The following is a 57,671-nucleotide window of genomic DNA, read 5'->3' on the forward strand; positions in this document are numbered from 1 at the left end:
GCTGAGCAGTAAAGTATGGTGCTCGCCGATCGGGTTATGTGATTGCGCCGGTGCAATAAAATCGCAAGGGATTAGCTTGGTGCCCTGGTGAATCAACTGGTAAAAAGCATGCTGCCCGTTAGTGCCTGGTTCACCCCAGATGATCGGGCCGGTCTGATAGTCTACGTGCTCGCCGTTACGGGCAACAGACTTACCGTTGCTTTCCATATCGCCCTGCTGAAAATAGGCCGCAAAGCGGTGCATATACTGATCGTAAGGTAAAATGGCCTGGGTTTCTGCTTCAAAGAAGTTGTTGTACCAGATACCAATCAGCCCCATAATTACCGGGATGTTCTCTTCAAAAGGTGTGGTTTTGAAATGCTGATCTGCCTCATGTGCGCCTGCCAGCAGCTTTTGGAAATTATCAAACCCGATACCCAGTGCAATAGATAAGCCGATGGCACTCCACAAAGAATAGCGGCCGCCCACCCAGTCCCAGAACTCGAACATGTTGGCGGTATCAATACCAAATTCAGACACACCTTTACTGTTGGTGGAAAGGGCGGCAAAGTGCTTGGCGATATCTGCTTCCTTCGCGCCGCTGTCTAAAAACCATTGGCGTACGGTGTGGGCATTGGCCATGGTTTCTTGCGTGGTGAAGGTTTTAGAGGCGATCAGGAAAAGTGTAGTTTCCGGATTAATGGTTTTAAGAGTTTCGGCGATGTGCGTACCATCTACGTTTGATACAAAATGCAGGTTCAAACGGGTTTTGTAAGCCTTAAGCGCTTCGGTCACCATCACCGGGCCAAGGTCAGACCCGCCGATACCAATATTCACTACATCCGTAATTTCTTTGCCGGTATAGCCTTTCCAGTTACCGCTGATCACATCATCAGAAAATTGCTTCATGTGATCCAGTACGGCATTCACTTCAGGCATTACATCTTTACCATCTACATAAACCGGTGTATTGCTTTGGTTACGCAGGGCAGTATGCAGCACAGCGCGGTTTTCGGTAACGTTGATAGCTTCACCGGCAAACATAGCCCCAATAGCTTTATCTAATTCACACTCATGTGCCAGCTGAACCAGCAAGGCAACTGTCTTTTCGTCTATGCGGTTTTTTGAATAATCGAACAGAATGTCTTTAAACTGTACAGAGAATTTTTCAAAACGTCCTTCGTCTGCTTTAAAAAGATCAGCAAGATGTTGCGAAGTAAGCTCTATGAAATGGTCTGTAAGATAATTATAGGCTTTTGTAGTGGTAAAATTAATGTTTGGCAGCATGATTGTAGTGTTTTGACCAAAAGTAACAAGTTACGGGTTAAAGAATTGTTTTTACCTCAAAAAATTACAGTAAGATTTCTCTTCTCACATAGTGTAAATTCTACATTAACCATTGAGGATAGTGTAAAAATAACACAAAAAAATTGACAATATTTCAACAAAAATGAAATATTATTTATAAAATGAAAACAAATAGGTATTACATTTGTCTTTATACCACCCCTTTGCCGAAGGTTGTTGCCTAAAGCAAAAGGGATTCTAAGCTAATTACCATTAAATTCTGAATATTATGTTTGAGAACCTGTTTATGCTTGTTAAAAGCAACGCCGGCGAAGCCGTTATCCAAAATCCCGTTATCCCTGCAGGGCAAAGTGAAGCTGTGATCAATGATGCGTCAAGCGCTATTATTGAAGTGCTGAAAAAGCAGTTAGACAATGGACGTATTAAAGACTTGATCCGTTTCTTTAAGTTTATGGACGTGAAGAACAACGAACTGGTAACCAGTATGATCAACCGCTTTGCCAATAAGTTGAACAAGTATTATAACATCGATCCGAAGTCGGCCTTCAATGCGTCGAGCTTATTGATCGTCCCGGTGATCGAACAGATGGCAAAACTTTCTAAAAGTACTGCCGAAAGTGAATTTACTATCAACCGGTTTTTATCCAAGTTGAGCGGCGGAAATGATTTCAGTACCCTTGTAGACAGCTACATGGCCGCCTGATCAGCCGTCCGCATAATATTTCAGAAGGGCTTGCCTCGTGAGGCGGGCCTTTTTTGTTTTGAAGGTGACAACCTCCCCTAACCCTCTCCCGAAGGAGCGGGAACTGATAGTGGCTGCTACTTATAACTTTCTACTTTAAACTTTTACGCACTTCATCTTTCATCTTCAAAAACTATCTTTGCTTCATGACTAAAGAACAGATTCAGGATTTAAGGGATAGAACAGCTTCCCTGAGGAGGCATCTTTGACATCGATAAGAAACTCGATGAACTGCAAAAAGAACAGGAAATAACCATAGCCCCCAACTTTTGGGACCACCCCAAAGAAGCGGAGAAGGTATTGGCGTCTATCAAAGCCAAAAAGGTGTGGACCGATGCTTACCAGAAGGTACAAGCGATTATAGAAGATACCGGCGTTTTATTTGAATTTTATCAAAGCGGCGACGCCAGCGAAGCAGAAATGCAAGAGCAGTTTAACATGGCCACAAAGGCAATGGAAGAACTGGAGTTTAAAAACATGCTTTCTGCCGAAGAAGATCAGCTGAATGCGGTGCTGCAGATCACCGCCGGTGCCGGTGGCACAGAAAGCTGCGACTGGGCCAGCATGCTGATGCGGATGTACATTATGTGGGGCGAGAAGAACGGCTACAAGGTGTCTGAACAGGATTACCAGGAAGGCGACGTTGCCGGCATTAAAACCGTTACGCTGCAAATAGAAGGCGAATTTGCTTATGGTTATTTAAAGGGCGAGAACGGCGTTCACCGCCTGGTGCGTGTTTCTCCGTTTGATGCTAATGCGAAACGACATACTTCGTTTGCTTCGGTTTATGTGTATCCGCTGGTGGATGATACCATCGAGATAGAAGTGAACCCGGCCGATATTGAGTTTGAAACCTTCCGCTCCGGTGGTGCAGGTGGGCAGAACGTAAACAAGGTGGAAACTGCTGTACGACTATACCACAAACCTTCTGGTATTATCATCAAAAACCAGGAGTCGCGCTCGCAACTGCAGAATAAGGAGAACGCCATCCGCTTGCTGAAATCGCAATTGTATGAGATCGAGATGCGTAAGCGTATGGAAACAACCAATGCCATTGAAGGTGCGAAGAAGAAGATTGAGTGGGGTTCGCAGATCCGCAACTATGTATTGCATCCGTACAAGCTGGTGAAAGACCTGCGTACCGATTACGAAACTTCTAACGCGCAAGCGGTGCTGGATGGTGAACTGGACGAATTCCTGAAAGCCTACCTGATGGAATTCGGCGGCGGAAGAGGATAAGATATGAGCAGGAAGTCTATAATAATATGTGGTTCATATGTCGTTTCCATAATTGCCATCGTGGTTTTTAATACGGATAAAGAATTTAAAAGTGGCCCTTGTACGCCTAATTTAGACTTCCTGAGTTTTTTTCTTTTTGGTATAGTTTCAACAATAGCACTAGTAATAAGTGCGGTTAGATTTATAACGGGAAGAAAAAATAATGCCTTATTATTTATTAATGCATCTGCAGCAGTTGGTTGGTGGGGATTTATTTTTATAGAGAGTTTCATCAGTAAAAGCTAAAAATTGGTAATCAAATTAAAGCGTACGGTACAAATTACTTTGCTTGCCTATGTAGTGGCTTTGCTAACTATAATAATTTGTAACCTTTTTAAGTTTACCCACGGGATTGTTGATGAATTAGCCTCATTTTTGGTGTTAATATGGGGGTTGTTTTCAACTATAGCTACGTTGATCTATCTTTTTCGGGCCTTTAATGGGATGGAAGATCGTGTAATGATTTTGGTAAATGGCATTGCTGCGGGTATCTTTTGGGTAAGTTTTTTTATTATGGTTAAAGGCATCAATTGTTAATTTTCTAGTACTTTTTTACTTTGAAAAATCACTATTAAACCTGTTAAGCGATGAAAAAGTTTCTTTTTGCTTTCTTGTTGTTAATACAAGCTTTAAACTTAGCAGCGCAATCGCGAGCAGAAAAAGCGATTGATCTTTACCCTGATGGTGTTCCTAACAGCAAAACTGCACCTGCCACTTACCAGGAGAAACACGCTAAGGGCGATTGGATCACGATGGTTACCAAACCTCAGATTACGCCTTATTTGCCCGAAGAGGGAAAAGCTAACGGTGCGGCAGTGCTGGTTTTCCCAGGTGGTGCGTACGCAGGGTTGGCTAACGACCATGAAGGTGCGCAGGTTGCCCAAAAGTTTGCCGAAACAGGTGTAACTGCTTTTCTGGTTAAATACCGTTTGCCGTCTGATGAAATTATGGCAGATAAGCGCATCGGTCCGCTACAGGATGCCCAGCGCGCCTTACAATTTGTGAGGCAAAATGCTGCTAAGTATCACATCGATCCCAATAAAGTTGGTATCATCGGCTTCTCGGCAGGGGGACACCTGGTTACTACTACGGCAACTCATTTTAATAAGGCTTTTATTGCCAACCCGGATCAGGTAAACCTTCGTCCCGATTTTCTGATTGCCATCTATCCGGTGGTATCCCTGGGCGAGTACAGGCATGCAGGCTCGCGCGATAATCTTTTGGGCAAGAACCCTGCACAAGAGCAGATCGACTACTTTTCGAACGAAAAGCAAGTGACAAAGGATACCCCGCCAACCTTCCTTGTGCATGCACAGGACGATGATGTGGTACCGGTACAAAACTCGCTGCTGTTCTACGATGCACTCCTGAAAAATGGTGTTAAAGCCGAAATGCACATCTACCAGGCGGGCGGCCACGGCTTTGGGTTGCATAATGCTAAAGAGCCCGAAGATTGGTTCGAAGACTTAAAAGCATGGATGAAGCTGAATGGCTGGGTGAAATAAAACATTTGATAATTTTCGATCATGTCATGATAGGCTTGTCGACCTGTCCCGAACTAGTTTCGGGGAGTATCTGTACATTTTTCATGTTACTTTACCCTTCGACAAGCTCAGGGTGACAAATCTTAGTTTTGCTATAATCGCACGCTCAATCCCAACGATTTAATCGTTTTTCTTTTGAAGCACGCATTACATGCGTGCGCTAGAGGGAGTGTCATGCTGATGCTCTCAAAGCATGAGCGCTGGGCAGTTAGAGGTTGTGGCGATACAAATACGATCATACGGAGAGCGACAAAAGGCTTGCTAGTTTATATTACAAGGTGAAGATTGCCGCGTCTCCCGATAGCCATTGGGCTCGTCGCAATAGTAAAGGTCAGCTAATTCGGTTACCAAGTTAGCTAACCTTTACAGCAATGACGACAGGTTTTAAATCTGAATAGGTCATCCCAGGAGCTTGCGAAGGCCTGAATCTTTAAAGAAATACAACATCACTGTGCCATCTGACCCTGACTTAAAAGTCAGAAAACCGATGGCCGGCCCGGTAAATGTGGCGAACTGGTTTTTGCCAGCCAGCCAAAGCCACCGATTTTAAACAAAAAAAGCCGACTATTCGCCGACTTTTTGTATCAAATAACATCACGAGATTATTCCGTTTTAGCGGCAGCTTCTTTCGGCGATGCTGCTTTGTCTTTTACAGGCTGTCCGTCGCGGATCTCGTCAGTCGCTTGTGTTACAATTTTGTCACCCTTGTTTAAACCGGCGCCGAAAATTTCCATCTGGTCTCCCGCTGCTAAACCTTTCTTTACCTCTACCCAGCGGGCATGGTGGCTATTATCAACCTTAACTACAAAAACCTTTTCGGTAGAACTTACCACGGCTGTTTTAGGCACAATAAAGGCGCTGTCGCGAGAAGGTAGCGGCACATGCACTTCTGCATACATACCCGGTAAAAGCTTCTTTTCAGGATTATAAACATCCATTTCCAATCGCTCTGCACGCAATTTATTATCCAGGGCTCCAGCCAAACGACTTACTTTAGCTTTAAAAGTTTGGTTTTGTAATGAACGTACAGTGAACTCAACCTCGTCGCGGTTACTTAATCCGCCGGTATAGGCTTCCGGGATAGATACGATCAGGCGGAGCCTGCGCTGCTGTTGTAGTACTAACAATGGCAATTCAGACCCTTTTCCAGAAGGGCCGACATAAGCACCCACGTTTACATTTCTGGCGCTGATCACACCATCAAACGGCGCTCGAATCTCTAAATAACCCAGGTTGGCAGACACCTGTTTGTAGTATGATTTTGCAGCTTCCACATTTGCCAGATCTGCACCTTTACGCGCCGACGCCTGGTCAAGATCGTTCTGGGCAATGGTACCCGGCGTTTTGCTGGTATTCTCCAGACGGTCGTAATTAGCTTTGCTTGCCATGTAGATAGCTTGCTGCTGTGCAATCCGTGCTTTAGCCTCTGCCAGTTGTGAGTTTACTTCGGGCGCTTCTAACGTTAAAAGCAACTGCCCTTTGTGCACCTCGCTACCCACATCAACCAATAGCTTTTTTACATAGCTGTTAGTTTTGGCGTAAAGGTCTACCTGTTGGTAAGGCGCCAATTCCCCGGGTACCTGAATGCTCGACGTCAGTTTACCTTTCGCTAAAGAAATGGTTTCTACAGGCGGTGTCTCAACGGCAGCTTCCTGCTGTTCCTCTTGCTTTTCTTCCTCTTTTTCGGCTTTGTTACTTCCGCAGCCGGCGGCAACCAATGCAGTAAAGCTTATTAGAACAAGTGCTTTTACCACTGAAGCTTTTTTAAATATGATAGTTTTCATTGCTCTTTTATCTCGCTTAATGTTTTCCGGTGTTTAATTTAAGTCGCGCTTCTCCTTCTTCGTGTGTCCGCGGCACATAAAACTTACTTTCGCTGTCCTCTGGATCCAGTGAAACAGACTCTGTAGAGGTATTGCCTTGTACCCAGGCAAAAACCAGCGGCAGGATCAGTAAGGCAGCAAAAGTTGAGGCTAACAAACCGCCGATCACCGCGCGGCCTAATGGCGATGTCTGGTCGCCGCCTTCGCCTAAGCCGGAAGCCATCGGGATCATCCCCACCATCATTGCCAAACTGGTCATCAGGATCGGTCTTAAACGCAGTGCAGCAGCTTCACGCGCAGCCTGCAAGGCATTTCCGCTATATTTTCGCAGCTCCTCTGCGTTAGAGATCAGCAATACGGAGTTAGAAATGGATACCCCTACAGACATGATCATACCCATGTACGACTGCAAATTGAGTGTCGAACCGGTGACCTTCACCAACAACATAGAGCCGAACAATACTGCTGGCACCGTAGAAAGCACCACCAGCGACACTTTGAACGACTGGAAATTGGCGGTCAGCATCAGGAAGATTACAATTACTGCAACTAATAAACCATTTTGCAAACTACCCAGCGTATCATCCAGCGTTTGAGTTAAGCCGCGCGGGGTGATGGTTAGTCCGCGTGGTAGTTTACCAAGCGATTTCAGCGCTTTCTGCACATCGTCCGAAGCACTGCCCAAATCCTTCTTGTTAATATTAGCTGTCACGGTCAGCATCGGGATAGCACCAATGTCATCATTCTCGCCAAAGGTTGTACCGGTTTTAATATCAGCCACATCACCCAAAACCGGGCGCGGCTGGTTACTCATTACCGGTATCTCGCGGATACTATTCATGCTGGACATCTGGTATTCCGGCACCTGCACTTGCACGTTATAGCTCAAACCTACTTTTTCATCCAGCCAAACGTTCTTGTCTGTAAACCTTGAAGAAGAAGTGGAAGTCGTCAGCGAACGCGAAATATCCGTAACGCCGATACCTAATTGTGCGGCGCGCACCCTATCGATATTGATATTGATAGACGGGTAATGGATCGCCTGGCCAATCTGCACATCGCGCAGGTAATCTATCTGTTTCAGTTTCTCCAGTACCTTATAAGCGTACTGCACGTTCTGCTTTTTATTCTTGCTGGATATGGCAACTTCTACCGGGGTTGGCGAACCCTGGCTTAATATTTTATCTGTCAGCTCGATAGGCTCGAAAGAAAGCGTCACCTGCGGAAGCTCCTTCCTGATCCTTGCCCTGAACTTTTCTTTAAAGTCGTCCAGGTTTACTTTATAATCTTCGGCCAGGTTCACCTGCATTACCGCCTCGTGCGGGCCAGCCATAAATAAATAGATGGGGCTGGTAGAGAACTGCGAAGGGTGCTGCCCTACAAAACACGAAGTTACCTGCACATTGCCCGGACCAACCATTTTGTTCAGCACCTGTAGCGCTTTGATGGTAGTAGCCTCTGTCCGTTCCAACCGAGTACCATCCGGCAGACGCAACCTTACCTGGAAAGTGCCGGAGTTTACCTTCGGTAACACATCGCGTCCGGTGATAGTGAGCAGTAAAAATGCCAGTCCTAAAGCCGCTACCACATAAACAACAGAGATCAGTTTACGCCGTTGCAGCATCCGGTCCATCAGCTTCAGGTAACGAACCCTGAACTTATCAAATTTACTTTCCGGCTTTTCGGCATGCTCCATGGCCTGCTTAATGGCACGTTCTTTTTGTGCGGCATCGTCGCCTTCATCTTCCATGGCATAACCGTCAGCGTGGCTATGGTCTTCATGCTCGTTCTTCATGATCCAGTTTGCCATAACCGGCACAAAGGTTTGCGCCAGCAGGTAAGAGGTGATCATGGAGAAACCGATAGCCAATGCCAGCGGCAGGAACAGCGCACCGGGGATACCCTTCATGGTAAATGCCGGGGCAAACACCGCCAGGATACAGAATAGGATCAGCAACTTCGGAAAGGCAATTTCCTTACAGGCATCCCAAATGGCCAGGGCCTTGGGCTTGCCCATATCAAAGTGCTGGTGAATATTTTCTATAGTTACCGTCGATTCATCTACCAGGATACCAATAGCCAGTGAAAGGCCGCTCAGTGTCATGATATTAATGGTTTGCTTGAACAGGTAGAGGAATAGGATACCCGAGATGATGGACGTCGGGATGGTCAAAATCACGATCAGTGCCCCTCTGCGGTCGCCAAGGAACAGCAACACCATCAAACCGGTAAGGATCGCACCGATAGCACCTTCTTCTGCCAAACTCTTTACTGCGTTGATTACGTAAACAGATTGATCGAACACATAAGAAAGCTTTACATCATCTGGCAGAAGGCTTTGAAAGCGTGGGATAGATTTCTTTAGGTTTTGAACCACTTCCCAGGTAGAAGCATCTGCAGATTTGGTGATGGGCAGGTAAACCGAACGCTTACCATTTACCAGTGCATAACTGCTGGTAATATCGGCACCGTCTTCAACCGTGGCCACATCACGAAGGAATAAGGTTTGGATACCATTACGATAGATGGGAATATCGCCAAATTCTGGAATTTTTTTGATTGACGTGTTGGCTGGCGTAACGTAATTGAGGTCGCCGATGCGTACGTTACCTGCAGGGGTGTTCTGGTTATTCTCGCGGATGGCGGCCACAATCTGGTCAGGCGTCAGATTGTGTGAGCGAAGTAACTCGGGGTCTACTTTAACAACAACCGTACGGGTATTACCACCGAATGGCGCCGGGGAAACCAAGCCCGGGACAGACGTAAACGACGAACGCACATAAATATTCGCCAGATCGAGCAGTTGGTTATTCGTTCGTTTCGGACTGCTTAATACTAATTGCCCCACGGGAAGCGTAGAAGCATCAAACCGCAGGATGAAGGGCGGCTGGGTACCGGGCGGAAAAATCGCCTGGGCCCGGTTGGTATAGGCCGTCACCTCCGCGGCGGCCTGTGCCATATTCGTTCCTTCGTAAAAAGTCAGCTTCATCAGCGTTAAACCCGAAATGTTACGCGTCTCGATGCTTTTTACACCGGAAACGTAGAGCAACAGGTTAACATATTGCTTACCGAAGTAAGATTCCATCTGGTCTGCAGTGTAACCACCAAAAGGGTGGGAAATATAGATCACCGGCAGGTTCAGGTCTGGAAAAATATCTATTTTAATATTGCGTACCGCGTTAACACCAAAGAAAAACAAACCAGCTACCAGTACCAGTACGGTTATTGGTTTTCTTAACGCGCCTTTAATTAATCCCATCTTAGCTGTGTTTGATTATAAGTTATTGATAAAAATACCGAAATCGCCGGTGGCGGCAGCTTTGTAAAGCACGGCCTGCCAAACGTTATTAAAGGCAATATCGCGGTCTATCTGGGCACGGTTTAAACTATACAGCGCCTGCGTAAGATCAACAATACTGGATAGGCCATTCTTATATAGCGTGCTTTTCTGGATGTAGGCATCATTAGCAGCCTTCACTTCTACCGGCGCTTCGCGGTAGTTTCGCAAGGCGGTTGAGATACGGCTTTCAGCCAAAATCTCCTGATCCTGCAAACGCTGGCTTACCAGGTCATAATCATTCTGATACTGTAGCGAAGTAAATTTCTGCGACTGCACCTGGTGATGCACCCGGAATACGCTGGTGAAGTTCCAGACCATACCCACGCCCAACAGGTAGTTGAAACGGGTAGGATCAACACCTGAACCGTAGCTGCTGGTATAATCATTCGGGTCGATGTTTACATCGTTCTTAAAACCTGATCCCCTGCCCTGGTACACACCAAAAAAGCTGAAGGTGGGATAAGCAAGGCGGCTGTAATACTTGGCCTGCTGGTCGCTAACGGCAACGCGGTTATGGTAGAATTGAAGAACCGGGTGGGCATCAAGCGGCGCGGCGGCTTGGGGATCGGTATTGGCCGGCACGTTAGTTACAAACAGGCTGTCTAATGCATAATTCTGTGGCGGCGTACCCAGATACTGCGCCAGCTGGTTACTTTGATCCTGCTCATTTTGCTGTGCATTCGTCAATGCGATGCGTGCTGCAGAAACCTCGGCATTTGCCAGCGAAGAATCAACGCCAGGGTTTAGGCCGTTCTTAACACGGGCAACTACCACACGCCTGATCTCTAATGATCTGTTCAGATTATCCTGCTGCGATTTTACCAAACGCTGTGCAGCAAGTAAATTCAGATAGGCAGCAGAGAGGCGTACCTTATGCTGAAAAAGTTCCTGGGTAAGATCCGTCTGGTTCAGGTTCACATAGCTTTTCTGAACGTTGATCTTTTCCTTTGACCTACCGAAGGTAAAAAAGTCCCAGTTGACATTGGTGAGGTAAAGGGCGCCAAAAGCGGCATTCCAGTTCTGGTTGGGCTGTGCCGGGCCAGAAGAGGCCACACTTAAACCGCGGTAACCAAACAGCGGGCCGTTGGTGCCGTTAATTGTACCGTAATCCTGCTGTGCAGAAAAATTAACATCGGGAAGATACTCTGTCCGCGCTTCTTTCAACGCGGATTTAGAGGCATTCAGCTGATTGTTCTTTGCTTTTATTGCCGGATAATTTTCCAACCCTATCCTTAGCGCATCCTTTAATGTTAATGTTTGCTGGGCATAACTATCAACGGAGAAGACAAAAACAAAAAGCCCTGCCAGGGCAATACGTTTTCTTAACATGGGGTATTCATAAGAGATGGTGCAAATGTACAGTTTACACTAAGATGCTATTGTAATAAACTTGTTTCTTTTATGTGAAATTTACAATCTTAATGTCATTAAAAAGCATCAATAGCATATTTATCAAGACAATTTCGTAAAAAATGCAAATATGTTATTAATACATACGATTAAGACAGGAAATTTAATCACCCCACTATAGCGAGTCTACAGTAACTAAAGAACTTCAAATAGAAAGAATAAAACGAATAACCCTAACCATCAAGGACTATATAATAACTTTGCAGCATTAGATTTCCGAAATTTTAATTTTCGTATTGCCGTCCTAACTTGTAGTAAATTGTGGCACCTATGAACTTAAAAAACTCATTCCTAAAATTTTTAACCTTTACAGTTTTTTTCTGGTTTACGTCGTAAAGCAATTTCGTCCTTTTCTTTTCTAAAAATGGTTCTATAACTTTTTGTAATTTCTTCTTACTCTTTTCAGAATATTTGAGATTACCAAGCATTGAAACAGATCGAAAATAAAGTAATACCGGATGACCATCAATAAACGTATAATATTGAGGATAAACACCATCGTCTGTATCATGATTAAAACTCGAAGCCTGTGATAAAACGGCATAGCGGAGGAGGGTATCGTTTTTATGGTAATCCGCTATTTGAACTGTCACGTAACCCAAACCCTTTTTAAAGAAATGAAATTCATCACCTCCTTTTTTTTGCTCCTCAATAAAGTTTGTTATGTTTTTTGTAAAAGTAGAATCCTTGATATTCAATTCCTGGATATCGACATTCAATCTTTGAGCTGATGTCGAGCTAAATAAGATCAATCCAATGACTATAACTAAAAGCTTTTTCATAATTAATGTATGGCTGAGCAAGTACTACTTAAATTACCGCTTGATATTACCCAGGGAGTGTTACGACCATTATTGAATTGACCAACAGCACCACAACCGATTATGTAATGATTGAGCATCGTAAACTTCGCTGCCAAAAGTTGATCACCCTGACTTAAGGTAAAATTGGTTATTCCATCGGTCCCATCCTGCAAACATGGGTTGTGGGTATGAACAGTGCCCTTAACAGGTATCCAATATTGATTCATTGAATGAATAATTCCAGGATAATTATAAGCAGGAAAGCCTAGATTGTCTGGATACGTGTAATATGCCTGTCCCTGATGAATTGCAAGCCCGCCAAAGCTTCCCCCCGCATAACCAACTTGGGCAACAAACATAAATTTATTATCCATAGTGATCAAACCAATTGCCTCAGCCTGGGCCTGTACACTTGAATTCCAAATAGCTTGTGCTCCAGTACAAATGTCTGGATATTCCCCCAAAGGCTTATTGCCGTTAATCCCATTCCATAAATTACCCGGAAAAGTATAACCAATATTATCAACTCCTATGGATCCACCGCTGCCTGGTTCGTGATCTCCCGATCCGGTACTTCCACTTCCTGTGCCTCCACCTCCGGAAGCCCCTCCGGAAGATCCTCCGGAAGATCCTCCGGAAAAACCTGGTCCAAATTCAACGTATTGACATTGCATGTGGTCATATCTCCATTCGGAGCAATAATTTATATCAGGTATACATACCCTAATGTACCAGTCATAGCAAATTAAGCCACCTCCATCTGTGCGTTTTGTAAGCCCTAAACTATTCGCATTTTTTACCTTTCCACTCTGCTGAGTTAAGATTCTACTTTGTGTTGAAACTTCCCGCTCTGTCCCTAAATAAACATCTGCAGTCCACTTCCCATCTAAATACCTTTTTCCTGTTAAGAAGTTATTGTTCAAGTCAAAGACCAAAACGCTACCAGTAAAATCTTTAAGGGTAAAATTCTCACTATTCACGGGTTTATCAGAATTTACTTCAACCCAGAAAGACTGATTGTCACCATATTCATACGTATAAATCAATAGTCTTCTGAAACCGAATTTCGAGATATGATAGATCGCTGTCCCGGAATCATAAGGTAAAAAAGTTAAAGTAATATTATTATTCTGTCTTTCGACTTTGGCTTTCGACCAGTTTGGAATACCTGGATCACCTCCTGCTTTTAGTCGAGCGATACTTAAATTGCCAAAGGTTTGAGCATCATGGCTTTTCTTTAATGTAATGTGAATAGAGTCATACCAAAGTTTGGCCTTTTGGATAGTCTCACTATCAGAAGCGTAGATTTGATTTATGCTATTGTCCCTTTTACAACTGGCAATAATAATTAATATGATGAAGAATAAATGCTTTTTCATTGTGACAGCAGGTTTGCGCTAAGATAACGAACTACATCAAACACCATATTACCGGTTGATTATCTTAATATAAATTTTCCAGAACCGCCAACTATATCAAACACTTCTTAACTAACTAAAAAGCCCCTTCCGGGGCTTTTAATTATTTCTTTTCGAACTGGTACATCGTGATGGACTTGTAGGTTTTGCCGGGTTGCAATTCTGTAGAAGGGAACTGCGGTTTGTTTGGCGAATCCGGGAAATGCTGTGTTTCCAGGCAGAATGCACTGCGGTGCGCATCCGGATGGCCGCCTTTCATCTTGAACGCTCCTTTCATGAAGTTACCGCTGTAGAACTGGATGCCAGGTTCGGTAGTGAACACTTTCATGATCAAACCGGTCTGGTCGCCAATAACAGTTACCACAGGCACAGAGGTATTCGGTTTATTCAGCACAAAGTTATGGTCATAACCCATACCATACTTAATTTGTGTATTGGTAGAATCGTTAATACGTTCGCCAATGCTTAAAGGCGCCCTAAAATCAAACGGAGTACCTTTAACGCTTTCAATTTTGCCGGTCGGGATCAATTTATCATCAACCGGGGTATAGCTATCTGCATTGATTTGCAGTACATGTTTCAGGATATCGCCGCTGCCCCAGCCGTTCAGGTTAAAGTAAGCATGGTTCGTAAGGTTCACTACCGTTGGTTTATCTGTGGTAGCTTCGTACTCAATCTCCAGGCTATTGTATTTGGTAACAGTATAAGTAACCTTTACATCCAGGTTACCAGGGAAACCTTCTTCCATATCCGGCGAGTGATATTTCAAGATCAGTTGGTGCTCATTCGGTTGCTCTGCATCCCAAACTTTTACATCAAAGCCGTGTTTACCGCCATGTAAAGTATTGGGGCCATTATTCGCAAAAAGGGGATAATCTTTCCCATTCAGCTTAAAATGGGCGTTACCGATACGGTTACCATAACGGCCGATCAATGCGCCATAGTAATTGCTTGCAGCTTCTTCGTAACCTTTTACACTATCAAATCCGGCAACAACATCAACGGTATCACCTTTCTGATCTTTCACCAGCAGGCTGACGATCCGGCCACCGTAATTGGTGATAGCGGCCTGCATGCCGTTTTTACCTTTCAGAACAAATAATTTAACTTTTTTACCGTCAACGGTCTGATCAAATCCGGATGAATCCGGCAGCAATTTGCTTGCAGCAATACTATCTGTCATTTTAGAATTATTTTTTGCAGTGTTATTACAGGACGACATTACCCCGCCGGCAGCAGCCAGCAAAAACAGGTATTTAAAAGCAGGCTTAACAAGTTGTTGGTACATGTTACAAGATGGTTTGGTTATTATTGGTTATTTATCGGCATGCCAATTTACAGTTTTAATTACAATTGGCACCATTATCGCTCAATGGCAATAAAAAAAACTGTATTTTATACAATTATGTAACACAGATGTTGACGGCTGTGTAAAAAAAACAGCCTGTTAATAAAAACTTCATACGTTGAAGCTACTTTTGTACGTTATTATGCCCGGAATGCACAAAACAATTAAAAAACGCAAAATTGCACTCGTTGCAATTGTTACCACGATGTTTTTTGCCGCTTATGCGCATCACCGTTTTGGCTCCAAACCTACGGGAACTGGCCATCTGTCAGACAGAGAACTTGACGAAATCTCCGGTATTGCGGCATCAGCCGTTAATCCCGATATCTTCTATGTACATAATGATAGCGGCGACAGCAGTCGTTTTTTTGCCATAGACGCGCAGGGCAACCTGAAAGAAACTTTCCGCTTTAAAGGAAACGAAGCAGGCCCATTGGGCGTAACGGATTGCGAGGATGTTGCCGTAGGCCCCGGACCGGTTAAAAACAAAAGTTATATCTACCTGGGTGATATCGGCGATAACAACAGTTCGAGAAAGCACCTAACTGTATACAGGTTTGCAGAACCTAAAGTTGAAAACGGAAAAACAACGGCTACCATTGCCGCTTCGAAATTATTTGTCAAGTATCCGGATGGTGCGCATGATGCGGAAACATTAATGGCCGACCCTTCTGATAAGCTATTGTACATCGTCACCAAACGCGAAGACTCCGTAGGCGTTTACAGCACGCCTTTAGTTTTTAAAGACGGCGATACCGTTACCTTAAAGAAAAATTGCCGCTTGCATTTTCAAGGGTTTAAATTACTGAAGTGGATTACCGCAGGAGACATCTCTGCGGATGGCAGCCAGATCTTATTAAAGAGCTATTCTAAAGTATATTACTGGAAACGTACACCAGGCATACCGGTTTGGAAGACCATGCAGAATAAGCCCGCCGAGCTTAATTACGAACAGGAAAAGCAAGGTGAAGCCATCGGTTTTACCCGCGATGGTAAATACTATTACACCACCAGCGAAGGTGTTTATGCGCCCATCTACCGCTATTCCATTTCAAATTGATCCGACCTTACAGAAGTGTTGACTGAAGATATATAAACGTCTATTCGCGATCTTATAATTAACATTTGCTTTACAGCTTCTTTTCATTAAAACCCATATCTTTAGAGATACGTTCATAACAATGAAAAAGAAATTATTAAGCACAACACTTATGCTTTGCCTGCTGGCACTGGGTGCCCTGGCCGTAGTTGCAGATCTGACAGGCAAATGGACCGGCCAGGTAAACTACGGCGGACAGCCCGTAGAACTTACTTATAACTTTAAGGTTGATGGTGAAAAACTCGGCGGCACGGTAGAATCGTCATACGGCCCGTCTGACATCAGCAACGGAAAAATCCAGGGGACTGATTTTAGCTTTGTTACTTCTGTACAAGGCATGGAAATTCCGCAAAGCGGAAAGTTTTATGGTGATTCTGTAGCGATTGACATCGACGTTAACGGACAGAAGCTGCACACCACCCTTACCCGGGCGAAATAAGACCTATAAAAGGCTACGATGAAGGCAGAAGTACTACGCTTCTGCCTTTTTTATTGCTGTAAATTTACCTGCCCGTTACAGCTTCAACCCCAACTGCTGTTTATTTTTGTACTAAATACAAATAGAATGAAAGTTGAAATATGGTCTGACGTGGCATGCCCTTTTTGCTACATCGGTAAAAGAAGATTTGAAGAGGGGTTAGCAGCATTTGCAAACCACAACGATATAGAAATAGAATGGAAGAGCTTCCAGCTGAACCCGACTTTAAAAACAGATACCACCATTAGCATACACCAGCACCTGGCAGAAGTGAAAGGCTGGCAGGAAAGCTATGCGAAACAATTAGCAGGGCAGGTAACAGATATGGCCGCAGAATGCGGGTTGGACTATTTTATGGATAATATTGTGGTAGCTAATACTTTTAATGCCCATCAATTTATTCAGTTTGCTAAAAGCCAAAACAAAGGCGATGCTGCAGAAGAAGCGCTGTTTAAGGCGTACTTTACGCTTGGTAAAAACATTGATGATCAAGAAACCTTGCTGGATATCGCCAGAGACCTCGATCTGGACGCCCAGGCCTTTGAGCAGCAATTAAGCGAAGGCGGACTGAAAGACAAAGTTCACGCCGATCTGCGCGAGGCTGACGAATTGGGAATTCACGCAGTGCCTTTTGTTGTATTAGACCGTAAATATGCCGTTTCCGGTGCGCAACCGGCAGCCGTGTTTACCGAGGCATTACAGCAGGCCTATGCCAACCAATTAGTCAATATTGGTAATGGCGACAGCTGTGATATCGAATCAGGAAATTGCTAAATACACTTATTTACAAGCCCCGCTCTTTGGAGCGGGGCTTGGAGGCAATCGTTTTTAATAATCTTTACAGTACCGGATTAGCCGCATATTCGGCCCATAATTCATCCAGCGATTTACCGGTTTGTTGCTGCCATACGTCACTGGTATAGGTATGTTCCCGCATTGATAGATGCAGTTTTTTCATACGCGCAAAATACAGGCTTAACATAACTTTTTAAAAATAACCTTAACTTTGCACCTTCATTCGGAAGTTTTTTCCGCCCGTTTATGATCAATACAGATACCCTTTTTCAGGAAGCGGTTCAACTGCTTCGTCACCTGATAGCTACTCCTTCCTTCAGTAAAGAAGAAAATCTTACCGCTAATATTGTTAATGCCTATCTGGAACAGCATGGCGTTACCACGCACCGTAAAATGAACAATGTGTGGGCGTGGAACAAATATTTTGATCCGGCGAAGCCTACCATTCTGCTTAATTCGCACCACGATACGGTAAAGCCTAATTCTGGCTATACCCGCGACCCTTTCGAGGCTAAAATTGAAGATGGAAAACTTTACGGGTTGGGCAGTAATGATGCGGGTGGCTGTTTAGTATCACTGATTGCCACCTTCCTGCATTTCTACGAAAAGCAGGGCTTGAAATATAATTTCTGTTTGGCTGCTACCGCAGAGGAAGAAATTTCTGGCGTTAACGGGTTGGAACTGATCATCCCAGAACTGGGCAAACTGGAGTTTGGCATTGTGGGTGAGCCTACCCTGATGCAATTGGCCATTGCCGAACGCGGACTAATGGTACTGGATTGTACCGCGCACGGTAAAGCAGGCCACGCCGCACGTGAAGAAGGTGAGAATGCCATTTATAAGGCTATTCAAGATATCGAATGGTTCCGCACCTACCGTTTCCCAAAAGAATCTGAAGTATTCGGACCGATAAAAATGTCTGTTACCATTATCAATGCAGGCTCTCAGCACAATGTCGTGCCCGCATTGTGTACCTACACGGTTGACGTCCGTGTTACCGATGCTTACCGGAATGAGGAAGTACTGGAAATAATCCGCGAGCATGTACAAAGCGAGGTGAAGCCACGCTCGATCAGGTTAAAGCCTTCATCTATCGATAAAGAGCACCCGATTGTGCAAGCAGGAATTGCTTTAGGACGAACTACCTATGGCTCACCGACAACGTCAGACCAGTCGCTGCTGGATATACCTTCACTTAAAATTGGCCCCGGCGATTCGGCACGGTCACACACTGCGGACGAGTTTGTTTATGTGGACGAGATCAGGGAAGGGATTGAGCTTTATATTAAAATGCTGGAAAGTATCAACTGATGACTGCCAATCTTTCACCGGTACTCTCAAATGCAAAAGTGGTTTTAAGACCGCTTGAATTAGCGGACGCCGGTGAATTACTAAAGATTGCGCAGGACGAGGACAACTGGAAGTACGGCAATATCAATTTTTCGAAGGAAGAAAGCCTCCAAGCCTATTTATCCGCGGCTATTGCAGATCGTGATAAGGGAACTGCAGCCGTTTGGACAATTGTAGATCCAATTACGAATAAGATTGCGGGCAGCACACGCCTGGCCGAAATAGATTTTCATAATAGCCGTGCGCAAATCGGCTGGACCTGGATCAACAAGGACGTTCGTGGAACGGGTTTGAACAAGGCCATGAAGTACGAGATACTAAAATATGGCTTTGAAACCCTGGGACTTCACCGTATCGAACTAAAAGCCGACGAGCGAAACTTGCGATCAAGGAATGCCATATTAGGCATAGGCGCAAAGTTCGAAGGTATTTTGCGAGAACACATGAAGTTACACGATGGCTTTATGCGCAGTTCTGCGTATTACAGCATTTTACAAAGCGAATGGGCAGAAGTGAAAGCCATGCTGGAAGCAAAGCTTTCCTTTATTTAAACAACTCCTGGCTTTCGGTATAATAAGTCTTCCTTGATCCTTCTTTAACCAGTATCGGCTCGCCTTTGGGTGTTGCCTTTTTACGGGTATGAACCTTCAGAAAGTCGCGCACTTCACCACTGATGATATCCGGCTCTGCTTTCAGGATCTCTTTTTCAGCATCGGTCAATACCTTTCTGATAGATTTTGAAAGGGCTTCTACCTTTTCCTCGGGTATTTTGTTAGAAGCCGAGAACGGCGAGATACCGGCATCGTACAGTATTTCATCTGCATAGGCATTGCCTATCCCACCAATGATTTTCTGATCGAGCAATACATCTTTAATTGCTTTTCGTGTACCGCTTAATTCTTCTTTCAGCCAATGTGCTGTTACCGTTTCAGCAAGGGCATCGGGGGCTTCTTTATCTTCCGGGTCAAGCGCCAGTTTGGCCGCCTTTTGCGGGTCGGTAAGCACCAGCGTAGTGCCATCTTCAAACTGCAGTTCGCAGATGGTATATTTCTGGGTGTTGGCGCCTTCCAGCAGGTGCAACTGCCCGCGCAGCATCAGGTGCATAGCAAGGGTGTTATGCCCGAACTTAAAATACAACTCCTTGCCGTGGCGGTAAACGTCCGTCAGTTCGTGATTATGTACGGCCTGCACTATGGCCTCAGGCCCGGTGTTGATCTTATCGGTATTCAGCACCAGCGTATGCAACTTCTTTCCGCCGAGTTTCTTCTTCAGGTTTCGGGCAAATACTTGCAGGTCGGGTAGTTCGGGCATAAACTTAAATTTTCAAATACAACAACAAAGTATTGTTATTGCTTGCCTAATATTCCCGAAAATTTCTGCTCGTAATCTTTCAGTTCCTTATCTAACTGCGCGTACAGTACTGGTTGGTTATATTTCTTCGTTAGGTCGGTCATCTGGTTCAAAGTCCACATACCTACCTGCACCTCGCGTACATTTACGGTGTCGGCATCGTTCTGATAAAGGTGATAATTATAATCCAGCTGGTCTTTCAGGTAAGCCGTGGTGCTTTTTACATACTTATTCGCCAGGTTCACTTCCTGTAGGTGATAAGCAGTATCTGCCAGGTAATACTTCTGCGCGGTGATTTCAATATACGGGTTCAGATCGGGCAATACTTCATCCATTTTACGGATGGCTTTTACCGCCAGGCTTTTCTGCCCGTTCATATCCAGGTGCTGGGCCAGGCTGATGAAGTTGTTCAATGTCATGGGGTAAAACAGGTTGCGCGATTGTTCATCCAGGTATTTGGCGTGTTTCATGTTACCGTAGCGATACTGCTCCAGCATGTTCTTATACATGGCCTGCAAATTCAGCTGATCCCCTTGTTCTTCGTCTTTTTGCTGTTCTTTCAGCGGCAGCAAGCGATAAACCATCCCTTCTTTATACATGTAAGGCTTCAGGCCCAGCATCTCGTCATTCATCAAAGCAGAAAAACAAATAGGCCGCTTCCAGTTATTATGCGCCAGGATATCCATCAGAGCCAGCTGACCCTTGTTCAGATAATTTCCAGGGAATTTCCACTTCATGGTATCTGTCAACAGGCCGATCTGATCCGGCGACACAACGCCATTTTGCAGTACTGCTTTTTTATCTACCGTTAGCATGAAGTTTTTTGTCGGCAGGTAATTCTCTATTGTGCCATCCTCGTACTGTAGCTTGGCTTGCGGATCTTCGGACATCATAAAGTCGAACACCTCCTTCAACTCTACCGAATCTCCAAGCTTCGAATCCTGGTAGCGTATAAAGTCGCGCACGCCGTCTTTATATTTATCGTAACTCATGGTGATGGGCAGTGCCGCCGCTTTGTTGATGGGCTGCTGCATCTGCCGGATGTTCCAGTCCGTCGGGAACAAATTCAGGTTAACCAAACGCACGTCAGGCCTTACGCCTTCTGCTTCCTGCAAATACCAAAGCGGGTAAGTTTCGTTATCGCCGGAGTTAAATAAAATGGCATTCTTCGGGCAAGACATCAGGTAGTTATAGGCCATATCATGCGCCACCATCTTGGTAGAACGGTCGTGGTCTTTCCATTCAGAAGACGCCGTAATCACCGGGAAGGCGATAAAACATAAGCCAACAGCAGCAAGTGCAGCCGTACGTTGGTTCAGCTTCCTGACCATTATATCCGCCATGGCCAGCACACCCAGACCTACCCATATGGCAAAGGCATAAAACGAACCGACGTAAGAATAATCACGTTCGCGTGGCTGCAGGTTATATTGGTTAACATACAGCACAATCGCGATGCCCATGAAGAAATATAGCATCAGGATAACCAGCGCGTCCTGCTTGTTCTTTTTAAAGTGCCAGAACATACCCAGCAAACCAATAATCAGCGGCAGCGCGTAAAGCGGGGTATAGGTGTAGCTATTTAAAACCGACTTAGGCAGTTGGCGGTGATGATCGAGCCAGCCGGTTGTCCAATTGCCATTGATACCGAAAGTGCTGGTCTGCCCATCGGCATCGTTATATCTGCCGGAGAAATTCCAGAAGAAGTAACGGAAATACATCTGGTAGATCTGCCAGCTGAAAAGGTAATTGAGGTTATCGCCAAAGGTGGGTGATTGGTCTTTACCCAGGTTAAGCCACTGGCGATAGAAAGAAACATCGTTAGGGTCATTGCTAAAAATGCGCGGTAGGATGGTGTTATGGTCATAAACCAGGTCTTGCCGTTTACCAATCACTTCGTATTTTTTATCGCCTTTACGGTAGAGTGTAGGGCCTTCTTTCTGATCGATCATCTTGCCGTCGAAATACTGACCGTATAATAACGGCGGGGCCACGTACTGGATCCGGCTCAGGTATTCGGTCAGCTTAAATGCATTATCCGGGTGATAGTTATTAAGGTTCGTACCGGCATGGGCACGGATAGGGATCATGGTAAAAGAGCTGTAGCCAAAATAAATAAATACGGTGCAGATCAACGCCACATTTAACGCGTACTTCCTTTTTCTGATGCTGTAAAAAATACCATAAGCCAGTCCGCTGAATAAGGCAAGCAAGAATATTAGTGCGCCTGTATTAAACGGCATGCCTAATGAATTTACCGCAAACAGGTCGGTATATCCGGCAAGCTTCACGGTATATTGAATGATACCAAACTGAACAAACGCTAAAAGCACCACACCGATAAGTAACGCGATAAGTGTATTGCGCGTTGAAATACGTTTCCACCTTCTGAAGTAGTAAACCAGCGTTAGCGCAGGGATGGTCAATAGATTTAACAAATGTATCCCGATGGATAAACCCATAATATAAGCAATGAACACCAGCCAACGGTCGGCGCCAGGTTCGTCTGCAACGGAATCCCATTTCATAATTGCCCATACTACCAAACTGGTGCAAAGCATTGCGGGGGAGAATACGATGGTTTCAACAGCAGAGAACCAAAACGTATCGGTATAAATAAAACCTAATGCACCTACCAAACCTGCACCTAAAATCAGTATAGCCTGGGTCGGTGCTGGCTTTTCGCCTTTCTTCAGCATTACTTTACGGGCAAGCAGGGTGATGGTCCAGAACAGGAACATAATTGCCGCGCTGCTGGATAACGCAAAGCCAAAGTTGGTAAAGTAGGCAATGCGGGTTTTATCGCCAAAAGAAAGCAGCGAGAACACCTTACCCAGCATGGCAAACAAGGGGTAACCCGGCTGGTGCGATACCTGTAATCTTGCTGCACAGGCGATGAACTCGCCACAGTCCCAAAAACTTACAGAGGGTTCTAAAGTGAGCGTGTAAGTAATGGCGGCGGCGGCAAAGCAAAACCAGCCAAGCAGGTTGTTCAGTTTGGTGAAATTCATGGTAAGGGAATTAGTTTCAAAAGCTAATATCAGTACTGCTAAGCGTAAGCCGCTGCCGTTTAACACTTTTTAACTTTATTTAACAAATACCCATCTTTGCAGTATGGACGGCAGAAATCGCAGCGACATTTACCCGGGATTAGAGGTGGATATTATTTTGAAAAAAGACCAGCGGAGCGGCGCACGTACCCGCGGGATTGTAAAGAACTTGTTAACCAGCGCACCTTACCACTCGCGCGGAATTAAAGTACGGTTGGAAGACGGGCAGGTTGGCCGGGTGATAGAAATTTTTGAATAATTGTTTATTTTGAGCCCGATAAACATAATATCCGGCCGATTGTAGTGTTTATCGTCTGCTATGACCCAATCTACCAAATTCAGAAATCCCATACTGCGGCTTGATACGCACCTGCGGATATTTATTGCTGTTTTTATAGCGCTGATTGTTTTCTTTTCGGTGCGAAAAAACCATACGCTGCCGGAAGTGGTGCTGTTCAGCTGGATTACTTATGCTGTATGCCATATCGTATTTGACTGGGTGCTCATCGCCAGCTTGCACCCCAGGCAGGTATGCAAAATGGCCAGCCTGGAAGATAAAAGCCGCAGCTTGATCTTTGTTATTGTCATCGCGGCCTCGATCATGAGCCTGGTGGCCATACTTTTTCTACTGAAATCAACCAAAACCGGCGACGAAGCGGTAATGACTGCACATGTGCTGCTAAGCGTAATTTCTGTGGTGGTTTCGTGGTGGATGGTGCATACCGTATTTGCCATGCGCTATGCTTACCTGTATTATGACACCACCGACGATGAAGGAAACGCAAAAAAAGAAATTGGTGGGTTGGAATTCCCAAAAACACCTGACCCGGATTATATGGACTTTGTGTACTTTTCGTACGTGATCGGCATGACCTTCCAGGTATCGGACGTGGAGATTTCCTCGCGCCAGATCAGGAGGTTGGCCTGGGTGCATGGCCTCATTTCATTCGCATTTAACACCGCTATTGTTGCACTTAGCATTAATATCATTTCGGGCCTGGTGTCCTCTAAATAACCTACGCATTTTTATCAATGGAAAAACCTGATAGTTTAATTTTTGATATGGACGGCACACTTTGGGATGCCGTTGCTACGTATACGCACTCCTGGAATAAAGCTTTTGAGGAATTAGACCTGCCTCACCGGGTAGCGGTGGAAGAATTGGCAAAGCTGGTAGGTATGGAAGGTAAAAAAGCGACCGCACTGCTAATGCCCGACCTGACCGAGGAAAAACGTGAGGAGATTTACATGCAGGTGAACGATTATCGCCGTAGTGTGATCCCGCAAATGGGCGGTATTTTATACGATGGGGTAAAAGAGGGTTTGCAGCAGCTTTCTGAAAAGTATAAGCTGTTTATTTTAAGCAATTGTGCGAAAGGGATTATCCGCTTGTTTATTGATTGGGCTGGGATAGATGAATACATCACCGACGAATTTGCCTACGGTGTTAACCATATGCCTAAAAGCCATAACATCAAGCTATTGATGGATAAACACAACCTGACATCCCCTATGTATGTGGGCGACACTGAAGGCGATGGCGAGCAAAGCCGTTTAGCAGGCTTACCGTTTGTATTTGTAACCTATGGCTTCGGGAAGACGGATAATTACGACCTGAAATTCGACAACTTTACCGACCTCACCCAGCACTTTATGACGCTTTAAGCCGTAAGTTCTGCAATAGCCTGGTCTACTTTTGCAAAGTTGAAGCTTTGCAGCATGCGGTTCATATTGTTGATAATATGTTCGGTCCCTAAGTTACCGATACTGCCTTCGTGCGTGTGGTTTACTTCTTTAGCCGGGTTGAATTCGCCTCGTTCGATGGCTAAACCAACCTGCTTGTACGCATCGCGGAAAGGGGTGCCATTCAATACCAGTTTGTTTACCTCTTCCACGCTAAAAAGGTAGGCATATTTGGGGTCGTTCAAAATATCAGCCTTAATAGAAACGTGTTGCAGCATAAAATTAGCCATATGCAGGCATTCGTTCAGTTCCTGAAATGAAGGGAACAACAACTCTTTCAATAATTGCATTTCGCGGTGATAGCCCGATGGCAGGTTAGTCGTCATCATGGCAACATCATTTGGCAACGCTTGCAGCCGGTTACATTTCCCACGCATAATTTCCCAAACGTCTGGGTTCTTTTTGTGCGGCATAATGCTCGATCCCGTTGTCAGGTTCTCCGGGTAGCTGATGAAAGCAAAGTTCTGGCTCAGATACAATACCTGGTCCATCGCAAACCGGCCCAGCGTTGCGGCAATGGCAGAGATCGCCTGAGCGATAATCCGCTCGGTTTTACCACGGCCCATTTGCGCGTATACCACGTTATAGTTCAGGTCTTCAAAGCCCAGTAATTGTGTTGTCAAGGTGCGGTTCAAAGGGAAAGATGAACCGTAACCTGCGGCAGAACCTAACGGATTTTTGTTGGTGATGTTCCACGCCGCGCGAACCAGTTCGAGATCATCGATCAGGCTTTCCGCATAAGCGCCAAACCATAACCCGAAAGATGATGGCATAGCTACCTGCAAATGTGTATAGCCGGGTAGCAAGACGTCTTTATGCTGCTCGCTCAGTTCAATTAACGTATTGAAGAGCTTACCGGTTTCGTCAACAACCTGCTGCAACTGGTGGCGGAAGAATAATTTAAGGTCTACCAGCACCTGGTCGTTACGCGAACGGCCGCTATGGATTTTCTTACCGGCATCGCCAATACGGCGGGTAAGCAGCAGTTCTACCTGCGAATGCACATCTTCCACGTCAGCTTCGATCATAAACTCGCCTTGCTGAATTTGCTGGTAAAGCGCCTTCAGTTCCCGTTGGATGAGCAACAGGTCTTCGGCATCAAGCAGGCCTACGCTTTGCAGCATACGCGTATGGGCCAGTGATCCCAATACATCAAAAGCAGCCATCTGGTTATCCAATTCGCGGTCTTTACCTACAGTGAACTGATCTACCAGCTGATTAACGTCTGTCTCTTTTTGCCAAAGTTTGCTCATGCTGCAAAGATGTTAAAAAAATTTGAGCACCCAATCCCTGCGCAAAGCCCGGATGAGCACTAAAAATAAACATAGCGAATTCTATCAGCAGAATTTGTTAAAAGCCCCTCTCCTTAGACAGAGGTTGGGGAGAGGTTTTAAATACTTGATAATATCTCTTCCAAATCCTTTATTTTCGTACCTTTCGATACCATGCTTTTCACAGAAGATTTTCTCTATTACGTTTGGAAGTTCCGGTTGTATGACCGTAACCTGCTGCAAACTACGGCGGGCGAACCGGTAGAGATTATTCATCCGGGTATGCAAAATACCAATGCCGGGCCCGACTTTTACAACGCCCGCATTAAAATCGGCGATACCTTGTGGGCTGGTAATGTAGAGATCCACGTGGCGGCATCAGACTGGCACAAACATGGCCACCACCGTGATAAGGCTTATGAGAACGTCATTCTGCACGTCGTTTACAAAAACGATATGCCCGAAAGCGTTCGTGCAAAAACGCTTCCCATTCTGGAATTAAACGAACGCATCAACGGCGATCTGTATAGCCGGTACCATAACCTGATTTACGGCAATCAACAGATCATCCCCTGCGAGGGCACCATTAAAACCGTGGACGATTTAACGCTGCGCAATTGGATGACGAGGGTATTGGTAGAACGGCTCGAGAAAAAGTCAACTGCAGTCCTGAAAAACCTGGAACATAATCGCGGCGATTGGGAAGAGACGTTTTATCAGCATCTGGCGGCCAACTTTGGTTTCAAGGTAAATGCACTTCCTTTTGAAATGATGGCTAAATCTTTACCACAGCAAATTTTAGGCAAGCATAAGAATAGCCCGCTACAGATAGAGGCGCTTGTTTTTGGTCAGGCCGGGTTTCTGGAAGATGAGTTCAAAGACGATTATCCCAAGCAGCTAAAAACAGAATATGGTTTCCTTAGAAAAAAGTACAACCTGCAGCCTATAGAAAAGCATTTATGGAAATTTGCCCGGATGCGTCCGTTGAATTTTCCTACGCTTCGTTTGGCTCAATTTGCGGCGCTGGTAGTGCAATCGAACCATTTATTTTCAAAAATTATAGAAATAGCAGATACTAAAACCTTGCATCAGCTGTTTGATGATGTAGCAGTTAATACCTATTGGGACAATCATTACCGGTTTGAGGTAGAATCTAAACCGGCGCTTAAAACAATGGGCAGTAGTTCTGTAGATAACCTGATGCTGAATACCATTGCATTATTTTTGTTTAGCTATGGCAAGCAGTACCAGCAGCAGAAATATACCAACCGGGCGTTGCAATTGTTAGAGCAGCTACCGGCTGAGAATAATGCAATTGTAAATGATTTTGTATCTTTAGGTGTTAAAATTAAAACAGCTTTTGACTCTCAGGCGTTATTAGAGTTACGAAGCAGTTATTGTAATCATAAACAGTGCCTTCAATGCGGCGTCGGGAATAAAATTTTAAGACTTACTTAAAATGATACAGCGGATACTTACTTTTTTTGAGCGATACTCTTTTGGAGTTTGTACCTATCTTGGCGAACGGTTCAATATTTCTATCGGAAAAATTCGCCTGTTTTTTATTTACTCGTCTTTTCTGGCCGTGGGTTTCCCTTTGGTGTTTTATTTCTGCGCGGGTATCGTGCTGGATATACGCAATTATGTAAAGCGCATCCATACGCGCTTTACAGATCTTTAACTACTCGGTCTGGTCTTCGTATTCCAGTTTTACCTGCACGCTTTTATCATCATGTACTTTGGCGTACTGCTGAGGATTGCGCGTAAATTCGGGGTCGGTATCCAGGTAAACATTTGTTACATTGATGATATGCGGTTTGGCATCGCTTCCCGCATTAAAAATGCAAGGTTGACCGTTATCTATCTTCTGTCTGATCTCCTGGTATTGTTTACCGGTAAGCATCACCGTTTTTTCAGCCTTCATCTTTAAATCAGTTTGATAGTGCAATAACGTAAAAATCTGTTAATTTGATTTAAACATCAGCTTAATATATCCGCTATTTCCTGGAAGCCTTTCTCGCGCGCAAGATCTGCAGGTAATTTGCCGCCTTCCATCCGGATATCTACCGAAGCGCCGTTTTCGAGCAGCAGGATCAACAATTCGAGGTTTCCATTTTGGGCAGCGGTATGCAAAGGCGTGGTACCGGCCTGTTGGGTAACGTTAACTTCTGCCCCGTTCTCGATTAATAATTTTACAATAGGCGTATAATTACCGGCCACGGCAGAATGGATAGGCGCCACTCTAAACCCATTATCAGAAGCCTGATTGACGTTGGCACCTTTCAGTACCAGATAACGGGCAATCTCGAAATGCCCGAAAAAGCAAGCCAGGCCCAGGGCGGTAAATCCATCGGCTGCGTAATTGTTAATGGCATCCGGCTTTTGCTGAACCAGGTAAGCAACGGCGTCAAAGCGCCCAACGGCACAAGCTTCAAATAAGGTGATCTGGTTTAAAAAACCGAGGATGGTTTGTGCTAACTCCGGCTTTTTAAAGTAACAGGCCAGCAATACCGGCGAAACCTGGTAACTGGTAGCCGTAGTAGCAAGCGCAGGCTGCTGGGTAAGCAGTTGGCGAACCCCGGCTACATCACCCGCCCCGATTAGCTGTTCCAGTTGGTCGATAGTCATATCACTCAATAATACAAAAAAATTAAAAATTATTACAAAGGCTGCTTTAATCTATTAACTTTATATTTGCGCTTTAGCTGTTGTTTAGAATGCCGCCAAGAGGAAATCAGTTTAAATCTAATAGTTTCAGGGACGAAAACAAGCCCCGCCAGGGGTCTGGGAATGGAGAGCGGGAACGGACAGTTAAACCCCGTGTAGAACTACCCAGCTTTGACCTGCGCGATGGCCGTTTGGTGAAAATTGTGGGCCTTTTTTCTTTAATACTTGCCATCTTTTTCTTTATGGCCTTTACGGCTTACCTGTTTACCTGGCAGGAAGATCAAAGCTATGTAAGCCGCGCTAACGGTGGCTGGCATAACCTGTTTAAAACACAACAGGAGCTGATGGACAATGGCATCAAAGACCCCGTTGTAGATAACTGGATGGGTAAATTGGGTGCGCTGATATCAGACCAGTTTATTTACCAATGGTTTGGGGTAGCTTCTTACCTGTTTGTATTTATTTTTTTTGTGATCGGCTATCGCCTGCTTTTCAAGGTACGGCTGTTTTCGCTGAGTAAGACCCTGGCATATTCACTGTTCGGGATCATTTTCGTATCCGTAGCCGTTGGCTTTGTACACGGGTTGATTTCAGAATATCCGCACTTCCTTGAAGGTGAATTTGGTTATTGGAGCAACCGCCTGCTGGATGCGCAGATCGGCCGGGCTGGCACTGCCTGCCTGCTGGTATTTGCTGCACTAACGGTATTGATCATCGCATACAACATCGACTTTAAACTACCTGAACGTAAAATGAAAGGCGGCTTGATGCCATCTGCCGCTGGTGGACATATCGTACCGGAACCGGTAGAACTTGAAGACGAAATCCTTTCTGAACCGGTAGAATGGCAAAAGAACGGCAATAAATTAAAATTTGACCAGGTTGAAGAGCAGCCCCCTGTACATACCGGCCCTCCTTTGCAGCAAAACGTGGTGATCCATAAACCCAAAGTAGCCGTTGAACCAATGGAGGCCGACGATATTGTACCGCATTCTGCAGCACATAGCACCATCTTGCAAAATACATTAACGCACGAGCCAATTATACTGACGCCGGAACCGTTGATGGAAGAAACCAATATCCAGGAACCATTAATGGAAGAAGGTGGTTCTGAGGTAGAGGACATCCCGTTAACTGTTGAAGAAGAACGCCCGCAGGCTGCTTTAAGCATTGAACAAGAGACTGAAAAAACCGCCAATGAACTGGTAGAGAAATACGGTGCGTTTGACCCCAAGCTGGATCTTTCTGGTTATAAATATCCAGGGTTAGAGTTATTGGAGAACTACGGCTCTAACAAAATTTCTGTAGACGCGAACGAGCTGGAGGCCAACAAGAATAAGATTGTAGAGACGCTGAACCACTACAATATAGAGATTGAGAAGATCAAAGCAACTATTGGCCCTACGGTAACGCTTTACGAAATTATCCCGGCGCCGGGTGTCCGTATCTCTAAGATCAAGAACCTGGAGGATGATATTGCGCTTAGCCTTGCGGCGTTAGGGATCCGCATCATCGCACCCATGCCAGGTAAGGGAACAATTGGTATCGAGGTACCAAACCAGCATCCGGAAATGGTATCGATGCGCTCTGTTCTGGCTACCGAAAAGTTCCAGAATACCACGATGGACCTGCCGATTGCCCTGGGTAAAACTATTTCCAATGAAGTATTTATCGCCGACCTGGCAAAAATGCCGCACTTACTGGTAGCAGGTGCTACCGGACAAGGTAAATCGGTTGGTATCAACGCCATCCTGGTGTCGCTGCTTTACAAACGCCACCCGGCCGAGCTGAAATTCGTAATGGTTGACCCTAAAAAGGTAGAGCTTACGCTGTTCCGTAAGATCGAACGCCATTTTTTAGCGAAGCTACCCGATGAGGCTGACGCTATCATTACTGACACCAAGAAGGTAATCAATACGCTGAACTCGCTCTGTATTGAGATGGACCAGCGTTATGACCTGCTGAAGGATGCGCAAGTACGTAACCTGAAGGAATACAACGCTAAGTTTATCAACCGCAAGTTGAACCCGCAGGATGGCCACCGCTTCCTGCCGTTTATTGTGCTGGTGGTTGACGAGTTTGCTGACCTAATGATGACGGCAGGCAAAGAGGTAGAAACACCTATTGCCCGTTTGGCGCAGTTGGCCCGTGCGGTAGGTATCCACCTGGTAATTGCCACCCAACGCCCTTCGGTAAATATAATTACCGGTACCATTAAAGCCAACTTCCCGGCACGTCTGGCATTCAGGGTACTCTCTAAGATTGACTCCAGAACCATCCTCGACGCAGGTGGTGCTGATCAGTTGATCGGTCGTGGTGATATGTTGTTAGCCATGGGCAGCGACCTGATACGTTTGCAATGTGCTTTTGTGGATACGCCGGAGGTGGAGAAAATTTCAGACTTCATTGGCGGGCAACGCGGCTACTCTACCGCAATGCTCCTGCCTGAATATGTGGGCGAAGGCGAAGCCAGCAGTTCACCTAAAGAATTTGACCCGGATGACCGCGACCCAATGTTTGAAGATGCTGCCCGCCTGATTGTACTACACCAGCAAGGATCTACCTCACTGATCCAGCGCAAACTTAAACTGGGTTATAACCGCGCCGGCCGTATCATCGACCAATTAGAGGCGGCCGGGATTGTCGGTCCGTTTGAAGGCAGCAAAGCCCGCGAGGTACTTTACCCGGATGAATACAGCCTGGAACGCCACCTGGAAGAATTACAAAAAGGAAAAGATTAAACCTCCGAATAGTTAAACTATCTAATACGTTATAGGAAACGCTGCAATAGCGTTAGCACTTTTATGAAAAAACACTTAATACTTTTATTACTGGCCTTAGTTACCGCCGGTAAAACCTTTGCCCAGCTGGATGCGCAGGCAAAAACTATCCTGAGCCAGGTTAGCCAGAAATATAAAGCCTACAATTTAATTAAAACAGATTTTACTTTCTCGCTGGATAACCCGCAGGCAGGTGTTAAAGATTCGCAAAGTGGTTCGCTGATTGCCAAACCTAAAACCGGTAAGTTTAAGGTGACTATCAATGGAAAGGGCAATGCCATAAACCAGGAAATTACCAGCGATGGTAAAAACCAGTGGACCTACCTTAAAAAAGACAACGAAGTACAAGTAAATGAAGTGGACAAAAGCGGCGAGGGCCTAAACCCCGCCCAAATCTTCACCATTTACGAAAAGGGATTTAAGTACCTGTACACCGGCGACCAGAAATTAAACGGCAAGCTTTGCCAGGTGATTGATCTTAGCCCTACCGATGCCAAACGCAACATTTTTAAAGTGCGTTTATTTATAGACAAAGCACAAAAACAGATCTACAGCGCCACCATCTTTGATAAAAGCGGTAGCCGTATCACTTACACCCTTAAATCATTCAACACCAACCTGAACCTACCCGAAAGTACTTTCACTTTCGATGCGAAAGCACATCCTGGCGTAGAGGTTGTTGATCTACGATAAGAGGAAAAATTTTAATATCTGATAGAAAGAGCTGCTTTGTGCAGCTTTTTTTGTTTCACAGCGGTGGCTGGCTTTGGCTGGCTGGCAAAAGCCAGTGCGCCACGACTGCCACATCTGCCGCGTTTACCATGTCTACCACACTCGCCACATTTACCGGGTTGGCCATAGCTTTTATAACCTTTAAGTCAGGATCGTCCGATCATGTCATTGTTAGGAACGAAGCAATCTTCGTTATTCACGTTATCATAAAAAATTTGGGATTGCTTCTTCGCCTGTCGGCTCATCGCAATGACGAACAATAGTGAAAATTTTTATTTTGTAATGCAGAGCGCAGCGACATGTCCCGAACTATTTTCGGGAAACATCTGCAAGCATGTATGTCAATCCACCCGTCGTTGTGTCGTGCAGTAATCTTTTTAGTATTTTAAATAAAGTGAACAGATCCTTCGCTGCGCTCTGGATGACAAAATTAGATTTAAAAACCTTGTCATGCTGAGGAATGTCACCCTGAGCTTGTCGAAGGGCTCTCGAAGCATGGGGACGTTAGAGTAATTTTACATTGTTTGTGACAACACCAACAACGGGCAGTGCTACCTGTCCCGAACTAGTTTCGGGAAGGATCTGCAAGCTTCGCCTCGTTGTTGCGAGGATGGATGGCAGACGAAGCAATCTTCGAAGCGATTACAGCATGTGAACAGGTCCTTCGCTTCGCTCTGGATGACATAGTAGATTTAAAAACCTTGTCATGCGGAACTTATCGAAGCATCTGATCGTCCGATAGCGTCATTGCTGTAAGGGTTATGTAAATCGGTAATAGAATTTCGATTTAATTTTTAATATTAAAGTGGATCATATCAATTGGTTTTTTACCATTAATGCCCTGATGGGGTCTTTCCCAATTGTAATAGACAAGGTATTTTAATAATTCATCTTCCAACTCTTCAAGGCTGTCGAAATCGGTCTCTTCGATCAGGTCCTCTTTTAATGTACGCCAGAACCGCTCCACTTTGCCATTGGTCTGTGGGCGGTAAGGCTTCATATATCTTCTTTTGATACCTGTCTCCATCAACATTCGTTCAAAGGGATGATTCTGCTTTTGCAAGCTGGTTGACGTACCAAACTCCGGTCCGTTGTCTGCAATGATTTCTTCAAATTGGATGCCGAACTCACGTTTGAGTGCCTGCATACAATGCATGGCAGTGAACATGGTGGTTAATGCGGTGATGTCCGTCATTACCTGTGCCCAGGCCAGACGGGAATAATCGTCCAAAACACAAAGCATGTATAGCTTTGTGTTTTGTCCCCTGATCACGCTTTTACTCAAGTGATGGCAATCGATATGTCCTAACTGTCCCATGCGCTCCTTGATGATCTTACGCTTAACTTCTTTATCAGCCTTTTCTAAACGGTTCTTATCATATCGTCTCAGGATATTATACCCCCCTGAAGGTGATGGCATAAAGTTATTCGCTTTTTGCTTAAGCTGGCTGGCGATTTCAAACTTATTGCAGCCACGGGAGCGTAATTCCAGTACCTGCTTCTCATCTTCAACAGAAGGGCGGCGCGTGTTATACCTGGGGCCACGTTTAGCAGGCAAAAGGTCTTGTTCATTGCCTGACTGCTTGAAACGGTTATAGTACTTCAAAAAAGCCCGGGGATCTGTATCATGGGCAGCATAGAACTCTTTGGCAAATCTGAATCTAGGATGTTCACCGCGCTTGACCTGCTCGTATTCACTGATCAGAAAACGGTACTTGCTCAGGTAGTTCCGCTTTAGGGTAAGATCATTGTTGATGTTACGCATAACTTTTATTAGCTTATCTTTTCTAAAGCTAATTCTGTTACCGAATTATCTAACCTTTACAATTGCGAGGAACGAAGCAATCTTCGTTATTCACGTTATCTTAAAAAGTTTGGGATTGCTTCTTCGCCCTTCGACTCATCACAATGACGGAAAATACTGAATAATTTATATTGCCACGCTGCCAGCCGAAGCATCTTCTTCAACAGGCAAAGCAAAGAAGATTCCTCTCCGTCAGGCGACGGATCGGAATGACCGGATGGAAAGAAAGGTAGAAACAAGACTTTGTCATGCTGAGCTTGTCGAAGCATTTTTTCAACTTCAAAGCCATAAGATTCCCCAATACACTCATAACGAACCAATAGAAATGTAACTAAGACATAAAAGCGTTACAATTGCGAGCAACGAAGCAATCTTTTAAGCGATAAGTCTTATTGGGGATTACTTCTTCGCCTGTCGGCTTATCGCAATGACGAACAATAGTGAATTTTATTTTGTAATGCTGAGCTAAGCGCCCCGCATGACAAAGAAATGAATTGAAAACTTTACAAACCTATCATTTTCAGCAATTCTTCGTCGCTGATGATAGGGATGTTCAGCTTGGTTGCCTTTTCTAATTTCGATGGCCCCATATTATCACCGGCTACCAGGTAGTTCAACTTGGCCGAAATGCTGCTTAGTATTTTACCGCCGTTCTGCTCTATCAGGTCTTTCAGTTCATCGCGCGAATACTTTTCAAAAACCCCGGAAATGATAAAGGTTTTACCACTCAGGCTTTCGCTTTGTAAAACCACTTCCTTTTCCTCGGCAGCAAACTGCAAGCCTTGGCGCTGCAGCTTGGCTATCTCTTCACGGTGTTCTTCTATGCTGAAGTATTCGATCAGGCTTTCTGCAATGCGCCCCCCTATTTCATCAACAGCCACTAATTCTTCAAATGAAGCAGCCATCAGCTTTTCTATCGTTTTAAAATAAGCTACCAGTTTCTTCGCAACAGTTTCGCCGATATAGCGAATCCCCAGCCCAAACAATACCTTTTCAAACGGCATCTGTTTAGACTTCTCGATACCATCCAGCATATTACGGATAGACTTCTCGCCGAAACGTTCAATCTGGGTTAACTCATCATATTTTAAATGCAAGTCGTAAATGTCGCTGATGTGTGCTATAAAACCCCGTTGATAAAGGTTTTCGATGGTCTCATCGCCCAGGCCATCTATATTCATGGCCCGGCGGCCGACAAAATGCTGCATCTTGCTCACAATCTGCGGCGGGCAGCCTTCGTCATTAGGGCAATAAAAAGCAGCTTCACCTTCTTTTCTAATCAGCTCTGTGCCACAAGCCGGGCAATGGGTTACATAAGCTATCGGTTTCGCATCCGGGTTGCGCTTTTGCGGATTTACACTGATGATCTTTGGTATAATTTCACCACCCTTTTCCACAAAAACGGCATCACCTTCATGCAAATCCAGGCGAAGGATTTCATTGGCATTATGCAAGGTGGCTCGTTTTACCGTGGTTCCGGCCAGCAGTACCGGTTTCAGATTAGCCACCGGGGTGACAGCACCCGTCCGCCCGACGTTATACTCCACGCTTTGCAGTACCGTTTCTACCTGTTCTGCCTTGTACTTATAGGCTATAGCCCATCGCGGAACTTTGGCTGTAAAGCCTAACTCCTGCTGCTGCGCATAACTGTTCACCTTGATTACGATACCATCGATGTCGAAAGAAAGATCGAAACGCCGGTCTTCCCAATATTGAATAAACTCGAGCACCTCGTCCATATCTTTACATAAGCGGTTGTGCTCGCTCACATGGAAGCCCCAGCCTTTAACTGCCTGCAAGCTTTCCCAATGGGTTTTAAATAATTGCTTCTCAGTATATAAAAAGTACAGAAAGCAATCCAGCGGACGGCGCGCTACTTCGCCCGAATCCTGTAATTTCATGGTACCCGAAGCAAAATTGCGGGGGTTAGCATAAGGTACTTCACCGCTTTCAATCCGCTCGTTATTCAAACGGTCGAAAGCTTTGCGGTGCATAAACACCTCTCCCCTGATCTCGAACAGATCGGGATAATCACTGGCTGTTATTTTTTTGGGTACGCTATGGATCGTACGAACATTAGCGGTTACGTCATCCCCTTCTACCCCATTGCCGCGTGTAACGGCGCGGGCCAGCTTCCCGTTCTCATAAGTCATGCTCATAGACAGGCCGTCGAACTTCAACTCACATACATACTCAAACTGATCACCAATAGCTTTACGTATCCGCTGATCAAAATCCTTTAACTCCTGCGCACTGTAGGTGTTCCCCAGGGAAAGCATGGGCCAGCGGTGTCGCACCGTCTTAAACTCCTTGGTAACTTCTCCGCCCACCCGCTGCGTCGGCGATTCAGGGTCGGCCAATTCCGGATGCTGCTTTTCCAGTTTAGCAAGCTGTTCCAGTTTCTGATCGAATTCGTAATCAGAAATGGTAGGCTGGGCAAGTACATAGTAGTTATAATTATGCTGTTTCAACTCTGCGGTAAGCGTTTCTATCTGTTGTTTGGCCTGCTGGTTTACTGACATGGTAGGCGAAGATAGCAATAATGAAATGACAACATCAACATCGCTACATTACACAAAACATAAAAAAGGAAGTTGGTGTTAAACACGGTATATTAGACATATTAATTTGCAGCTGCTTTATGATCATCAAGGGACCCGCACTACCTTTTTATGCTAAATTATCATTTACCTTAGTTAGTTTAATTGCCTTCGGTTACCTGGTGATTGTGGGTAAAGAACTGCTTGACCCGATGATGTTCGGTTTTTTGTTCGCCATTTTGCTGCTGCCGCTTTCTAATTTCTTCGAAAGCCGGCTGAAGCTTCCGCGCAGCGCATCTACTTTTATTTCCATCTTACTGATGCTGGCTTTGATCGGCGGAATTATCTACCTGGTGGCGTCACAGATCTCCGGACTAATGAGCGACTGGCCCATGCTGAAAAAACAGATAGACGAATCTGGCAGGGCCGTACAGATATGGGTGCAGAACACCTTCCACGTGAATATCGATAGCCAGATGACGTATATTCACCACACCACAGATAAAATCATGTCGTCCGGTACTACCGTTGTCGGGCAAACAGTATTATCCGTTTCGGGCTTACTGTTATTCTTTGTTTTCATCCTGATCTATACGTTCCTGATCATGTTCTACCGACGCCTGCTTTTCCAGTTCGTGGTGAAAGTATTCGGTAAAAAACATTCTTCTATCGTACGTAGCATTGCAGAAAACATTCAATCTATTTTAAGACAATACATCATCGGCCTGCTGCTGGAAATGTTTGTGGTAGCTTGTATCGCCTGCACCGTATTTTGGGCAATAGGTATTAAATACGCCGCGTTGCTGGGTATTATTACGGGCCTTTTTAATATTATACCTTATGTGGGCATCTTCTCTGCGCTGCTATTGAGCACCATTATTACTTTTGCTACCGGCTTTATCAGCAAAGCTTTGTTTGTAGCCATCGCTGTTATCTGTATCCACGCAGTAGACGCCAATCTTTTGCTACCGGTAATCGTGGGTTCAAAAGTCCGGTTGAATGCATTAATCACCTTTATCGGCATCGTAGTAGGCGAAATGTTGTGGGGATTATCCGGTATGTTCCTTTCTATTCCTTTTATAGCGATCCTGAAAATCATCTTTGACCACATCGAAGACCTGAAGCCATGGGGCTACCTACTGGGTGGCGACTATGAATTCAAGAAGTCAGCCGAAAAGAAAATGAAAACTGAATGAATAATTTATCTATTAATTAATATCACAACAGATACATTATAATATTTGTAATTATTCTGTTACACAATACAACTCCTCGCTCTTAACTCGCTTCTAAGGCCTTTTTTACGTATCTTTACGAAGTATTTTACCTTGGTCAAGTACGATACAGAAAACAAAACACGCTATCTAATATAACTAATAGTTAATTATCGCAATTGATTTTCTGGTATGCCTAACGCCCCTATTCAAGATTCACAACATCATCCGCGCTGCCGTTGTTGCAAGCAAAAGCTTCATCAACGTATCCCTCGTAGCTTTTTTGTAAAACACATTTTATTTTTTCTACCACTTAAAAAATATAAATGTCTAAACTGCCTTCATTCGCAGTATGTTTGGGCAAAAAAGAGCCAACCAGTAACAGAATCTAATGCAGTATAAAGCTTTATACTGATGCTCGCAATATTGATTAACTTGCCTACGCAAAATCGATATTGCTTTGAAAAAGGTCTCTTTAATATTTCTGGTCTTATTGTATTGCTTTGCAGCTGATGCCCAGCAAAAAACATATGCGTTCAAAATCGTACCCCTGGGAGTTTTAGGCGGTGCGGACGAAAGTAACCTATCCGCCTATATGTTAGCGCCTGCCGGATCTGATGAATACATCTGTCTGGACGCGGGTACATTAAATGCAGGATTGGCAAAAGCAGTAAACAATAAGGTATTTGACCTGCCCAAAGAAGAGGTTCTAAAGAAGTATATCAAAGGATACTGTATCTCCCATTCGCATTTAGACCACCTGAGCGGGCTGATCACTAACTCGCCGGATGATACCTCTAAAACCATTTATGCCCTTGCCGGATGTATCAAAACCTTTGAAACCCATTATTTCACATGGCAAAGCTGGGCAAACTTTGGCGATGCTGGTGAATCCCCTGCATTAAAAAAATATCATTACGAAACATTGATACCGGGCGAGGAAATTCCATTGGCTAATACTACCATGACGGTAAAAGCTTTTGAACTGAGCCATTCTAATCTCACCAGTACCGCATTCCTGATCAGAAGCAGGGAGGATTACCTGCTTTACCTTGGTGATACCGGTGCAGATGCCACTGAAAAAAGCGACCGTATGCAAAAACTCTGGCAGGCTTTGGTTCCATTGGTAAAAAGCCACCGGCTAAAAGCCATCATGATTGAAACCTCTTTCCCGGATGAGCAGCCCGATAAAACTTTATTCGGGCATTTTACACCAAAATGGCTGATGGCTGAATTTCAGAATTTTGCTACCCTATGCGGTGCGGAAAACTTAAAAGGATTTAACGTGGTAATTACCCACTTAAAACCGCCGCAATATAAAATAAACCGTATTAAAGCACAATTAAAGGCAGAAAATAAGCTCGGCCTTCATTTGATATTTCCTGAACAGGGTAAACCGTTAAATTTTTAATTCCGTAGTGATGTCGCACGATTTTCTGGATTCGGCCAAAAAGCAATTCGCCTATTACAAACAACTCGGCGATAAAACTTTTGCACAGCTGACGAATGAGCAGCTCTTCTGGCAATATCATCCGAAAAGTAACAGTATCGGCATCATCGTAAAACATTTGTGGGGGAATATGCTTTCCCGGTGGACCAACTTCCTGACCGAAGACGGCGAAAAAGAGTCGCGCGACCGTGAAGCAGAGTTCGATTCAACCATCACCACACGCGAAGAACTGCTGGAAAAATGGAACGAGGGCTGGCAGTGTCTTTTTAATGCCCTGGAACCCCTTACCGACAAAGATCTGGAAAAAGTAATTTATATCCGCAATATGGGTCATACCGTTGCCGAAGCGATTAAGCGTCAACTGGCTCATTACCCTTACCATGTTGGTCAGATCGTGCTCATCGGCACAATGCTCGCCGGCGATCAGTGGCAGTCGCTATCCATCCCGCGCGGACAATCTGCCGAGTATAATAAAGAAAAATTCACGCATGAAAAACACCGCGAGCATTTTACAGACGAAGTGTTAAACAAAGACCAGCCCAAGTAACAACTGCGCCGACTTACAACTTTGCTTTAGTGGATAATGCCGTTACGCTTAACCCCATAATGGCAATAAAGGTAAACGAAGCGCGTAGTGTAAAGGCGCCTGCCAAGAAACCGATAACCGGAGGGCCAATCAAAAACCCGACAAAGCTAATGGTAGATACCGCTGCGATAGCTGAACCTGGAGACATGGTTTTAGACTTCCCGGCGGCGCTGTAAACCATCGGCACTACGGAAGAAACACCGATACCTACAAGCAGAAAACCGAGCAAAGCCGTATATAAATGCGGGAAGATCACCGCGATGAGTAATCCCGTTGCTGTAAAAGCCCCGCTTACCTGCAGCGTCCGTTTTAAACCAAAACGGTGGGCAAAACCATCCGCCACGAAGCGGCCCAAGGCCATAGTACACATAAAGGCGGTATAGCCGGCGCCGATCCATGCCCCATGCGCTAAAATGATTTTTTTAAAGTAAATCACGCTCCAATCGAACATGGCGCCCTCGCAGATCATAGAGCAGAAGGCAATCAGTCCCAGTTTTACCAAAGAGCGGTCTGGTATTACAAAGGCCGGCCCGGCGTTTTCGCCGCTTTTGTTCCTGTCTGCATGTAAAAACTGCCATGCAATTAATACCCCAGCTATAACAATCACGGCAATAAGGCAGAAGTGGTAAAAAGGCTCAATACCTTTACCGATCATGAACGTACCGATACCCGCACCGCAGAAACCCGCCAAACTCCATAAGCCATGGAAAGAAGCCATAATGGGCTTGGTGTACATTTTCTCTGTCGCTACGGCCTGGGTATTTACAGAAATATTAACGCTGTTGCTGGAAAAGCCATAAATAATCAAGTTGATGATTAACAGCAGCGGCGTGTTTACCAAGCCAAGCGTAGTTAATGACAGAGCATAACAGATCAGCGCTATGGTTAACACCACCCGGCTACCAACTTTATGAATAGCCCAACCAGCAAAAGGCAGCGACAGCATTAACCCCACCGGCAGTGCAAACAGGATGCCGCCCAGCGCGGCATCAGAAAGATCCAGCTTTTGCTGAATGGTAGCAATACGCGAAGCCCAGCTGGCAAAGCACAAGCCTGCCAGGAAAAACATGGCGCCTACCGTGGCCCGCATCACTTGCGGCGATTTTATTGTTTTTAACCGCGCTTCAGCTGTATCCATTCTGTCTGGTGTAAATTTTACACAAAAATAAGTTTTGTAATCAGGTTATTAACCAATCTTTGCATAAACATAACAGAAAGCGATTGTTAACTATTAAACATCACCAATGGCAACACTAAAAAAAATATATCCGGCAGTAGATGCGCACATGGGCAACCTGATCACTTACCGTGCACTACCTACGCAATATGTAGATTACATAGACCCGTTTTTGTTCCTTAACCACCACGGACCGCAGGTTTACCCGGCAAACAACAGCGGCTTGCCATTTGGGCCGCACCCACACCGCGGAATGGAAACCGTTACGTTTATCATAGACGGCGATATAGCACATAAAGATAGCAGCGGCCACGAAAGCGTGATCAATGCCGGGGGCGTACAATGGATGCGTGCCGGACGGGGCCTCATCCACGCCGAGGTTTCTTCAGATGCTTTCCTGAAGCAAGGCGGGCCGTTAGAGATCCTGCAATTATGGATCAACCTGCCTGCGCGTTTAAAAATGGCTGATCCTTTTTATATCGGTAAGCAAAAAGAAGAAATCCCGGTTGCGACCTTCGATAACGGCAAAGTAGAAGCCGCTTTAATTTTCGGCGACCTGGACGGAACGAAAGCTGCCTTTCAGGCGGAATTTCCATTACAATTAAACACTATCACTTTTAAGCCTGATAGCAGCCTTACACTTGACGTACCGGAAGGGCATCATATTTTCTTTTACGTGATCAGAGGAGCGCTTGATGTTAACGGGCAAACCGTTAAAGCACTTCAGCTGGCCGATTTTGACCAATCGGGAGGAGCATTAACCATTCAGGCTGCAGAAGAAAGCATTTTACTTTTTGGCCATGCACAACCGTTCAACGAGCCGGTAGTATCTCAGGGGCCTTTTGTGATGAATACCGAACAGGAGATCATGCAGGCTTACCAGGATTACCGTCAGGGTAAGTTCGGTACATGGAACTTCTAAGTGCCTGATAAATATTAACTTTTGATAAACTATTTTGCTTCGGCATTGGTTCTTTATACTCACGTTGAACTAATTTCCCGATGAGTTTATTAAAAGTGCAGACAGAGCGGGCTCAGCCGATCAACAAGAAGACGATCGTTATCACCGGAGCATCAAGTGGAATTGGCAGGGCTACAGCTATTGAGCTGGCCCGTTACGGTTGTACCCTTGTTTTAGCGGCAAGGCAAAAAGACGCGCTGGAAGAAGTGGCGGATGTTTGCGACCGGCTTGGCGCAAAAGCCATGGTAGCGGTGACCGACGTGACTGATGCGGCATCTGTAAAGCAACTGGCAAAAGATGCCTGCCTGTTTGGGAAATCTATAGACGTTTGGATAAACATTGCCGGGATTGGTGTAATGGGCGAGTTCACCACCGTGCCTATTGAAGTACACGACCAGGTGATTAAAACCAACCTGATGGGTTACATGCACGGCGCACATGCCGTGCTGCCTTATTTCAAAAAGCAAAAGTTCGGCACTATCATCAATGTAAATTCTGTCGGCGGATGGGTGGCTATGCCTTACGCAGCGGCATATGATGCCAGTAAATTTGGCTTGAGAGGATTTTCGGAAGGTTTACGCGGCGAACTAAGCGATTGCCCGGATATTCACATTTGTGATGTATTCCCATCCTTTGTAGATACCCCCGGCCCGAAACACGCGGGTAACTATACCGGTAAGAAGTTGAAGCCCGTTCCACCTGTAGTGCCTACGTACAAAGTTGCCAAAGCAATAGCTGGTTTGGTTTTTAAACCCAAAAGCACCACCATCATCGGTGCCTCCGCCTACCTGGCTAAGGCCGGATATGCTATTTCGCCACGGTTAACCAGATGGTCTTTGCTGAAGCTGATGCAGATGTATTTTAAGCAGGCCGAATGCGAACCGGTGACCAATGGTAATGCCTTTGAGCCTACGGGTGCCGATAACCGCATTGCGGGAGGTTACGCTTCTAAAACAATTACACCGAGCCGCGTACAATTAGCCGGATTGGTTGGAGTAGCAGCAGCCGGGGCATTCTTTATCGTGCGAAAACTATTTTAGTTTGCATGGACGAAGACCGGTGTTTCGGTAACTGTAACCGTTAGTTTGCCTTTATTGGTTTTTACGGACGTTTTAATGGCAGTATCGGTGCCTGCTTTCAAATGATAAATAGTTGCAGCCGTTGCACTGCCTAAATCAAGCGTGTATGTCCCGGTGCGGCCTTTTTGATCAGGTATCGTCAGTGCGTAGATCGTCTTTTTACCCAGCACATATTTATCAACTAAGGGGTCGTTATTTATCGTTCCTCTATATACGTAGTTACCCATTAAGGTATTCACCTGCCGGATGTAGTCAGCAGCAGGGCGACGGGAAGAATTATCATTCACCAGACCGGAAGTGGCATAGGTAGCGGGACTATTAGGCGTATCGTCAAACAGTTGGTAGAAAAACAAACGGTTAATCCCGTAACGCATATACATCAGGCAAGAACGGATGATCCAGTCGGCCTGGGTCAATAACGGCGTTTTGCTGCCAACGGCGATGGCCTTTTGTAGACTACCCTGGTTAATATCGTACCCATTTTCTGTCAGCCAAACGGGTACATGGTTGGCCTTAGACAGCTGAACAAACTGATAAGCGATGCCACCCGCCTCACTCAGCTCCGGTGCAACGCCTGTTGTACTTTGCCGGTGAGTTGAAAAATCGCCATCGTTAGCATAAAGGTGATAGTTGATGACATCGAAACAAAGATCAACACTACCATCGGCATGGTATCCCCTGTTTTTGCGGCACCATTCAATCATAGCCTTTACATAATTTACGTCGGCGGTGCTTAGCCCACCCATTACCACTTTCATAGTGGTGTCGGCATTTTTTACTCCTACGTTTTTCCCCAGCTTACCTTTATTTCCATCGTAAAAAGCAGATAGGTTAGCGGCATATTCCTCCGGCGATTGCTGCGCTTTCGGGCCTTTCCACCACTTGTCGCGCTCGTTATCGCATTCAATATACTTCACCAGGTTCATCCCGATCTTTACCTGGTTAACCGGGTCGGCTGTCCAGCGTGGGGTAGCATCAACCGTCAGCAGGGCCGAATCTACATGCGGGTTAGCTCCATAACGTGCCGCGAACTGAAAGGCTGCTTTTGCTTGTAAAATGTACGAAGCCGGATCTGACCGGTTACTGCCATAGGGAGCAGGTACGTCTTCGGCATCGCGCAGATCTTTCGGGTAAAACTTATCCAGGAACCATCCGGGGCATGATTTTAAATCGGCAAGCAACAGAATCGAATCCTTCGCACAACGCTGATATATGGCATCGTAATTCCACCCGCCGCTATGCACAGGGTTAAAAGTATACTTCCCTTGTTGCTGCTCTAACTTTTCCCAATCCATGTAATGGCGCACGGCGGTAAAGTTTTTAATTGCCGCCATCTTGGTTTCGTAGATTTTGGTGACGTCGTTCGGGTTATTCGGGTCAAGCAAAAAGTTCCATTCGTAGGCATTGATGCCGAACATATTTTTAAGCGGGATCCCGGTCGAATCTTTTGTATACTGGGACGGATCGGCTTTGTGAATGACAGCTTCTCTTCTGCATTTTGAAAAGGAGAATACCGTGGCCAGCCACATGACCACTGTAATCATTTTTATGTTCAACACCATGATCAACTTAGCAAACGTATCCTTTTATCCGAATAAACCGCCCTGGGCAGCTTCAATAAAATGTGGCCGGCGAATGTTCATATCTAAAGCCGTGTTCAATTTCTCTATCACATAATCGCAAAGTTCAGGCGAATAACGTTCATCATGCTGGTGCATAAAGAACCACACCGATTGTAAGCCCTGATCTTTCCATTGCACGATACGTTCCACCCAGTCATCCACGCGCTGGTAATCCGTAACATGCAAACCATTTCCAACAAAACGGATAAAAGCGTGCGAGGTAGACAGGTTCATGTGCACACAATCGCGGCGGCCGGAAGCATCTGTAATGATAGAGCCTATATTGAGATCACGGAGCAATCGAAAAACATCTTGATCTGTGCCTGCCAAATTGAACCATTCTTTGTGGCGCACCTCTACAAAAACAGGCACATCCGTTGGTAAGTGCTCCAGGTACGCCTTTAGTTCAGGGAAGCTTTTAGGCGTAAAATTATCACTCAGTTGCAAAAACAGCGGCCCAAGTTTATCGCCAAAGGCAAGCATACTGTTATAAAACTGGGTGGTCAGTTCTTCGGCATTCTTCAACCGTCGCATATGGCTGATGCTCTGTGAAAATTTCGGGCAGAATTTAAAATGCGGATTTGAAGCCGCTTTTTCCGCCCATTTTGCAATAGTTTCCGGCGGGTACATATTGTAAAAGGTCGCGTTCAACTCAATCGAGTCAAAGTGCTTTACATACTCGTCAAGGAAGTTGGCTTCTTTGGTTTTTGGTGGATAGATCTGCCCCACCCACTCCTTCCGGCCCCATTTGGCACAACCCACGTGAACATCCAGCGGCTTTTTCTCTGCCCGTTGCAGCGTTTCTGTAGTAAAAAGCGTATCGGGCGGAAGTTTAAAATCTATTTCACCAAGCGTTTCCGGGGCGACTTTGCCAAATTCCATAAATCGAGATTTTGGGTTGAAGATAAAAGTTTATCAACAGTTTTTATACGCTATCAGCCTTTCTGCCAAATCGAGGCCACTGCATAAGGCAGCTTCCAAAGTTCCCATACTTGGCCCTTCATATAAATATTCACCGGCAAAATACAGTTTCCCGTCCACACCGTTATTCAACACGGCATGGTGTTGGTGCCCGTTAACCGTTTCATAAGCATAAGACCCTAAAGTATACGGATCGGCAGTCCAATTAATGGTATGCGCGGATAGCAACTGAGCCTGCAATGCTTGTTCGCCCATGTTGAACATATTTCCGAGCGACTGCAGGGCCATCTTTAAAAGTGCATCTTCGCTGGTATCTTTCAACTTTTTGGCTTCCGGTCCACCAAGCCAACCGGTTAAAACCGCACTTTGATCAGGGACTTGTGTCCACCAGGTGGGGATCTTTTCTTCGCTGAACAAAAACAGCATGTGGCTCATGTCCGCGCCTTCCACTTGCTCCCAAAACCTAGTTTTGAATACCAGTAATACCTTAATGATAGCGCCGAAACCCATCAGGTTCCAGGCATGGCGATGTTCCGGCACATCCGGGGTAAAAGTGATGCCATTATTCTGAAGCACGCCTAAAGGCAAGGCTAAAATTACTTTGGAAGCTTTGTACTGCCCGCCATTTTGGGTAGTAAGGATTACGTCGGGCCCGGAAAGTCCCACCTGCTCTACAGGAGTGTTTAAAAGCAGTTTACCGCCGGCTTGCAATAACTCGTCGCGCAGCCAGTTCATCAGCTTCACATAGCCGCCTTTAATGCGGTGCTGCGCGTCATTATCCTCCTGCTGCCATTCGGTTCTGAGGGCAAAGGCACTGGCTTTATCTGGTTCGGCGGAATCATAGCCTGCCACAAACCGCAAAACCGACTGACGAAGAGGCGCATAGCTTTCGCCAGAAAAATATTGGTCAAGAAATTCCTGGATGCTGATGTCTTCCTTCAATTGTTGCAGTTGCTGCATCAATTCGCCCCAACCGACGATCTCTTCTTCATCCTGGGTGAATTTACCTTTTTGATAATGCCACATTTCGCCACGGGCATATTCAGTTTCAATCCCCGCCTCTTTTAGCAAACGCAGGCTCAGCGGCAGGTCGCCGTGAACAAATTCAGCACCCAGTTCAATAGCTTGGCCTGCAACTTCGATGGTATGCGCCCGCCCGCCAATGCGGTCACGCGCTTCTAAAACCAATACTTGCTTTCCGGCTTTTGCTAAAGTACGCGCGGCCATCAGTCCTGCCGCACCGGCCCCAACAATGATGATATCAGAAGTTTTCATGAATAAACAGGTTCTGCAAATTACCCGAAATACTACAAACTAAAAGGAAGCATGTTTAATTATTCGCCTTCAATTTCCAGTTGTAAGCCGTCATAAGCCAGGTGGATCCCCTCGGGCAATTCGCGGCTTACATGTGCATGCCTGCCCAATCTATGGCTGATGTGGGTGAAGTAAGTTTGTTCTGCGCCAATTTCTTTTGCAAAAGCGATAGCTTCATCCAGGGTAAGGTGCGAGATATGATGTTCGCGTTGGAGGGCGTTTACCACCAGCGTTTGGGTACCTTTTATCTTTTCTTTCTCCGCGTCACTAATCGTCTTTACATCGGTAAGGTAAGTAAAACTACCTATGCGAAAACCCAGGATAGGCAAACGATAGTGCAACACTTCTATCGGTACAAAATGGAGGCCGCCAATATCAAAGGGTGTATTCTTATCAATGGTGTGCAGATTCACGCGTGGAATGCCCGGGTACTTTTCTTCGGCAAAGATGTAATGGAACTCGCGCTTTAGTCCTGTCTGTACCCTTTCGGTAGCATAAACATCCAGCGCCTGTTGCTGGCGGTAATTGAACGCGCGGATATCGTCCAGCCCGGCAATATGGTCTTTATGCTCATGCGTTAATACTACGGCATCCAGGTGCTTAACACCCATGCGCAGCATCTGGTAACGGAAATCGGGGCCAGAGTCGATAACGATTACCTTTCCGCCGCCCTCTACCAGTATAGAAGTGCGCAGGCGTTTATCTTGCGGGTCTACAGAGGTACATACCTCGCAATCGCAGGCGATAACAGGTACGCCCTGAGAAGTGCCGGTTCCTAAAAAAGTTATTCTCACAGCTGTAATTCAGTTTGTTTAATCTGCTGATAAAAAGCCAGCTGTTTCTCGTCTAACAATTTATGATCCACTTCTACCGTACGGATCAGTTCGGCAAGCGCCTGTATCTTACTTTCGAGGTTCGAAAACTTGTTTACCACCACCATTTTACTGCTTTGCAGCAGGCACGCGCCGGTTTTAAAGTTGCCCTTCTCATACCGCAGTTTATAACCTGCCGATTTCAGCAGGTTCTCTAATTTTTCGAGCGAATGGTTGGTGGCCGCAAGCATAATTTCAAAAGTAACAAAAGCGTATAAAAAGTGTGTAGTTAATCTGTAAAACCATCCGCAGAATGGATAGTAAAGATTAGAAAACTGTTAAAAATTGGTTAAAAAGAGTTTATATCTGACACCTTCTGCCCATATTTAGCATCTTTAAGGGAGTAACCGTTTAGCATGAAGATACGCTTATCGCTTTTTCTATTCCTCAGCATTTCCTTACAGGCATTTGCGCAACAGTTTACCATCAGCGGTACCATTACCGATGAAAGCGGTCAGGCTATTCCATTTGCAACGGTAGTGATCCGTAATGCCACAAAAGGCACCTCAGCGAATGCGGAGGGTAAATTTACGCTGTCTGTTGCCGCAGGAAAATATGAACTGCAGTTCAGGGCGATTGGCTATACGCAGCACATCCAGCTGGTTGAAATTCATGCCGACCAAATACTGAACGTTAAGCTTAATTCGGCATCTTACCAGTTGAAAGATGTCGTTGTGCGCCCGGGTGCGGAAGACCCGGCATATGAAATTATCCGCCAGGCGCAGCGAAAAAGGAAAACCTACCTGCAACAAGTAAACAGCTACAGCTGCCGTGTTTACATTAAAGGCTTGCAACGCCTGCTGGCTGCGCCTAAAAAGTTCCTGGGCCGTGACATCGACCAATTGGCGAAGCGTATCGGTTTAGACTCTAACCGTCGAGGTATACTCTATCTTTCAGAATCGGAATCGAAACTGGATTTTATGAAGCCCGACAGCTATCACGAGGAGATGATCTCGTCCAAAGTTTCTGGTAGTAACCGCGCCTTCAGCTTTAACCGGGCTTCAGACCAGCGGGTCGATCTTTACGAGAATTACCAGAACTGGCCCGACCTATGTAACCGCCCCCTGGTATCGCCTATTGCTGATAATGCACTGAATTTTTATAACTACAAATGGCTGGGTACGATTGAAGAAAACGGCGAGACGATTAATAAAATCCAACTATGGCCCAAGCATAGCTTTGACGCCGCTTTTACCGGCACCATTTACATTACCGAAAACAGCTGGCGACTGCATAGTTACGACCTTACCATTACCAAAAGCGCGAACCTGAAACTGGTAGACACCCTAAAAATAAGTGAACAATATTTGCCGGTAAACCCCAAAGTGTGGATGCCTGCGACACTGCGTTTCGAGTTTACCGGCGGCCTGTTCGGGTTCAGGTTTGGCGGTTACTTTGTTTCTGTTTACCGGGATTATGACATAGAGCCCCTACTGAATAAGAAGACCTTTGCCGAAGTAATGCGCATTACCGCCGGCGTAAATAAAAAAGACTCGCTTTATTGGGAACAGCAACGCCCAATCCCCTTAACAGACGAGGAAATTCTGGATTACAAGAAAAAAGGAACATTAGCCAGAAAGCGCGAATCGAAAGCTTATCAGGATTCGCTTGATAAGGCAAATAACACCGTCACTCCTAAAAAAGTTATTCTAACCGGTGTCGCCATCCGTAACCGGTGGGAGAAAAAGCAGTTGTATTTCAACCCGTTGCTCACCTCGCTGCTGTACAATACTGTTGAAGGGTTTGCCATAAACTACGGCGCTTACTATACGCGGCAGATAGATAGTACCAGCAACAAATACCTGCGGGTAAACGGCAATATCAGGTATGGTTTCAGTAACCACATGCTGAATGGTATGTTGAGCGCTACCATGCCCGTCAAGAATTACGACATCGGTTTTAGTGGCGGAACAGATATGGTAGACATGAACAATACCGAACCCGTTACCACTTTCTCAAACAGTTATAACAGTTTGCTGCGTAAACGCAACCTGCAAAAACTTTACGAAAAGCGTTTTGCCTCAGTATGGGCTGCGCACCGCATTACCGGCGGTTGGTTGGCGAGTGCATCTGCCGAGTTTGCCGACCGGCAGTGGTACCCTAATACCAATTACTTCAGCATCCTGTACCAGCAAAAGAAATATACTTCAAACAACCCTTTTACGCCAGATGCAGATCTGCCGGTATTTCCACAGAACCAATCGTTCAAGATCAACATCACCACCAGTTACGATTTCAGCAACCAATACGTCACCTACCCTTCGGGCCGGTACTATCTGCCATCGAATTATCCAAAAATAGAGGTAAGCTATACCAAGGCGATCAAAAACATTTTCGGGTCTGATGCCAGCTACAACCTGCTTACGGCAGGCGTATCTAAATCGGCACTGAGCCTCGGCACCTGGGGACGTTCATCCTTTTATATTGGTGGGGGTAAGTTCTTTAACAGATCCGCTATTTACTATACCGATTACGTACACTTTCTGGGTGATGCAGATTTATCTTACAGGGTAAGCCCACGCCGTTACTTGTTGCTCGACTTGTACAAGTACAGCACGCCGGACAAATATCTCGAAGGCCATTTCGAACATAATTTTTCGGGCTTGTTTTTAAACGAAGTCCCGCTCATCAGAAAGTTAAAGCTGCAGGAAATCGTGAATTTCAACTACCTGTCTACGCAATCGCTTAAAAACTACTTCGAAGTAGCGGGCGGCGTACAATACCTTAACATGCGTTTGATGTTTGCACGCTCGTTCCATGGCGGCACAAAGGTTGAATCCGGCTTCAGATTTGGCGTGATTATCCCCTAAAAATGATAATTTAGGGGCGACATCAAACCAATTAATCAGCATGACTTATCTGCCATCCGCGCAACGCTATCAACATATGGAATACCGCCGCTGCGGTAAAAGCGGCATTAAACTACCGGCAATATCATTAGGCCTCTGGCACAACTTCGGCCACGTGGACGTGATGGAAAATTACCGCAAAACATTGCACTTGGCTTTCGACAGCGGTATCACCAATTTTGATCTGGCGAATAATTACGGGCCGCCGCCGGGCTCTGCGGAAGAAAACTTCGGCAAGCTGTTGAAAGATGATTTCCGTGGCTACCGCGACGAAATGATCATCTCCAGCAAAGCTGGTTACACCATGTGGGATGGCCCTTACGGTGATTGGGGTTCTAAGAAATACCTGGTGGCTAGTTTAGATCAAAGCCTGAAGCGCATGGAACTGGATTATGTAGATATCTTCTACCATCACCGCCCCGATCCGGAAACGCCTTTAGAAGAAACCATGTACGCGCTGGACCTGATCGTTCGCCAGGGGAAAGCACTATATGCGGGTATATCCAACTACCCGGCAGAAGAAGCGCAGAAAGCGATAGATATTTTACGCAAACTGGGTACGCCCTGCCTGATCCATCAACCTAAATACTCCATGTTTGAACGCTGGGTAGAAGGCGGCTTATTGGATGTACTGGAAAAAGAAGGCGTCGGTTGTATCCCGTTCTCTCCTTTAGCGCAGGGACTATTAACTAATAAATACCTCAACGGCATTCCGCAAGACTCGCGGGCGGCAAAATCGTCAGGATTTTTGCAAACCAGCCAGGTAACTGACGAGGTTATTGACAAAGTGCGGGCATTGAATGAAATTGCACAACAACGCGGGCAAAGCCTGGCCCAAATGGCCTTAGCCTGGTTGCTGAAAGATCATCGTGTAACTTCTGTTCTGATCGGCGCCAGTCGGCCGGAACAATTAGCCGACTCGCTGAAGTGCATGGATAATACTACCTTCAGCACGGAAGAATTAAATCAGATTGAAAATATCCTGGGTAAGGCATGAAGCAGATCAGATGGGGAATTATCGGTTGCGGTAATGTGACCGAGAAAAAAAGCGGACCTGCTTTCAGCAAAGTACCAGACAGCAAATTAGCGGCGGTAATGCGCCGCAATGGCGAAAAGGCAGCAGATTATGCAAAGCGCCACAACGTTGAACAATGGTTTGACGATGCTGAGCAAATGATGGACAATGCCGGGCTTGATGCCGTTTACATTGCCACCCCGCCAGATTCGCACTTGCCCTACGCGCTGCGGGCCCTGGAAAAAGGGTTGAATGTTTACGTGGAAAAACCGGTTACGCGTAATGCAGCCGAGGCAGAAGAATTAGCGCAGGCCGTAAGTAAAGCCAGCAGTAAACTTTGTGTAGCGCATTACCGCAGGGCGGTACCGATGTTCATCCACGTAAAGAAATTACTGGCAGAGCAGGCAATTGGCGAGGTGAGGACGGTGCAGATCCGCATGTGGAAAAGCGCAGATGCAGAAATGATTGCAAAAACGGCTACCAACTGGCGCGTTCACCCTGACCAATCTGGCGGCGGCTATTTCCATGATCTGGCCCCGCACCAGTTAGACCTGATGATGCACTGGTTCGGCACTCCTAAAGCTTATAGCGGATATTCGCTCAATCAAAGCAAAAGCTACCCGGCCGATGATCACGTTACCGGCACCATCATATTTGAAAACAATGTAGTGGTAAATGGCTCGTGGAGCTTTAACGTGGCTAAAGCCCAGGTGGTTGATCTTTGTGAGATCGTAGGAACCGAAGGGAAGATCAGCTTCCCGTTTTTTGGAAATACGGTAAGACTGCAAAATAATCAGGGCGACGAAACCATCACCTTTGAACACCCTGAACATATACAGCAGCCGCTCATACAGAAAATAGTACAATACTTTAATGGCGAGGCAGACAACCCCAGCCCAATTGAAGAAGCCGTAACGCTGATGAAAGTTTTAGACGCATTTACAACAAGTAACATGTAACAAAGCCACGCAACGTTTTGTTAAAAAGCGCGGTTTATTATTTTTGTATTGGCATGAAAAAGCTGTTTCTGTTAATCGCCATCTTGTTACCTGCTGCGCCGATGCTGAGCGCGCAGCCCATTGTGCCTGTTCAAGGCAAAATGGTGACCAGGGAGGATTACCAGAGATACGAACAGGATGTGGTTAAGACCATCGATTGGCTGCAGGAAACACCCTGGAAGCAGGATCCGCAGCTGTACAGTAAAGCAACATCCTTTTTGTTTAAATGGATACAGGGCACGCCTACCATTACTATGGAGCTAATGCCGCCACTGGTTGACCTTACCGACCAAAACAATAAACTGATGGCCAGTTTTATTGGCGGGTACACCAAATATGCCATTCAACACCCGGTTTATTTAAAAGAAGATGCTAATATGGCCGCGGTAAAAGCCTTATTTGATAAATATCGTGCAGAACCCGACCATAAAAAAGACAGCGATATAGAGCACCTGCTAAAGCTGGAAAAAGAAGGCACGCTAAAAGATTGGGTAATCAACGAATACGAGAAAGTAACGCAAAATCAATAAGTAAAGGCCGCATCTGCGGCCTTATTATTTACTCTTTTTCTTAGGAACTTTTGCACCCTCTTTACGGGCTTCTGATAAACCAATGGCAATTGCCTGTTTACGGCTTGTCACTTTTTTACCGCTGCCGCTTTTCAGTTTACCTTCTTTCATTTCGTGCATTACTTCGCCAACTTTTTCCTGGCTTTTTTCTGAATACTTTGCCATGTCTTTCAATATTAGATATATAAACCAGTACAAAATACCTGCCAGTTATCGGTTAGCATTTTCAAGTGCATCAAGATCAAGGCCGTTGATCAGTTTTACATTCGCTGTAATTTTTTCTGCGTTCCAATCCCACCAGGCCAGCTTGTTTAACCGCTGTATGGTAGCTTCATCATAACGCATGCGGATGACTCGGGCTGGGTTGCCGCCCACCACCGCATAATCAGGCACGTCCTTCGTTACTAAACTTCCGGCAGCGATAATAGCCCCGTTGCCTACTTTAACACCAGGCATAATGGTAGCGTCGTGACCTATCCATACGTCGTTGCCGATAATGGTGTCCCCTTTAAAGGGATATTTCTTACTTAGATCGACACCCTCGTTCACCTGCTCCCAGCCATTACCGAAAATACCAAAGGGAAAGGTTGAAATAGGCCTTACTTCATGGTTGGCGCCATTCATGATAAATTTCGCACCGGAAGCAATGGCACAAAAACGCCCGATAACGAGTTTATCGCCCAGAAATTCGAAGTGATACAACACATTCTTTTCGAAGTTGGATGGATCTTCCAGGTCATCATAATAGGTATAATCGCCAACGATAATATTAGGGCGGGTAATGATATTTTTAAGAAAAACTAAATTCTTATAGTGAGGCAATGGGTAAACCACGGCCGGATCTGGACCAAAAGGCATAGTAGCAGTATTAAAAGTAAAACAATGGATTTGTAAAACAGGAGGAGATGGCCTGCCGATAACGCCGGGATAGCTAAGACTAAAGGCAGACCGGTTATATTACCATTGGAGTAGCTGCCTGATGTTTCCAGGCAAGGCAAAAGTAAATAATTTTTGGCGACATAGTTTTATACATTTGCCATGATGAACAGGATATCTGACACAGATTTAATTTTAAATGCAGACGGTACTGCCTACCATCTGAACCTTTTACCAGAAGATGTAGCGGACACGATCATTTTTGTTGGCGACCAGGACCGGGTACCCGCAGTAAGCAAATACTTTGACGAGGTTGAACTGCGCAAAGGGAAACGCGAATTTATAACCCATACCGGCCGTATCGGCCATAAACGCCTTACGGTAATTTCTACCGGTATAGGAACGGATAATATCGATATCGTGCTGAATGAATTAGACGCCCTGGTGAATATCGATCTATCAACAAGAACCGTAAAACCGGATTTAAAAAGCCTTAATATTATACGCATTGGTACCTCGGGCACGGTACAGGCAGACATTCCGGTGGATAGCCTACTTGTTTCAGAAGCAGCCTTTGGCCTTGACCCGTTGCTGCATTATTATGACTATCCGGCAACGGCAGAAGAGCTGGAATTATTAAAGGCTTTCAAAGCGGTGTTACCCGAAACTTTTAAAGGCCAACCCTATATCGCCTCTGCAAGCAGCCGTTTAATCGGTTCGTTAGATGCGGATATTCAAACAGGCATCACCATTACTACACCCGGCTTTTATTCGCCGCAGGGAAGACAGGTAAGGGCAAAGTCAGCTATACCAGACCTGTTGACCGCCATTACTGAGTTCAGGCACCATGGCAAACGCATCACGAACCTCGAGATGGAAACAGCCGGTATTTACGGCCTCGCAGCTGCACTTGGCCACCAGGCCATCTCTTTTAATGTGCTGCTGGCTAACCGCATTACCAATACATTCAGCAGGCAGCCCGCAGCGATTATGGATCGCTACATCAAAACCGTGCTGGAAAGAATCGCAGCTGTTTAAAGAGCTATTTTTTACCCAGCATCAGCTCGCGGATATATTTCACCGGCGCACTGCCATAGCTCAGGAATTTCTCGTTGAATTCTTTCAACTTATACTTGTCGGCCATCTTCTTTCTATACGCGTCGCGCAGGTCGATAATCTCTTTATACCCGGTAAAATAGCTGGTCAGCTGTACACTGGTTACGCTCACGCGTTTCCATTTGCCTTCGGCTTCAGCCTGCTGCTGAAATGCTTCTTTAGTCAGCAAACGAACAGCTTCATCCCTATTCATGTTACCGGTATGCACGCTGATATCCAAAATGGTGTTGCATACAGAGCGCAGGTTCCATTTGTACCACATCAGCCACATTTCCGGCTGATTATTACCGAATCCATTTTCCAACATCATCTGCTCGGTGTAAACCGCCCAACCTTCAATCATGGCGCCGTTGCCAAATACCGACTTAATTAAGCTCGGCGATTTGTTGGCATATACCAACTGGGTATAATGCCCTGGTATCGCTTCATGGATGCAAAGGATCTGCAGAATGTACTGGTTGTATTCGCGCAGGTAGCTTTCCGCTTTTTCTGCAGGCCAGCCGCTCAGGCTACCCACGTTGAAATAAGTGTTACCCGTTTTATCATAAGGCCCCGGCGCGCTAACAGAAGCCCCGGCTACTCCGGCCATATAGGCAGGTTCTTTCCGCACTACCAACGGTTTGCTTGGATCAATAAACAACAAGTTCTTTTCACGCACAAAAGTAGTGAGGCGTGGAATTTCTTTTTCAATGGCCGATTGAAACTCGTCCGGCTTCACATGCACGGTTGATAAGGTATCAATCATGCGGCCAATCAGCACTAAACTATCTTTAGGCATTTCGGCTTTGCCAAAATATTTTGGCCACAACTGCCGGCTGATCTTCGCCATTTCGCGGTGAAGGTACTTTTTGCGCTCCATCGCGGCGTTGTAGATCTGCTGCGAGCTGCTGCTCGATTGTATATCGTATTTAAATTTGTCCTCGTACAGCGATTTGCCCAGGCGGAAACTACGGCCTTTATCATTTTTAAGCGCCTTAAGCCAGGCTGCGTAACCTTTAATCGCTTCCACAGATTGCTTTGCCCTGTCCAGCATCTTCTGTTTCTCTGCCTGCGGGATATTGGTTTTCTTCAGCGAATCCACAAAATCTGTTTCGAAAACAGATACACCGCCCAAATGCTGGTCGATCGCCAATTCTGTGAGTTCCGGCACAGGGTTCTTTACCTGCTTCTGCGCCTCTTTATACCATAGCGGAATGTTGGTCATCTTCTGATAGAAGCTGCGCAGGCGCTTATCCAGCGGCTCATACTTTTCATTCAGGATGAAAGCGAAGGTGCCGATCAGGTTATACTGGTTCGGGTCCCACTCCCAGGCCTTTTGCTGCTGCACACTCCAGATTAGCTGCTGCATGCGGTTCTCTATCAGGTGGTGATCTATCTTATAGCTGTCTGAAAGTGTATTTACATCAAACCTGCCCAGGGAATCCAATTGCTTCTTTGCAAAGTCTACCTGTTTCTGCCGCGAAGTGGCGTCAAAAACCACCAAAAGACTATCATACTTGTGATACCCCGTCATGGTGGCCTCATCGGGGTTTAACTTCCAGTACGCATCCAGAAAACGGTTTTCATAACCAACAAAGGCAGAGCTGTCGCGCCCGCCTTCTTCAGCCATTACGCTATCTTTTTTACAACCGGTAAACAGGGCCGCGGCTAAGATCAGCGCGGGAATGATAGGGGTCTTAATCACTTGAAGCAGATTTAAAAATCGGAACTAACTTAAACATTATTCTTTAAATCCGCTCCGGATGGTGGTTCTGGTTTATTTTATTTTATTGACGAAATCAATCACTGCGCTAACAAATTCGGGCTTCAACGGAAGGGTTGGATCAGCATAGGTCGCCAGGTTTTTATCACGGTCTGCCGGTGCCTGTTTCAGCACGTGGTTCATATCCGGGATGATCTGCAAAACCGCATCTGATTTTGCTTTCTTTAGTTTCTCTGCATTGCTTACGTTCAACTGTACATCTGTAGTACCATGAACGATCAATACCGGGATCTTTAACTTTTTGATCGCCCGTTGCGGGTCATAGCTCATCCACGACATCAGGTACGGTTGAATTGCCGGGCGGGCAACACCATACAACGACGCATCCACATTATCCTGCGTTTTGCCACGTGCCAGGCTGTCAATTATCGCACTGAACCTGCCGGATATATAATCCGGTTGCGATTTGGCCTGTTCCTTTAAAATATAATAAGCTGGCTGGCCTGCACCGGCTACAGAGATAAATCCGCTAACAGGTTGGTCTGCCGATGCTACCATCCCAATCAGCGAACCTTCGCTATGGCCCAATACAATTACTTTAGAAAAGCGGGCATCGTCGTGCAAATTATTGATCAGTCCTACGGCATCATCAATATAATTATCTATGCGGATCTGCGATTCTTTGGTAGAACTAACTG

Annotated in this window: 51 protein-coding genes (2 of these 51 only partly in view); 26 read left to right on the top strand and 25 right to left on the bottom strand. The window is 45.6% G+C overall.

The genetic code is table 11. The features are described from left to right. Positions 1 to 1,266: the 5' portion of a glucose-6-phosphate isomerase gene (gene pgi, locus MUY27_RS06240; RefSeq protein WP_245129129.1), read on the bottom strand. It extends 381 nt beyond the left edge of the window; 1,266 of the gene's 1,647 nt are visible here — the first part of the coding sequence; the start codon lies at positions 1,264 to 1,266; the stop codon falls past the left edge of the window. Positions 1,267 to 1,555: 289 nt separating this feature from the next. Between pgi and MUY27_RS06245 the strand changes: the two genes are divergently transcribed. The 4 genes from MUY27_RS06245 (at position 1,556) to MUY27_RS06260 (ending at position 4,812) form a co-directional block, all read left to right on the top strand. Next, a complete protein-coding gene (locus tag MUY27_RS06245; RefSeq protein WP_245129130.1) occupies positions 1,556 to 1,990 on the top strand; it encodes a hypothetical protein in 435 nt (144 codons plus the stop codon). A gap of 185 nt (positions 1,991 to 2,175) precedes the next feature. After that, positions 2,176 to 3,268 (top strand): peptide chain release factor 2 gene (prfB, locus tag MUY27_RS06250; protein ID WP_245129131.1). Its coding sequence is split into 2 segments (ribosomal slippage): positions 2,176 to 2,235 and positions 2,237 to 3,268, totalling 1,092 coding nucleotides; the frame shifts between segments, so codons are not numbered across the junction. Between the two features lie 3 nt (positions 3,269 to 3,271). Beyond that, positions 3,272 to 3,553 (top strand): hypothetical protein, encoded by a 282-nt coding sequence (locus tag MUY27_RS06255; protein ID WP_245129132.1) that lies wholly within the window; start codon positions 3,272 to 3,274, stop codon positions 3,551 to 3,553. A 341-nt stretch (positions 3,554 to 3,894) separates the two neighbouring features. Further along, a complete protein-coding gene (locus MUY27_RS06260; RefSeq protein ID WP_245129133.1) occupies positions 3,895 to 4,812 on the top strand; it encodes an alpha/beta hydrolase in 918 nt (305 codons plus the stop codon). 641 nt (positions 4,813 to 5,453) lie between these two features. Here the strand turns inward: MUY27_RS06260 and MUY27_RS06265 are convergent. From MUY27_RS06265 to MUY27_RS06290, 6 genes are all read right to left on the bottom strand, one after another. Continuing rightward, positions 5,454 to 6,635, bottom strand: coding sequence for an efflux RND transporter periplasmic adaptor subunit (locus MUY27_RS06265; protein ID WP_245129134.1), 1,182 nt, complete (start codon positions 6,633 to 6,635; stop codon positions 5,454 to 5,456). A 16-nt stretch (positions 6,636 to 6,651) separates the two neighbouring features. Then, positions 6,652 to 9,933 (bottom strand): efflux RND transporter permease subunit, encoded by a 3,282-nt coding sequence (locus MUY27_RS06270; protein ID WP_245129135.1) that lies wholly within the window; start codon positions 9,931 to 9,933, stop codon positions 6,652 to 6,654. Positions 9,934 to 9,948: 15 nt separating this feature from the next. After that, on the bottom strand, positions 9,949 to 11,343 hold the full coding sequence (locus MUY27_RS06275) for a TolC family protein (protein ID WP_245129136.1): 1,395 nt from the start codon (positions 11,341 to 11,343) through the stop codon (positions 9,949 to 9,951). A gap of 305 nt (positions 11,344 to 11,648) precedes the next feature. Then, positions 11,649 to 12,206: a hypothetical protein gene (locus tag MUY27_RS06280; protein ID WP_245129137.1), complete on the bottom strand. Its 558-nt coding sequence runs from the start codon at positions 12,204 to 12,206 to the stop codon at positions 11,649 to 11,651. Between the two features lie 2 nt (positions 12,207 to 12,208). Beyond that, complete coding sequence (locus tag MUY27_RS06285; protein ID WP_245129138.1) at positions 12,209 to 13,606, bottom strand: hypothetical protein; 1,398 nt, start codon at positions 13,604 to 13,606, stop codon at positions 12,209 to 12,211. Positions 13,607 to 13,748: 142 nt separating this feature from the next. Further along, positions 13,749 to 14,933 (bottom strand): aldose epimerase family protein, encoded by a 1,185-nt coding sequence (locus MUY27_RS06290; protein WP_245129139.1) that lies wholly within the window; start codon positions 14,931 to 14,933, stop codon positions 13,749 to 13,751. 211 nt (positions 14,934 to 15,144) lie between these two features. Here MUY27_RS06290 and MUY27_RS06295 point away from each other — a divergent pair, with 211 nt between their 5' ends. The 3 genes from MUY27_RS06295 (at position 15,145) to MUY27_RS06305 (ending at position 17,344) form a co-directional block, all read left to right on the top strand. Then, on the top strand, positions 15,145 to 16,053 hold the full coding sequence (locus MUY27_RS06295; RefSeq protein WP_245129140.1) for a hypothetical protein: 909 nt from the start codon (positions 15,145 to 15,147) through the stop codon (positions 16,051 to 16,053). A 121-nt stretch (positions 16,054 to 16,174) separates the two neighbouring features. Continuing rightward, positions 16,175 to 16,531, top strand: coding sequence for a hypothetical protein (locus MUY27_RS06300; RefSeq protein ID WP_245129141.1), 357 nt, complete (start codon positions 16,175 to 16,177; stop codon positions 16,529 to 16,531). Between the two features lie 126 nt (positions 16,532 to 16,657). Then, positions 16,658 to 17,344 carry a DsbA family oxidoreductase gene (locus tag MUY27_RS06305; RefSeq protein WP_245129142.1) on the top strand — a complete coding sequence of 229 codons (687 nt, stop codon included), beginning with the start codon at positions 16,658 to 16,660 and terminating at the stop codon, positions 17,342 to 17,344. 64 nt (positions 17,345 to 17,408) lie between these two features. Here MUY27_RS06305 and MUY27_RS06310 read toward each other — a convergent pair whose 3' ends face one another. Then, positions 17,409 to 17,528 carry a basic secretory family protein gene (locus MUY27_RS06310; protein WP_245129143.1) on the bottom strand — a complete coding sequence of 40 codons (120 nt, stop codon included), beginning with the start codon at positions 17,526 to 17,528 and terminating at the stop codon, positions 17,409 to 17,411. An 83-nt stretch (positions 17,529 to 17,611) separates the two neighbouring features. Here MUY27_RS06310 and MUY27_RS06315 point away from each other — a divergent pair, with 83 nt between their 5' ends. Continuing rightward, a complete protein-coding gene (locus MUY27_RS06315) occupies positions 17,612 to 18,676 on the top strand; it encodes a M20 family metallo-hydrolase (RefSeq protein WP_245129144.1) in 1,065 nt (354 codons plus the stop codon). Continuing rightward, on the top strand, positions 18,676 to 19,266 hold the full coding sequence (locus tag MUY27_RS06320; protein ID WP_245129145.1) for a GNAT family N-acetyltransferase: 591 nt from the start codon (positions 18,676 to 18,678) through the stop codon (positions 19,264 to 19,266). Before MUY27_RS06315 ends, MUY27_RS06320 begins: the two co-directional genes overlap by 1 nt. On the opposite strand, the gene MUY27_RS06325 is transcribed toward MUY27_RS06320, so the two are convergent. Beyond that, positions 19,259 to 20,026: a DNA-formamidopyrimidine glycosylase family protein gene (locus MUY27_RS06325; RefSeq protein ID WP_245129146.1), complete on the bottom strand. Its 768-nt coding sequence runs from the start codon at positions 20,024 to 20,026 to the stop codon at positions 19,259 to 19,261. The genes MUY27_RS06320 and MUY27_RS06325 overlap by 8 nt on opposite strands. 35 nt (positions 20,027 to 20,061) lie before the next feature. Beyond that, on the bottom strand, positions 20,062 to 23,076 hold the full coding sequence (locus tag MUY27_RS06330) for a glycosyltransferase family 117 protein (protein WP_245129147.1): 3,015 nt from the start codon (positions 23,074 to 23,076) through the stop codon (positions 20,062 to 20,064). 103 nt (positions 23,077 to 23,179) lie between these two features. On the opposite strand from MUY27_RS06330, the gene MUY27_RS06335 reads away from it, so the two are divergent. From MUY27_RS06335 to MUY27_RS06345, 3 genes are read left to right on the top strand one after another with little or no spacing between them, the layout of a single operon-like run. After that, positions 23,180 to 23,374 carry a YwbE family protein gene (locus MUY27_RS06335; protein WP_245129148.1) on the top strand — a complete coding sequence of 65 codons (195 nt, stop codon included), beginning with the start codon at positions 23,180 to 23,182 and terminating at the stop codon, positions 23,372 to 23,374. A gap of 60 nt (positions 23,375 to 23,434) precedes the next feature. Further along, complete coding sequence (locus tag MUY27_RS06340) at positions 23,435 to 24,130, top strand: DUF1345 domain-containing protein (RefSeq protein ID WP_245129149.1); 696 nt, start codon at positions 23,435 to 23,437, stop codon at positions 24,128 to 24,130. A 17-nt stretch (positions 24,131 to 24,147) separates the two neighbouring features. Beyond that, complete coding sequence (locus MUY27_RS06345) at positions 24,148 to 24,780, top strand: HAD family hydrolase (RefSeq protein WP_245129150.1); 633 nt, start codon at positions 24,148 to 24,150, stop codon at positions 24,778 to 24,780. Here the strand turns inward: MUY27_RS06345 and argH are convergent. Further along, positions 24,777 to 26,111 carry an argininosuccinate lyase gene (gene argH, locus MUY27_RS06350; RefSeq protein WP_245129151.1) on the bottom strand — a complete coding sequence of 445 codons (1,335 nt, stop codon included), beginning with the start codon at positions 26,109 to 26,111 and terminating at the stop codon, positions 24,777 to 24,779. The two genes, MUY27_RS06345 and argH, sit on opposite strands and share 4 nt — an antisense overlap. Positions 26,112 to 26,303: 192 nt before the next feature. Here argH and MUY27_RS06355 point away from each other — a divergent pair, with 192 nt between their 5' ends. Together MUY27_RS06355 and MUY27_RS06360 are read left to right on the top strand one after the other, a co-directional pair. Continuing rightward, complete coding sequence (locus MUY27_RS06355; protein WP_245129152.1) at positions 26,304 to 27,587, top strand: DUF2851 family protein; 1,284 nt, start codon at positions 26,304 to 26,306, stop codon at positions 27,585 to 27,587. A 1-nt stretch (position 27,588) separates the two neighbouring features. Then, on the top strand, positions 27,589 to 27,810 hold the full coding sequence (locus tag MUY27_RS06360; protein ID WP_245129153.1) for a PspC domain-containing protein: 222 nt from the start codon (positions 27,589 to 27,591) through the stop codon (positions 27,808 to 27,810). Here the strand turns inward: MUY27_RS06360 and MUY27_RS06365 are convergent, their stop codons facing one another. Beyond that, entirely contained in the window at positions 27,811 to 28,053 is a 243-nt protein-coding gene (locus MUY27_RS06365) for a hypothetical protein (protein WP_245129154.1), read from the bottom strand. It abuts the gene before it with no gap. A 56-nt stretch (positions 28,054 to 28,109) separates the two neighbouring features. Further along, complete coding sequence (locus MUY27_RS06370) at positions 28,110 to 28,757, bottom strand: ankyrin repeat domain-containing protein (RefSeq protein WP_245129155.1); 648 nt, start codon at positions 28,755 to 28,757, stop codon at positions 28,110 to 28,112. Between the two features lie 89 nt (positions 28,758 to 28,846). Here MUY27_RS06370 and MUY27_RS06375 point away from each other — a divergent pair, with 89 nt between their 5' ends. Further along, the gene (locus MUY27_RS06375; RefSeq protein WP_245129156.1) at positions 28,847 to 31,537 is read left to right on the top strand and encodes an FtsK/SpoIIIE family DNA translocase; all 2,691 of its coding nucleotides are present in this window, start codon (positions 28,847 to 28,849) and stop codon (positions 31,535 to 31,537) included. 63 nt (positions 31,538 to 31,600) lie between these two features. Beyond that, positions 31,601 to 32,269 carry an outer membrane lipoprotein periplasmic chaperone LolA1 gene (gene lolA1, locus MUY27_RS06380; protein WP_245129157.1) on the top strand — a complete coding sequence of 223 codons (669 nt, stop codon included), beginning with the start codon at positions 31,601 to 31,603 and terminating at the stop codon, positions 32,267 to 32,269. 826 nt (positions 32,270 to 33,095) lie between these two features. Here lolA1 and MUY27_RS06385 read toward each other — a convergent pair. After that, on the bottom strand, positions 33,096 to 34,073 hold the full coding sequence (locus MUY27_RS06385) for an integrase core domain-containing protein (protein WP_245129158.1): 978 nt from the start codon (positions 34,071 to 34,073) through the stop codon (positions 33,096 to 33,098). Positions 34,074 to 34,615: 542 nt separating this feature from the next. Continuing rightward, a complete protein-coding gene (ligA, locus tag MUY27_RS06390; protein ID WP_245129159.1) occupies positions 34,616 to 36,634 on the bottom strand; it encodes an NAD-dependent DNA ligase LigA in 2,019 nt (672 codons plus the stop codon). A 119-nt stretch (positions 36,635 to 36,753) separates the two neighbouring features. Here ligA and MUY27_RS06395 point away from each other — a divergent pair, with 119 nt between their 5' ends. The 3 genes from MUY27_RS06395 to MUY27_RS06405 all read left to right on the top strand — a co-directional run bounded on the left by MUY27_RS06395 (position 36,754) and on the right by MUY27_RS06405 (position 39,863). Next, entirely contained in the window at positions 36,754 to 37,848 is a 1,095-nt protein-coding gene (locus MUY27_RS06395; protein WP_245129160.1) for an AI-2E family transporter, read from the top strand. A 478-nt stretch (positions 37,849 to 38,326) separates the two neighbouring features. Further along, positions 38,327 to 39,277, top strand: a complete 951-nt coding sequence (locus MUY27_RS06400; protein ID WP_245129161.1) for an MBL fold metallo-hydrolase — start codon at positions 38,327 to 38,329, stop codon at positions 39,275 to 39,277. 10 nt (positions 39,278 to 39,287) lie between these two features. Then, positions 39,288 to 39,863: a DUF1572 family protein gene (locus MUY27_RS06405; RefSeq protein ID WP_245129162.1), complete on the top strand. Its 576-nt coding sequence runs from the start codon at positions 39,288 to 39,290 to the stop codon at positions 39,861 to 39,863. A 13-nt stretch (positions 39,864 to 39,876) separates the two neighbouring features. Here MUY27_RS06405 and MUY27_RS06410 read toward each other — a convergent pair whose 3' ends face one another. Then, positions 39,877 to 41,040, bottom strand: coding sequence for an MFS transporter (locus MUY27_RS06410; protein ID WP_245129163.1), 1,164 nt, complete (start codon positions 41,038 to 41,040; stop codon positions 39,877 to 39,879). A gap of 106 nt (positions 41,041 to 41,146) precedes the next feature. On the opposite strand from MUY27_RS06410, the gene MUY27_RS06415 reads away from it, so the two are divergent. After that, entirely contained in the window at positions 41,147 to 42,001 is an 855-nt protein-coding gene (locus tag MUY27_RS06415) for a pirin family protein (RefSeq protein WP_245129164.1), read from the top strand. A gap of 80 nt (positions 42,002 to 42,081) precedes the next feature. Further along, the gene (locus MUY27_RS06420; protein ID WP_245129165.1) at positions 42,082 to 43,080 is read left to right on the top strand and encodes an SDR family oxidoreductase; all 999 of its coding nucleotides are present in this window, start codon (positions 42,082 to 42,084) and stop codon (positions 43,078 to 43,080) included. Here the strand turns inward: MUY27_RS06420 and MUY27_RS06425 are convergent. The 5 genes from MUY27_RS06425 to MUY27_RS06445 are packed head-to-tail and all read right to left on the bottom strand — an operon-like array spanning position 43,077 to position 48,039. After that, positions 43,077 to 44,663, bottom strand: a complete 1,587-nt coding sequence (locus MUY27_RS06425) for a hypothetical protein (RefSeq protein ID WP_245129166.1) — start codon at positions 44,661 to 44,663, stop codon at positions 43,077 to 43,079. The two genes, MUY27_RS06420 and MUY27_RS06425, sit on opposite strands and share 4 nt — an antisense overlap. 42 nt (positions 44,664 to 44,705) lie before the next feature. Next, on the bottom strand, positions 44,706 to 45,623 hold the full coding sequence (locus MUY27_RS06430) for a DUF72 domain-containing protein (protein WP_245129167.1): 918 nt from the start codon (positions 45,621 to 45,623) through the stop codon (positions 44,706 to 44,708). A 33-nt stretch (positions 45,624 to 45,656) separates the two neighbouring features. Then, entirely contained in the window at positions 45,657 to 46,937 is a 1,281-nt protein-coding gene (locus MUY27_RS06435) for a flavin monoamine oxidase family protein (RefSeq protein WP_245129168.1), read from the bottom strand. Positions 46,938 to 46,996: 59 nt separating this feature from the next. Beyond that, entirely contained in the window at positions 46,997 to 47,770 is a 774-nt protein-coding gene (locus MUY27_RS06440) for an MBL fold metallo-hydrolase (RefSeq protein ID WP_245129169.1), read from the bottom strand. Further along, positions 47,767 to 48,039, bottom strand: a complete 273-nt coding sequence (locus MUY27_RS06445) for a hypothetical protein (protein ID WP_245129170.1) — start codon at positions 48,037 to 48,039, stop codon at positions 47,767 to 47,769. Before MUY27_RS06445 ends, MUY27_RS06440 begins: the two co-directional genes overlap by 4 nt. Positions 48,040 to 48,204: 165 nt before the next feature. Here MUY27_RS06445 and MUY27_RS06450 point away from each other — a divergent pair, with 165 nt between their 5' ends. From MUY27_RS06450 to MUY27_RS06465, 4 genes are read left to right on the top strand one after another with little or no spacing between them, the layout of a single operon-like run. Continuing rightward, the gene (locus tag MUY27_RS06450; RefSeq protein WP_245129171.1) at positions 48,205 to 50,658 is read left to right on the top strand and encodes a DUF5686 and carboxypeptidase regulatory-like domain-containing protein; all 2,454 of its coding nucleotides are present in this window, start codon (positions 48,205 to 48,207) and stop codon (positions 50,656 to 50,658) included. A 40-nt stretch (positions 50,659 to 50,698) separates the two neighbouring features. Beyond that, positions 50,699 to 51,694, top strand: a complete 996-nt coding sequence (gene mgrA, locus MUY27_RS06455; RefSeq protein ID WP_245129172.1) for an L-glyceraldehyde 3-phosphate reductase — start codon at positions 50,699 to 50,701, stop codon at positions 51,692 to 51,694. Beyond that, the gene (locus tag MUY27_RS06460) at positions 51,691 to 52,671 is read left to right on the top strand and encodes a Gfo/Idh/MocA family protein (RefSeq protein WP_245129173.1); all 981 of its coding nucleotides are present in this window, start codon (positions 51,691 to 51,693) and stop codon (positions 52,669 to 52,671) included. The genes mgrA and MUY27_RS06460 overlap by 4 nt, the downstream gene beginning before the upstream one ends. A gap of 53 nt (positions 52,672 to 52,724) precedes the next feature. Beyond that, positions 52,725 to 53,240 (top strand): hypothetical protein, encoded by a 516-nt coding sequence (locus tag MUY27_RS06465; RefSeq protein WP_245129174.1) that lies wholly within the window; start codon positions 52,725 to 52,727, stop codon positions 53,238 to 53,240. 24 nt (positions 53,241 to 53,264) lie between these two features. Here the strand turns inward: MUY27_RS06465 and MUY27_RS06470 are convergent, their stop codons facing one another. Together MUY27_RS06470 and MUY27_RS20630 are read right to left on the bottom strand one after the other, a co-directional pair. Further along, entirely contained in the window at positions 53,265 to 53,444 is a 180-nt protein-coding gene (locus MUY27_RS06470; protein ID WP_245129175.1) for a DUF6496 domain-containing protein, read from the bottom strand. Between the two features lie 45 nt (positions 53,445 to 53,489). Continuing rightward, a complete protein-coding gene (locus tag MUY27_RS20630) occupies positions 53,490 to 54,137 on the bottom strand; it encodes a CatB-related O-acetyltransferase (RefSeq protein WP_245129176.1) in 648 nt (215 codons plus the stop codon). A 180-nt stretch (positions 54,138 to 54,317) separates the two neighbouring features. On the opposite strand from MUY27_RS20630, the gene MUY27_RS06480 reads away from it, so the two are divergent. After that, positions 54,318 to 55,193, top strand: coding sequence for a nucleoside phosphorylase (locus MUY27_RS06480; protein ID WP_245129177.1), 876 nt, complete (start codon positions 54,318 to 54,320; stop codon positions 55,191 to 55,193). 4 nt (positions 55,194 to 55,197) lie between these two features. On the opposite strand, the gene MUY27_RS06485 is transcribed toward MUY27_RS06480, so the two are convergent. Both MUY27_RS06485 and MUY27_RS06490 read right to left on the bottom strand, forming a co-directional pair. After that, on the bottom strand, positions 55,198 to 56,955 hold the full coding sequence (locus tag MUY27_RS06485; RefSeq protein ID WP_245129178.1) for a DUF885 domain-containing protein: 1,758 nt from the start codon (positions 56,953 to 56,955) through the stop codon (positions 55,198 to 55,200). Between the two features lie 72 nt (positions 56,956 to 57,027). Beyond that, positions 57,028 to 57,671, bottom strand: partial view of an alpha/beta fold hydrolase gene (locus MUY27_RS06490; RefSeq protein ID WP_245129179.1) — the 3' portion only. The gene runs 646 nt beyond the window's last position; only the last 644 of its 1,290 coding nucleotides appear in the window; the start codon falls outside the window, past its right edge; its stop codon occupies positions 57,028 to 57,030.

Origin of the sequence: Mucilaginibacter straminoryzae, from assembly GCF_022953055.1 — a bacterium.
Taxonomy (GTDB): Bacteria; Bacteroidota; Bacteroidia; order Sphingobacteriales; family Sphingobacteriaceae; genus Mucilaginibacter; species Mucilaginibacter straminoryzae.

Excerpts from the sequence above, each read along its gene's own strand:
- MUY27_RS06245 (WP_245129130.1), top strand. The coding sequence starts at position 1,556 with ATGTTTGAGAACCTGTTTATGCTTGTTAAAAGCAACGCCGGCGAAGCC.
- MUY27_RS06255 (WP_245129132.1), top strand. The coding sequence starts at position 3,272 with ATGAGCAGGAAGTCTATAATAATATGTGGTTCATATGTCGTTTCCATA.
- MUY27_RS06260 (WP_245129133.1), top strand. The coding sequence starts at position 3,895 with ATGAAAAAGTTTCTTTTTGCTTTCTTGTTGTTAATACAAGCTTTAAAC.
- MUY27_RS06265 (WP_245129134.1), bottom strand. The coding sequence starts at position 6,635 with ATGAAAACTATCATATTTAAAAAAGCTTCAGTGGTAAAAGCACTTGTT.
- MUY27_RS06270 (WP_245129135.1), bottom strand. The coding sequence starts at position 9,933 with ATGGGATTAATTAAAGGCGCGTTAAGAAAACCAATAACCGTACTGGTA.
- MUY27_RS06275 (WP_245129136.1), bottom strand. The coding sequence starts at position 11,343 with ATGTTAAGAAAACGTATTGCCCTGGCAGGGCTTTTTGTTTTTGTCTTC.
- MUY27_RS06280 (WP_245129137.1), bottom strand. The coding sequence starts at position 12,206 with ATGAAAAAGCTTTTAGTTATAGTCATTGGATTGATCTTATTTAGCTCG.
- MUY27_RS06285 (WP_245129138.1), bottom strand. The coding sequence starts at position 13,606 with ATGAAAAAGCATTTATTCTTCATCATATTAATTATTATTGCCAGTTGT.
- MUY27_RS06290 (WP_245129139.1), bottom strand. The coding sequence starts at position 14,933 with ATGTACCAACAACTTGTTAAGCCTGCTTTTAAATACCTGTTTTTGCTG.
- MUY27_RS06295 (WP_245129140.1), top strand. The coding sequence starts at position 15,145 with ATGCACAAAACAATTAAAAAACGCAAAATTGCACTCGTTGCAATTGTT.
- MUY27_RS06300 (WP_245129141.1), top strand. The coding sequence starts at position 16,175 with ATGAAAAAGAAATTATTAAGCACAACACTTATGCTTTGCCTGCTGGCA.
- MUY27_RS06305 (WP_245129142.1), top strand. The coding sequence starts at position 16,658 with ATGAAAGTTGAAATATGGTCTGACGTGGCATGCCCTTTTTGCTACATC.
- MUY27_RS06310 (WP_245129143.1), bottom strand. The coding sequence starts at position 17,528 with ATGAAAAAACTGCATCTATCAATGCGGGAACATACCTATACCAGTGAC.
- MUY27_RS06315 (WP_245129144.1), top strand. The coding sequence starts at position 17,612 with ATGATCAATACAGATACCCTTTTTCAGGAAGCGGTTCAACTGCTTCGT.
- MUY27_RS06320 (WP_245129145.1), top strand. The coding sequence starts at position 18,676 with ATGACTGCCAATCTTTCACCGGTACTCTCAAATGCAAAAGTGGTTTTA.
- MUY27_RS06325 (WP_245129146.1), bottom strand. The coding sequence starts at position 20,026 with ATGCCCGAACTACCCGACCTGCAAGTATTTGCCCGAAACCTGAAGAAG.
- MUY27_RS06330 (WP_245129147.1), bottom strand. The coding sequence starts at position 23,076 with ATGAATTTCACCAAACTGAACAACCTGCTTGGCTGGTTTTGCTTTGCC.
- MUY27_RS06335 (WP_245129148.1), top strand. The coding sequence starts at position 23,180 with ATGGACGGCAGAAATCGCAGCGACATTTACCCGGGATTAGAGGTGGAT.
- MUY27_RS06340 (WP_245129149.1), top strand. The coding sequence starts at position 23,435 with ATGACCCAATCTACCAAATTCAGAAATCCCATACTGCGGCTTGATACG.
- MUY27_RS06345 (WP_245129150.1), top strand. The coding sequence starts at position 24,148 with ATGGAAAAACCTGATAGTTTAATTTTTGATATGGACGGCACACTTTGG.
- argH (WP_245129151.1), bottom strand. The coding sequence starts at position 26,111 with ATGAGCAAACTTTGGCAAAAAGAGACAGACGTTAATCAGCTGGTAGAT.
- MUY27_RS06355 (WP_245129152.1), top strand. The coding sequence starts at position 26,304 with ATGCTTTTCACAGAAGATTTTCTCTATTACGTTTGGAAGTTCCGGTTG.
- MUY27_RS06360 (WP_245129153.1), top strand. The coding sequence starts at position 27,589 with ATGATACAGCGGATACTTACTTTTTTTGAGCGATACTCTTTTGGAGTT.
- MUY27_RS06365 (WP_245129154.1), bottom strand. The coding sequence starts at position 28,053 with ATGAAGGCTGAAAAAACGGTGATGCTTACCGGTAAACAATACCAGGAG.
- MUY27_RS06370 (WP_245129155.1), bottom strand. The coding sequence starts at position 28,757 with ATGACTATCGACCAACTGGAACAGCTAATCGGGGCGGGTGATGTAGCC.
- MUY27_RS06375 (WP_245129156.1), top strand. The coding sequence starts at position 28,847 with ATGCCGCCAAGAGGAAATCAGTTTAAATCTAATAGTTTCAGGGACGAA.
- lolA1 (WP_245129157.1), top strand. The coding sequence starts at position 31,601 with ATGAAAAAACACTTAATACTTTTATTACTGGCCTTAGTTACCGCCGGT.
- MUY27_RS06385 (WP_245129158.1), bottom strand. The coding sequence starts at position 34,073 with ATGCGTAACATCAACAATGATCTTACCCTAAAGCGGAACTACCTGAGC.
- ligA (WP_245129159.1), bottom strand. The coding sequence starts at position 36,634 with ATGTCAGTAAACCAGCAGGCCAAACAACAGATAGAAACGCTTACCGCA.
- MUY27_RS06395 (WP_245129160.1), top strand. The coding sequence starts at position 36,754 with ATGATCATCAAGGGACCCGCACTACCTTTTTATGCTAAATTATCATTT.
- MUY27_RS06405 (WP_245129162.1), top strand. The coding sequence starts at position 39,288 with ATGTCGCACGATTTTCTGGATTCGGCCAAAAAGCAATTCGCCTATTAC.
- MUY27_RS06410 (WP_245129163.1), bottom strand. The coding sequence starts at position 41,040 with ATGGATACAGCTGAAGCGCGGTTAAAAACAATAAAATCGCCGCAAGTG.
- MUY27_RS06415 (WP_245129164.1), top strand. The coding sequence starts at position 41,147 with ATGGCAACACTAAAAAAAATATATCCGGCAGTAGATGCGCACATGGGC.
- MUY27_RS06420 (WP_245129165.1), top strand. The coding sequence starts at position 42,082 with ATGAGTTTATTAAAAGTGCAGACAGAGCGGGCTCAGCCGATCAACAAG.
- MUY27_RS06425 (WP_245129166.1), bottom strand. The coding sequence starts at position 44,663 with ATGATTACAGTGGTCATGTGGCTGGCCACGGTATTCTCCTTTTCAAAA.
- MUY27_RS06430 (WP_245129167.1), bottom strand. The coding sequence starts at position 45,623 with ATGGAATTTGGCAAAGTCGCCCCGGAAACGCTTGGTGAAATAGATTTT.
- MUY27_RS06435 (WP_245129168.1), bottom strand. The coding sequence starts at position 46,937 with ATGAAAACTTCTGATATCATCATTGTTGGGGCCGGTGCGGCAGGACTG.
- MUY27_RS06445 (WP_245129170.1), bottom strand. The coding sequence starts at position 48,039 with ATGCTTGCGGCCACCAACCATTCGCTCGAAAAATTAGAGAACCTGCTG.
- MUY27_RS06450 (WP_245129171.1), top strand. The coding sequence starts at position 48,205 with ATGAAGATACGCTTATCGCTTTTTCTATTCCTCAGCATTTCCTTACAG.
- mgrA (WP_245129172.1), top strand. The coding sequence starts at position 50,699 with ATGACTTATCTGCCATCCGCGCAACGCTATCAACATATGGAATACCGC.
- MUY27_RS06460 (WP_245129173.1), top strand. The coding sequence starts at position 51,691 with ATGAAGCAGATCAGATGGGGAATTATCGGTTGCGGTAATGTGACCGAG.
- MUY27_RS06465 (WP_245129174.1), top strand. The coding sequence starts at position 52,725 with ATGAAAAAGCTGTTTCTGTTAATCGCCATCTTGTTACCTGCTGCGCCG.
- MUY27_RS06470 (WP_245129175.1), bottom strand. The coding sequence starts at position 53,444 with ATGGCAAAGTATTCAGAAAAAAGCCAGGAAAAAGTTGGCGAAGTAATG.
- MUY27_RS20630 (WP_245129176.1), bottom strand. The coding sequence starts at position 54,137 with ATGCCTTTTGGTCCAGATCCGGCCGTGGTTTACCCATTGCCTCACTAT.
- MUY27_RS06480 (WP_245129177.1), top strand. The coding sequence starts at position 54,318 with ATGATGAACAGGATATCTGACACAGATTTAATTTTAAATGCAGACGGT.